At 38.5% G+C, this 57671-nt stretch carries 57 protein-coding genes, 4 pseudogenes and 1 riboswitch (1 of these 62 only partly in view); of the genes and pseudogenes, 20 read left to right on the forward strand and 41 right to left on the reverse strand.

Going from position 1 to position 57671, the window contains the following annotated elements:
* Nucleotides 1-73: 73 nt before the first annotated feature.
* The 4 genes from ACFX4X_RS08110 to ACFX4X_RS08125 form a co-directional block, all read right to left on the reverse strand.
* The gene (locus tag ACFX4X_RS08110) at nucleotides 74-337 is read right to left on the reverse strand and encodes a metal-sensitive transcriptional regulator (RefSeq protein WP_061463458.1); all 264 of its coding nucleotides are present in this window, start codon (nucleotides 335-337) and stop codon (nucleotides 74-76) included.
* A gap of 173 nt (nucleotides 338-510) precedes the next feature.
* Nucleotides 511-954: an SRPBCC family protein gene (locus ACFX4X_RS08115; protein ID WP_089363335.1), complete on the reverse strand. Its 444-nt coding sequence runs from the start codon at nucleotides 952-954 to the stop codon at nucleotides 511-513.
* Nucleotides 955-1858: 904 nt separating this feature from the next.
* Nucleotides 1859-3289, reverse strand: a complete 1431-nt coding sequence (aspA, locus tag ACFX4X_RS08120) for an aspartate ammonia-lyase (protein ID WP_061463460.1) — start codon at nucleotides 3287-3289, stop codon at nucleotides 1859-1861.
* Between the two features lie 23 nt (nucleotides 3290-3312).
* Nucleotides 3313-4302, reverse strand: a complete 990-nt coding sequence (locus ACFX4X_RS08125; protein WP_377382931.1) for an asparaginase — start codon at nucleotides 4300-4302, stop codon at nucleotides 3313-3315.
* A 230-nt stretch (nucleotides 4303-4532) separates the two neighbouring features.
* Between ACFX4X_RS08125 and ACFX4X_RS08130 the strand changes: the two genes are divergently transcribed.
* Nucleotides 4533-4937 (forward strand): helix-turn-helix domain-containing protein, encoded by a 405-nt coding sequence (locus tag ACFX4X_RS08130; protein WP_377382872.1) that lies wholly within the window; start codon nucleotides 4533-4535, stop codon nucleotides 4935-4937.
* Between the two features lie 713 nt (nucleotides 4938-5650).
* On the opposite strand, the gene ACFX4X_RS08135 is transcribed toward ACFX4X_RS08130, so the two are convergent.
* Nucleotides 5651-5818: a hypothetical protein gene (locus ACFX4X_RS08135; protein ID WP_162878727.1), complete on the reverse strand. Its 168-nt coding sequence runs from the start codon at nucleotides 5816-5818 to the stop codon at nucleotides 5651-5653.
* Nucleotides 5819-6364: 546 nt separating this feature from the next.
* Between ACFX4X_RS08135 and ACFX4X_RS08140 the strand changes: the two are divergent.
* Both ACFX4X_RS08140 and ACFX4X_RS08145 read left to right on the forward strand, forming a co-directional pair.
* A pseudogene (locus ACFX4X_RS08140) lies at nucleotides 6365-7389 on the forward strand (IS1595 family transposase).
* A 150-nt stretch (nucleotides 7390-7539) separates the two neighbouring features.
* On the forward strand, nucleotides 7540-8031 hold the full coding sequence (locus ACFX4X_RS08145) for a DinB family protein (protein ID WP_377382874.1): 492 nt from the start codon (nucleotides 7540-7542) through the stop codon (nucleotides 8029-8031).
* 173 nt (nucleotides 8032-8204) lie between these two features.
* On the opposite strand, the gene mmuM is transcribed toward ACFX4X_RS08145, so the two are convergent.
* The 6 genes from mmuM to ACFX4X_RS08175 form a co-directional block, all read right to left on the reverse strand.
* On the reverse strand, nucleotides 8205-9167 hold the full coding sequence (gene mmuM / locus ACFX4X_RS08150; RefSeq protein WP_377382876.1) for a homocysteine S-methyltransferase: 963 nt from the start codon (nucleotides 9165-9167) through the stop codon (nucleotides 8205-8207).
* Nucleotides 9157-10551: an S-methylmethionine permease gene (gene mmuP / locus ACFX4X_RS08155; protein ID WP_284470555.1), complete on the reverse strand. Its 1395-nt coding sequence runs from the start codon at nucleotides 10549-10551 to the stop codon at nucleotides 9157-9159. Before mmuP ends, mmuM begins: the two co-directional genes overlap by 11 nt.
* 82 nt (nucleotides 10552-10633) lie before the next feature.
* Nucleotides 10634-10736: riboswitch (SAM riboswitch) on the reverse strand.
* 159 nt (nucleotides 10737-10895) lie between these two features.
* The gene (locus ACFX4X_RS08160) at nucleotides 10896-11504 is read right to left on the reverse strand and encodes a flavin reductase family protein (RefSeq protein WP_125161363.1); all 609 of its coding nucleotides are present in this window, start codon (nucleotides 11502-11504) and stop codon (nucleotides 10896-10898) included.
* Nucleotides 11505-11522: 18 nt separating this feature from the next.
* Nucleotides 11523-12131: an alpha/beta hydrolase gene (locus tag ACFX4X_RS08165; RefSeq protein ID WP_284472050.1), complete on the reverse strand. Its 609-nt coding sequence runs from the start codon at nucleotides 12129-12131 to the stop codon at nucleotides 11523-11525.
* Entirely contained in the window at nucleotides 12131-13078 is a 948-nt protein-coding gene (locus tag ACFX4X_RS08170; RefSeq protein WP_289337468.1) for a ring-cleaving dioxygenase, read from the reverse strand. Before ACFX4X_RS08170 ends, ACFX4X_RS08165 begins: the two co-directional genes overlap by 1 nt.
* Before the next feature lie 25 nt (nucleotides 13079-13103).
* Nucleotides 13104-14081 carry a ring-cleaving dioxygenase gene (locus ACFX4X_RS08175; RefSeq protein ID WP_377382878.1) on the reverse strand — a complete coding sequence of 326 codons (978 nt, stop codon included), beginning with the start codon at nucleotides 14079-14081 and terminating at the stop codon, nucleotides 13104-13106.
* A gap of 243 nt (nucleotides 14082-14324) precedes the next feature.
* Between ACFX4X_RS08175 and ACFX4X_RS08180 the strand changes: the two are divergent.
* Nucleotides 14325-14922 (forward strand): annotated as a pseudogene (locus ACFX4X_RS08180) (nitroreductase family protein).
* Between the two features lie 182 nt (nucleotides 14923-15104).
* Here ACFX4X_RS08180 and ACFX4X_RS08185 read toward each other — a convergent pair.
* Genes ACFX4X_RS08185 through ACFX4X_RS08195 form a run of 3 tightly spaced genes read right to left on the reverse strand, consistent with a single transcriptional unit; the run spans nucleotide 15105 to nucleotide 17431 of the window.
* Nucleotides 15105-16157 (reverse strand): alpha/beta fold hydrolase, encoded by a 1053-nt coding sequence (locus ACFX4X_RS08185; protein ID WP_377382880.1) that lies wholly within the window; start codon nucleotides 16155-16157, stop codon nucleotides 15105-15107.
* Nucleotides 16150-16641, reverse strand: coding sequence for a hypothetical protein (locus ACFX4X_RS08190; RefSeq protein WP_377382882.1), 492 nt, complete (start codon nucleotides 16639-16641; stop codon nucleotides 16150-16152). The genes ACFX4X_RS08185 and ACFX4X_RS08190 overlap by 8 nt, the downstream gene beginning before the upstream one ends.
* A 28-nt stretch (nucleotides 16642-16669) precedes the next feature.
* The gene (locus ACFX4X_RS08195; RefSeq protein WP_284472049.1) at nucleotides 16670-17431 is read right to left on the reverse strand and encodes an SDR family oxidoreductase; all 762 of its coding nucleotides are present in this window, start codon (nucleotides 17429-17431) and stop codon (nucleotides 16670-16672) included.
* Nucleotides 17432-17724: 293 nt separating this feature from the next.
* Between ACFX4X_RS08195 and ACFX4X_RS08200 the strand changes: the two genes are divergently transcribed.
* The gene (locus ACFX4X_RS08200) at nucleotides 17725-18180 is read left to right on the forward strand and encodes an OsmC family protein (RefSeq protein WP_377382884.1); all 456 of its coding nucleotides are present in this window, start codon (nucleotides 17725-17727) and stop codon (nucleotides 18178-18180) included.
* 46 nt (nucleotides 18181-18226) lie between these two features.
* Here the strand turns inward: ACFX4X_RS08200 and ACFX4X_RS08205 are convergent, their stop codons facing one another.
* Entirely contained in the window at nucleotides 18227-18478 is a 252-nt protein-coding gene (locus tag ACFX4X_RS08205) for a YkuS family protein (RefSeq protein WP_089363324.1), read from the reverse strand.
* A gap of 98 nt (nucleotides 18479-18576) precedes the next feature.
* Between ACFX4X_RS08205 and ACFX4X_RS08210 the strand changes: the two genes are divergently transcribed.
* On the forward strand, nucleotides 18577-18711 hold the full coding sequence (locus ACFX4X_RS08210; protein WP_089363323.1) for a YuzL family protein: 135 nt from the start codon (nucleotides 18577-18579) through the stop codon (nucleotides 18709-18711).
* Between the two features lie 123 nt (nucleotides 18712-18834).
* Here the strand turns inward: ACFX4X_RS08210 and ACFX4X_RS08215 are convergent, their stop codons facing one another.
* On the reverse strand, nucleotides 18835-18996 hold the full coding sequence (locus tag ACFX4X_RS08215) for a hypothetical protein (protein ID WP_377382885.1): 162 nt from the start codon (nucleotides 18994-18996) through the stop codon (nucleotides 18835-18837).
* Between the two features lie 98 nt (nucleotides 18997-19094).
* Between ACFX4X_RS08215 and ACFX4X_RS08220 the strand changes: the two genes are divergently transcribed.
* Entirely contained in the window at nucleotides 19095-19286 is a 192-nt protein-coding gene (locus tag ACFX4X_RS08220; RefSeq protein ID WP_377382887.1) for a hypothetical protein, read from the forward strand.
* 30 nt (nucleotides 19287-19316) lie between these two features.
* On the opposite strand, the gene ACFX4X_RS08225 is transcribed toward ACFX4X_RS08220, so the two are convergent.
* The 3 genes from ACFX4X_RS08225 to ACFX4X_RS08235 all read right to left on the reverse strand — a co-directional run bounded on the left by ACFX4X_RS08225 (nucleotide 19317) and on the right by ACFX4X_RS08235 (nucleotide 22010).
* Nucleotides 19317-20255 (reverse strand): magnesium transporter CorA family protein, encoded by a 939-nt coding sequence (locus ACFX4X_RS08225; RefSeq protein ID WP_377382889.1) that lies wholly within the window; start codon nucleotides 20253-20255, stop codon nucleotides 19317-19319.
* Between the two features lie 321 nt (nucleotides 20256-20576).
* Complete coding sequence (locus tag ACFX4X_RS08230) at nucleotides 20577-20849, reverse strand: hypothetical protein (RefSeq protein ID WP_284470547.1); 273 nt, start codon at nucleotides 20847-20849, stop codon at nucleotides 20577-20579.
* 60 nt (nucleotides 20850-20909) lie between these two features.
* Nucleotides 20910-22010 carry a nitric oxide synthase oxygenase gene (locus ACFX4X_RS08235; protein WP_377382891.1) on the reverse strand — a complete coding sequence of 367 codons (1101 nt, stop codon included), beginning with the start codon at nucleotides 22008-22010 and terminating at the stop codon, nucleotides 20910-20912.
* 243 nt (nucleotides 22011-22253) lie between these two features.
* On the opposite strand from ACFX4X_RS08235, the gene catR reads away from it, so the two are divergent.
* Nucleotides 22254-22577, forward strand: a complete 324-nt coding sequence (gene catR, locus ACFX4X_RS08240) for a catDE operon transcriptional regulator CatR (protein WP_061463475.1) — start codon at nucleotides 22254-22256, stop codon at nucleotides 22575-22577.
* Nucleotides 22578-22730: 153 nt separating this feature from the next.
* Nucleotides 22731-23648, forward strand: coding sequence for an NAD(P)/FAD-dependent oxidoreductase (locus tag ACFX4X_RS08245; RefSeq protein ID WP_377382893.1), 918 nt, complete (start codon nucleotides 22731-22733; stop codon nucleotides 23646-23648).
* Nucleotides 23649-23747: 99 nt separating this feature from the next.
* On the opposite strand, the gene ACFX4X_RS08250 is transcribed toward ACFX4X_RS08245, so the two are convergent.
* A complete protein-coding gene (locus ACFX4X_RS08250; protein ID WP_125161371.1) occupies nucleotides 23748-23894 on the reverse strand; it encodes a lmo0937 family membrane protein in 147 nt (48 codons plus the stop codon).
* Nucleotides 23895-24173: 279 nt separating this feature from the next.
* Between ACFX4X_RS08250 and ACFX4X_RS08255 the strand changes: the two genes are divergently transcribed.
* Both ACFX4X_RS08255 and ACFX4X_RS08260 read left to right on the forward strand, forming a co-directional pair.
* A complete protein-coding gene (locus ACFX4X_RS08255; RefSeq protein ID WP_377382895.1) occupies nucleotides 24174-24494 on the forward strand; it encodes a YckD family protein in 321 nt (106 codons plus the stop codon).
* A 168-nt stretch (nucleotides 24495-24662) separates the two neighbouring features.
* The gene (locus tag ACFX4X_RS08260; RefSeq protein WP_377382897.1) at nucleotides 24663-26636 is read left to right on the forward strand and encodes a S9 family peptidase; all 1974 of its coding nucleotides are present in this window, start codon (nucleotides 24663-24665) and stop codon (nucleotides 26634-26636) included.
* Between the two features lie 42 nt (nucleotides 26637-26678).
* Here the strand turns inward: ACFX4X_RS08260 and ACFX4X_RS08265 are convergent, their stop codons facing one another.
* From ACFX4X_RS08265 to ACFX4X_RS08300, 8 genes are all read right to left on the reverse strand, one after another.
* Nucleotides 26679-27110, reverse strand: a complete 432-nt coding sequence (locus ACFX4X_RS08265) for a CBS domain-containing protein (protein ID WP_377382898.1) — start codon at nucleotides 27108-27110, stop codon at nucleotides 26679-26681.
* A gap of 81 nt (nucleotides 27111-27191) precedes the next feature.
* A complete protein-coding gene (locus ACFX4X_RS08270) occupies nucleotides 27192-28028 on the reverse strand; it encodes an MBL fold metallo-hydrolase (protein ID WP_377382900.1) in 837 nt (278 codons plus the stop codon).
* 89 nt (nucleotides 28029-28117) lie between these two features.
* Complete coding sequence (locus ACFX4X_RS08275) at nucleotides 28118-29098, reverse strand: ABC transporter permease (RefSeq protein WP_377382902.1); 981 nt, start codon at nucleotides 29096-29098, stop codon at nucleotides 28118-28120.
* Nucleotides 29091-30005, reverse strand: a complete 915-nt coding sequence (locus tag ACFX4X_RS08280) for an ABC transporter ATP-binding protein (protein WP_061463482.1) — start codon at nucleotides 30003-30005, stop codon at nucleotides 29091-29093. Before ACFX4X_RS08280 ends, ACFX4X_RS08275 begins: the two co-directional genes overlap by 8 nt.
* Nucleotides 30002-30793: a GDSL-type esterase/lipase family protein gene (locus tag ACFX4X_RS08285; RefSeq protein WP_377382904.1), complete on the reverse strand. Its 792-nt coding sequence runs from the start codon at nucleotides 30791-30793 to the stop codon at nucleotides 30002-30004. The genes ACFX4X_RS08280 and ACFX4X_RS08285 overlap by 4 nt, the downstream gene beginning before the upstream one ends.
* 207 nt (nucleotides 30794-31000) lie before the next feature.
* On the reverse strand, nucleotides 31001-31972 hold the full coding sequence (locus ACFX4X_RS08290) for a bile acid:sodium symporter family protein (RefSeq protein WP_377382906.1): 972 nt from the start codon (nucleotides 31970-31972) through the stop codon (nucleotides 31001-31003).
* Nucleotides 31973-32154: 182 nt separating this feature from the next.
* On the reverse strand, nucleotides 32155-33351 hold the full coding sequence (locus ACFX4X_RS08295) for an MFS transporter (RefSeq protein WP_377382908.1): 1197 nt from the start codon (nucleotides 33349-33351) through the stop codon (nucleotides 32155-32157).
* Between the two features lie 92 nt (nucleotides 33352-33443).
* Nucleotides 33444-35591: a PAS domain S-box protein gene (locus ACFX4X_RS08300; RefSeq protein WP_377382910.1), complete on the reverse strand. Its 2148-nt coding sequence runs from the start codon at nucleotides 35589-35591 to the stop codon at nucleotides 33444-33446.
* A gap of 370 nt (nucleotides 35592-35961) precedes the next feature.
* Here ACFX4X_RS08300 and ACFX4X_RS08305 point away from each other — a divergent pair, with 370 nt between their 5' ends.
* Nucleotides 35962-36876, forward strand: a complete 915-nt coding sequence (locus ACFX4X_RS08305; RefSeq protein WP_250211669.1) for a YitT family protein — start codon at nucleotides 35962-35964, stop codon at nucleotides 36874-36876.
* Nucleotides 36877-36963: 87 nt separating this feature from the next.
* Here ACFX4X_RS08305 and ACFX4X_RS08310 read toward each other — a convergent pair whose 3' ends face one another.
* From ACFX4X_RS08310 to ACFX4X_RS08325, 4 genes are all read right to left on the reverse strand, one after another.
* Entirely contained in the window at nucleotides 36964-37158 is a 195-nt protein-coding gene (locus tag ACFX4X_RS08310; RefSeq protein WP_034307294.1) for a cold-shock protein, read from the reverse strand.
* An 877-nt stretch (nucleotides 37159-38035) separates the two neighbouring features.
* Nucleotides 38036-38242, reverse strand: coding sequence for a cold-inducible protein YdjO-related protein (locus ACFX4X_RS08315; RefSeq protein WP_061463486.1), 207 nt, complete (start codon nucleotides 38240-38242; stop codon nucleotides 38036-38038).
* Nucleotides 38243-38374: 132 nt separating this feature from the next.
* Complete coding sequence (gene recQ, locus ACFX4X_RS08320; RefSeq protein WP_377382913.1) at nucleotides 38375-40498, reverse strand: DNA helicase RecQ; 2124 nt, start codon at nucleotides 40496-40498, stop codon at nucleotides 38375-38377.
* 156 nt (nucleotides 40499-40654) lie between these two features.
* Nucleotides 40655-41488 carry a 3D domain-containing protein gene (locus tag ACFX4X_RS08325; RefSeq protein ID WP_377382914.1) on the reverse strand — a complete coding sequence of 278 codons (834 nt, stop codon included), beginning with the start codon at nucleotides 41486-41488 and terminating at the stop codon, nucleotides 40655-40657.
* Nucleotides 41489-41745: 257 nt separating this feature from the next.
* Between ACFX4X_RS08325 and ACFX4X_RS08330 the strand changes: the two genes are divergently transcribed.
* Genes ACFX4X_RS08330 through ACFX4X_RS08340 form a run of 3 tightly spaced genes read left to right on the forward strand, consistent with a single transcriptional unit; the run spans nucleotide 41746 to nucleotide 42828 of the window.
* Entirely contained in the window at nucleotides 41746-41979 is a 234-nt protein-coding gene (locus tag ACFX4X_RS08330) for a spore coat associated protein CotJA (RefSeq protein WP_061463488.1), read from the forward strand.
* Nucleotides 41980-42246 carry a spore coat protein CotJB gene (locus ACFX4X_RS08335; protein ID WP_284470536.1) on the forward strand — a complete coding sequence of 89 codons (267 nt, stop codon included), beginning with the start codon at nucleotides 41980-41982 and terminating at the stop codon, nucleotides 42244-42246. It begins immediately after the preceding gene.
* A gap of 12 nt (nucleotides 42247-42258) precedes the next feature.
* A complete protein-coding gene (locus ACFX4X_RS08340) occupies nucleotides 42259-42828 on the forward strand; it encodes a manganese catalase family protein (protein ID WP_061463490.1) in 570 nt (189 codons plus the stop codon).
* A 48-nt stretch (nucleotides 42829-42876) separates the two neighbouring features.
* Here the strand turns inward: ACFX4X_RS08340 and ACFX4X_RS08345 are convergent, their stop codons facing one another.
* Together ACFX4X_RS08345 and ACFX4X_RS08350 are read right to left on the reverse strand one after the other, a co-directional pair.
* Nucleotides 42877-43749 carry a CvfB family protein gene (locus tag ACFX4X_RS08345; protein WP_061463491.1) on the reverse strand — a complete coding sequence of 291 codons (873 nt, stop codon included), beginning with the start codon at nucleotides 43747-43749 and terminating at the stop codon, nucleotides 42877-42879.
* Between the two features lie 163 nt (nucleotides 43750-43912).
* Nucleotides 43913-44155 carry a response regulator gene (locus ACFX4X_RS08350; protein ID WP_377382917.1) on the reverse strand — a complete coding sequence of 81 codons (243 nt, stop codon included), beginning with the start codon at nucleotides 44153-44155 and terminating at the stop codon, nucleotides 43913-43915.
* 58 nt (nucleotides 44156-44213) lie between these two features.
* Here ACFX4X_RS08350 and ACFX4X_RS08355 point away from each other — a divergent pair, with 58 nt between their 5' ends.
* Nucleotides 44214-45404 carry an alanyl-tRNA editing protein gene (locus ACFX4X_RS08355; RefSeq protein WP_377382919.1) on the forward strand — a complete coding sequence of 397 codons (1191 nt, stop codon included), beginning with the start codon at nucleotides 44214-44216 and terminating at the stop codon, nucleotides 45402-45404.
* A 96-nt stretch (nucleotides 45405-45500) separates the two neighbouring features.
* Here the strand turns inward: ACFX4X_RS08355 and ACFX4X_RS08360 are convergent, their stop codons facing one another.
* Both ACFX4X_RS08360 and ACFX4X_RS08365 read right to left on the reverse strand, forming a co-directional pair.
* Nucleotides 45501-45914 carry a hypothetical protein gene (locus ACFX4X_RS08360; RefSeq protein ID WP_061463494.1) on the reverse strand — a complete coding sequence of 138 codons (414 nt, stop codon included), beginning with the start codon at nucleotides 45912-45914 and terminating at the stop codon, nucleotides 45501-45503.
* Between the two features lie 79 nt (nucleotides 45915-45993).
* Nucleotides 45994-46185, reverse strand: a complete 192-nt coding sequence (locus tag ACFX4X_RS08365) for a hypothetical protein (RefSeq protein WP_089364340.1) — start codon at nucleotides 46183-46185, stop codon at nucleotides 45994-45996.
* Nucleotides 46186-46327: 142 nt separating this feature from the next.
* Here ACFX4X_RS08365 and ACFX4X_RS08370 point away from each other — a divergent pair, with 142 nt between their 5' ends.
* Nucleotides 46328-46849: a GNAT family N-acetyltransferase gene (locus ACFX4X_RS08370; protein ID WP_377382921.1), complete on the forward strand. Its 522-nt coding sequence runs from the start codon at nucleotides 46328-46330 to the stop codon at nucleotides 46847-46849.
* 38 nt (nucleotides 46850-46887) lie between these two features.
* Here ACFX4X_RS08370 and ACFX4X_RS08375 read toward each other — a convergent pair whose 3' ends face one another.
* Nucleotides 46888-49146 (reverse strand): HelD family protein, encoded by a 2259-nt coding sequence (locus ACFX4X_RS08375; RefSeq protein ID WP_377382923.1) that lies wholly within the window; start codon nucleotides 49144-49146, stop codon nucleotides 46888-46890.
* Nucleotides 49147-49635: 489 nt separating this feature from the next.
* On the opposite strand from ACFX4X_RS08375, the gene ACFX4X_RS08380 reads away from it, so the two are divergent.
* On the forward strand, nucleotides 49636-49875 hold the full coding sequence (locus ACFX4X_RS08380; RefSeq protein WP_061463498.1) for a hypothetical protein: 240 nt from the start codon (nucleotides 49636-49638) through the stop codon (nucleotides 49873-49875).
* A 349-nt stretch (nucleotides 49876-50224) separates the two neighbouring features.
* Here ACFX4X_RS08380 and ACFX4X_RS08385 read toward each other — a convergent pair.
* Nucleotides 50225-50626: pseudogene (locus tag ACFX4X_RS08385) on the reverse strand (RDD family protein).
* Between the two features lie 340 nt (nucleotides 50627-50966).
* Here ACFX4X_RS08385 and ACFX4X_RS08390 point away from each other — a divergent pair.
* On the forward strand, nucleotides 50967-52586 hold the full coding sequence (locus ACFX4X_RS08390; protein ID WP_061463500.1) for an ABC-F family ATP-binding cassette domain-containing protein: 1620 nt from the start codon (nucleotides 50967-50969) through the stop codon (nucleotides 52584-52586).
* Between the two features lie 198 nt (nucleotides 52587-52784).
* Nucleotides 52785-53057 carry a hypothetical protein gene (locus tag ACFX4X_RS08395; RefSeq protein ID WP_061463501.1) on the forward strand — a complete coding sequence of 91 codons (273 nt, stop codon included), beginning with the start codon at nucleotides 52785-52787 and terminating at the stop codon, nucleotides 53055-53057.
* A 1296-nt stretch (nucleotides 53058-54353) separates the two neighbouring features.
* Here the strand turns inward: ACFX4X_RS08395 and ACFX4X_RS08400 are convergent.
* The 3 genes and pseudogenes from ACFX4X_RS08400 to ACFX4X_RS08410 all read right to left on the reverse strand — a co-directional run.
* Complete coding sequence (locus tag ACFX4X_RS08400) at nucleotides 54354-55319, reverse strand: carbohydrate kinase family protein (protein ID WP_377382925.1); 966 nt, start codon at nucleotides 55317-55319, stop codon at nucleotides 54354-54356.
* A gap of 117 nt (nucleotides 55320-55436) precedes the next feature.
* Complete coding sequence (locus ACFX4X_RS08405; RefSeq protein WP_377382933.1) at nucleotides 55437-57371, reverse strand: glycoside hydrolase family 32 protein; 1935 nt, start codon at nucleotides 57369-57371, stop codon at nucleotides 55437-55439.
* Between the two features lie 78 nt (nucleotides 57372-57449).
* Nucleotides 57450-57671: pseudogene (locus tag ACFX4X_RS08410) on the reverse strand (glycoside hydrolase family 32 protein) (its annotated part continues 810 nt past the right edge of the window); the annotation flags it as partial.

A 57671-nucleotide genomic window follows, 5' to 3' on the forward strand; every position in this document is an offset into this window, starting at 1 on the left:
CAGTATGAACAGATTGTTTTATAATCATTCTCTAAATAATCCCAACTCAACATGAACATAAATGTAAATTGACTTACCGGCTTTTCACCAATAAATTCACAGCTTCCTTGACTAGCTCCTCGGGATTCTTTTCTCCGGTTTCATTAGCCTCCCGAACGCAATCTACAAGATTGGAACTTACAATTACCCCAATTGTCCTGTCGATTGCGGATCTAGTGGCAGATAACTGCGTTACCACATCTCTACAATCTTTGTTTTCCTCCATCATTTTCAATATCCCACGAAGCTGCCCTTCAATTCGCTTCACTCTATTCTTCATCTGCTTATCATATTCCATGTGAGGTCTGCCTCCTACCTGCCAATTACTTTTGAATCCTATCCAGACTTCATCATAAAACCCGTTCAGTTTGAAGTGAAGCTTGAATAAAAATCTTACAATTTATAATACATACCACTTAGGTATAATTGTCAAGTGCCAATGATCAATATTCCTAAATCCATATGTAATTTCTATTTTTGTACAAGCAGACTTTGTGCAATAGCCTCAGAAAACTCGATTATCATTTGGGGAACGTAGGTTTTTAACAAAGCATTGACAATCGGGGCTTTAGCACCTTTTGCCGTTATCGCCAGGCAGCCAGTCATTTTAGTCTGTCCACTGCCGCACTGTTCTGCTAAAAAATAGCCATGGCCCTCAAATTTTTCATTTAACCCCTTAAGTTTAAATGTTACCTTATCGGGTTCGTTCCATTCCAATATATTCACTTCAAGTTTAATTTTCTTTTTCATTAGTCCCAAATCGCTTTTAAACTCCCATATAAGTGTCCCATCATTTATCATCTCATGATTGATATACCCTGGGACAAGAGGTGCCCAACGATTTATGCTACTTACAAAACCCCATACTGTTCTTATCGGAACCGGTAAAATGATACTATGCAATCCTTCTGACAAAGCACTTCCCCCTTAATCATTTTACTTACATCTTTTTAACGTATGGCTGAACAATAAAGATTAGACCGGATAGCAAATTAGATTCCGAAACAAATTTTCACAATATTACTGTCGTATTTGTCTTTAAAAAAACTCTTTAAAGATAGTACACTATTAGTTCATAACTTTAATAAAGGCTGTTTTCACATACTTTGTTGCTATTTACCAGGTAGTGAGTTGTGGTTGATTTCCCCTCCAGATGCTCGCTTTCCGCGGGGCGGGCGGTGAGCCTCCTCGGCGTAAACGCCTGTGGGGTCTCACCTGTCCCGCTGCCCCCGCAGGAGTCTCGCACTTCCGCTCCAATCAGCCTTAAATAGTTTCGTTTTAAAAATAACAATCTTTACGAAAAGAGCCTTAATAAAAGATATCTTCACTATTTCAAAGAATCGCCCCTCTGAAATGGAAACCATCCTTTTTGTATCGTGTTATGTACTCAGTATAAATAGATTGTCGGGACCCATAATCTGCCTAATCAAGAGATCTGGTGTGGGCAGCCAAATCATAGTTGATAATACCACCTCCAAGGACGTTTATATTTTCAAAAAAGGTGATATTTTTTTGGAATAAACAATTATTTGCCATTTGGAAACTGGGCGAAGAATTCGATTTAAACAAATACAGAAGGAAGGAAGTGTAAACAATTGGAGAGCCGGGCCTAGCCGTAAGCAGCTATTTCGTTTCAAGAGGGGAACAAACGATTTAACTGTGGCTTAATGACACCTTTGACGATTGCCTTACCGAGGATGACTGAGTGAAAATTTCACATTAGAATATTATTTACAAATAAATAACTATGCCTTTAAACCAATGGTCCGAAAGGCATAGTTATTCCATAATTATATAGATTAATATTATCTTTTACTGATTATTCCCGATTAAAAAGAGACGCTCCCGCTATACCAGGCTTTGTCATCTCATAAGGATTTAAAATCAAATCCAGTTCTTCTTCTGTTAACACATCATACTGTAAACAAAGTTCACGAACTGATTTCCCCTTTAAAATCGCTTCACGCGCAATACGTGAAACCACTTCGTAACCAAGGTGCGGGTTGACTGCTGTAATCACACCAACACTTTGTTCAACATAATCTTTTAAATGTTGCTCATTCGCTTCAATACCTTCTAAACAATAATCTGTAAAGACATTGAATGCATTATTCATTATGCTAATAGATTGTAGTAAATTGAATACAAGCACTGGCTCCATTACGTTCAATTCTAATTGCCCTGCTTCTGAAGCTAAGCATATTGTATTATCGTTCCCGATCACTTGGAAAGCAACTTGATTAATTAATTCTGGCATTACTGGATTTACTTTTCCGGGCATAATCGATGAACCTGGTTGACGTGCTGGAAGTGTGATTTCTCCTAATCCCGCTCTTGGTCCTGAAGCCATCAAACGTAAATCATTAGCAATTTTAGACATATTCATCATGCATACTTTCAATGAAGCTGACACTTCAGTATAGGCATCCGTATTTTGTGTTGCATCTACTAAATGTTCTGCTCCTACAAGTGGCAATTCACTGATTTCAGCTAAATACTTAACAACATTTTCAATGTAGCGCGGATCTGCATTCAATCCCGTTCCAACTGCTGTTGCTCCCATATTCACTTCATATAAATGTTGACGTGATTGACTAATTCTTTTGATATCCCGCTCTAATACGCGACTATAGGCCTCAAATTCTTGACCGAGACGAATTGGCACTGCATCCTGAAGATGTGTGCGTCCCATTTTGATAACATGATCAAATTGTTTTGCTTTATTCTTTAGGACCGTACTCATCTTTGTCATTGTTTGAATCAATTGCTCTAATAGTCGTAGTGTTGATAAATGAATGGCAGTTGGAAATACGTCATTTGTTGATTGCGACATGTTAACGTGGCTGTTTGGACTAACATGTGCATAATCACCTTTGTTGTGTCCCATAAGTTCTAACGCTCGGTTGGCAACGATTTCATTGATGTTCATATTCATCGATGTACCCGCGCCGCCTTGAATTGGGTCAACGATGAAATATTCATGCCACTTTCCATCGATCACTTCATCTGAAGCTTTAACGATAGCGCTTCCAATACCTTCATATAACCGTTTCGTGTCCATATTCGCTAAAGCGGCTGCTTTTTTAATCATAGCAAGTGCACGAATCATTTCTTCATTAACTTTGTAACCGGTAATCGGAAAATTTTCTACAGCTCGTAAAGTTTGTATCCCATAATAAACATCTGCTGGAATTTCCTTTTCCCCAAGAAAGTCTTTTTCAATTCGGTATGTTTTTTCATCTATTAACATTTCCTCTTGCCCCTTTGTATGTTCTAGAATGTAATGTCCTCTGCAATCGGTGTTTCCATCATTTCCTTCACCTTTTTGGGTTCCTGTGTTTTTGCTAATACCCACATCAACTTAGGAACGATGGCTTCTGTATTCATATTTCTCGAACGAATGATGACATTCTTATTTACTTTTCGTCCCACTTCGTATATATCCATATCCTCCCCTTCTTCTAAACATTGGGTAGTAATGACAACGGATATTCCACATTCGACCAACTCATTCAATTTCTCTAAAATATTTCTTCCTTGAAATGGAATACCGCCGCTTCCATAACTTTCAATAACAATTCCCCGATATTGATTTTTCAGAAAATCAAAGAATTCCGGCTTAATTCCGGGATGCAGCTTAACTAAAGCAACATCAGTACAAAGGGATCCATCTAACTTAGGTTCCTTATTCTTTAGTGAATGAACTGGCTTAAGATACTCAATTTTATCTTCATATATGGAAGCAATATAAGGATAATTAATACTTTCAAAAGAATCATAGCTTTTCGTTCTCAATTTAATGGCCCTAGTACCCTGGATGACTCTACCATCAAAAACTACATATACTCCTCCGATATCTTCACAAGCAAACCGAATCGCATCAGAGATATTTCTTTTGGCATCCGTCTTTTTAAAGGCGATCGGGATTTGAGAACCAGTAATAATTATCGGTTTCCCTAAATTTTGTAACATATATGAGAGCGCAGCTGAAGTGTAAGCCATTGTATCTGTTCCATGGGTGATGACGAAGCCATCGTAATCATGGTAGTGCTCATGGATGGATTTTGCCATTTCTGTCCAATCCTCGGGCTGCATATTCGTACTATCAATATTCATCAAAGGCTTACTATCAATCTGACATTGTAAATCTAATCCCGGTAGGTGGCCTAAAATTTCGTCAGCCTTCATCTCAGGTACCAGTCCATTTTTCCCTTCTAACGAAGCAATTGTACCACCGGTAGTAATCAACATCAACTTCTTAATTTTTGACTTCAACTTCTCCAATATACTACCCCCTATAGAGCCTCCCTGTTTACCAATCATTCTAAGCATCTCAGAAAGGATGTACTTTGTGAATGTCTATATTACGCGTACACCATATGTAATTATAGTCATGTTCCACTGTGAAATCAAGCGTAAGTTATTCATTACGCGTACACTTCATTGTAATATGATGTTATAATAGTTTTATATATAAAAGGAGAGTAATAAAGATGATTTTAAATAGATTAACTGCATTAAGGAAGGGCAAAAGATGGTCTTTACAATATACGGCTGATAGACTCGGAATCGCTAAGAGTACCTATGCAGGTTACGAATCGGGGCACCGCCGCCCTTCATTAGAAACAATTAATTTATTAGCCGGCTTATATGAAACATCCACCGATTACATTCTAGGTAGAGTAGATTATCCAGTTTTTCAGTCTGAAAATGTTTCCACAGAGTCCAATCAAGTCATGGAATTAACGGATTTCCCAAACATGGAGCTAGCTGTCGATGGAACCTCTCTTTCTGAAGAAGAAATGATTCAATTTATTGCTTTTATTAGATCTAAGCGAGAATTGGAAGTAAATCGCAATAAACAAAATGAAGCAACAAGACATTGTGCTGAAATCTGATAAGTTGGACTTCTGATATAAATCTCGGCAGCAAATAAACGAAACCTGAGTATAGACTATCATATTCTGTAGCATTAAAAAGGTACGGGCCATACAGCATCAGCGTTCCTTAAAGTTATTCATGTCATTAGTATTTTTGAAGGTTTGGAATTGTTTTCACTATCTCCCTTATAGTTGGGAACTTCCGGGAGAAGGAGGCTATTAAGTTCATGAACTCCATTAAAAAAATCAGGTAAGTCGTCCTGGTTATGATTAATGTTGAGTTTTCACGTTCGTGACTCTCACCCCAATTAAGAATGAGTAAAAATTACTTACTGGTTTGTAGCTCTTCAATAAAATTTAGTTTTTATTAATTAATAGAAGAAAGTCGTCTTATTCAAAGATCAGATCATCCACCATTTTTATCCTATTCCCCATTTTCTTACTTCAAATAATATCAAGGGAATTTTGGTCCGATTCAAAATATATACGTTTTTAATAATAATTTCATATCGATATAAAATGGAACGGAAAGACTTATAGCATAAGAAATATCGGTTTAATACTCCGGCTTTTCCTTTTTATTTATTTGCAATGAAAGAAAAAACCATAGCAAAGCTCATGGTTTCCCCCATAACATAGCAATGAAATCTTTAAAAGTGAATTTTTAACGGCATCGGAAGTTGCTTAATCTCACTTTTAATAATGTCCCCACCTACATTCTGCTTCCCTGTTTAAGGCATCTCGTCTTCTTTTTCCCGATTTTTAAAAGCTTCATGTGTGACAATATCCTCAATCTGTTCATACTGTCGGCTGTGTTCCTTCTCTTCGCTTATTCTATTATTAGGTAAATTTCCAGGGTGACCTTTTTCTTTATGATTAAAATTTTTACCACGACTCATACTCATTCTCTCCTTCCTATTCTTGTTTGTTTAGTTTTCCCAAGCAAAAAAAAAATATGATTTAATTTCACTTTTTACTTTTTCGTTAATAACTGCTCATGCTGGGCCGACTTACATAAAGGATGTTTTTCAACGTTGTCACAAAGGATTCGACTTAAAATGAACATGTGAATCCAAAACATGGCTGCAAAATCCCCAGTGTCAGTGAGTTGACGACTGGACCATCAATATTTGTCGAGAACGGCTCCCATCGTAAACTCACAGCAAACCCTGTCAGGACCCGAACAGCATATCTTAGCGATCATTTATATCCCGATCTTACACGCCTTTTTTTAAAGGGACTAGACAAAAATAAGCAAGGCGGCTGGTCCCGGTCTCTTTACATATTACTGAACGAATAAAGAGACCAAACAGAACAGGAACCGCCTGATAAAGACGCTTCCTGTTCTGTTTGTTTTTGGCTTTGTTAAAGAATAATGTTGTTATTTGATTATACCGAAGTTTGTTCTATAACGAGCTAAAATTACTGAGAGGGAGTGAGTTTTAATGGCGGGAGCGGACATAATTAACCAAATCAGAAATCTAAGCCAAAGACAGCAGCGCTTGAATGAGTTCTTCACAAACTCATTAGGGAGTGCGGGAGAAACAGAGTCTGTATTCACTGATGTATCAGAACAGAAACACCAAGACGGCTACACCTGCACCCATTGTCAATCCACTAATGTCATTCGCTTCGGTAAATATCAGGTAAAAACTACAATCAATACCATTGATTCGTCAAAGAGTGCGGTGAAACATTCACGATATGACGAACACTCCACTTCACAGAACTCATATGCCTAGTAAATGGCTTCAGTTCATCGAATGTATGATTGCAGGGTATTCCCTTCGGAAATCAGCTAAACTCATTGGTGCTCATTATGTAACGCTTTTTATTGGAGGCATAAAATTCTAACTGCATTGAAACAGATGGATTTTGAACTTTTCGAAGGTATAGTAGAAATGGATGAAACCTATTTGCTCTATGCCGAGAAAGGAAAACGGAATATCCAAGGTCGAAAACCAAGGTTACGCGGTGGTAGTCCGGAGTTTAGAGGAATAAGTAAGGACCAAGTATGCGTTCTTGTAGCCAGAGACCGCCAAAAGAGAACGTTTTCCAAAACAATAGGACAAGGGCGTATTATAAAATGAAAGTTTGGACGAAGCGTTAGGTTCCAAGCTATCAATACAAAATGTTCTATGTACGGATGCTTGACGGGCGTTTATGACTTATGCCAAAGAAAAAGGAATTGAGCGTCATCGCTTTAAAGCAAATGGTAGGGAGCGAGTTAAAGGGGATTTATCACATCCAGAATGTAAATAGTTATCACAGCCGTTTAAAGAGCTGGATGGAGCGTTTTAATGGTGTAGCGACTAAATATCTAGACCATTATTTGAGCTGGTTCCAATTCTTAGACACCATCAAACATATAAAAGATAACTTTACGATAACCAAATTGGTTTTAGACAGTTGTTCTTTCTCAGTTAACACAACTTATGATAAACTAAGGTTATCAGAATTTTCCAAATAACAGAACGTTCATTGTTCCGTTATTGGGCCAGTTTAATTGAACAAGGAATTGACATGACACCTTAATTAGTGAGCTATCTACAACACGCCGCAAATGAATTTTGACCAAAGGGAATATCTATTAAAGGGATTAAATTGGAGGGAATAGGGAATGGATGTAAAGACACTTTTGTTACAACAATGGGCAAGCTGCTTAGATGAAGAAGACTGGTTTCCACCACTAGAAAAAGTGCTAGAGGACATCACTTTTGAACAGGCAATTTGGAAACCAGCTGATGGGGCAATGAATTCCATTTGGGAATTAGTTTGTCATTTACTTTTCTTTGAAAAGAGATATCTGATGCGATTTCTTGGTGAAACAGCGAATGAACCACAGGCAGAAAATAATGACTCTACATTTCGATTACCAACTGAGACGTTAGAAAATTGGAAGGAAACAAAACAAGAATACTTTTATGTTCATCGTGAACTTGGAAAAATACTAGAAAAATCAGAACATGAAGATTTGTATAGACAGATTCCAGGTGATAATTCATTAGTGCTTGAACTGAAGAGTTTAGCAATGCACGACGCATATCATATTGGGCAAATTGTATTCCTTAGTAAAATGCAAGGAGCTTGGCCAGAGAAACGCAGCTTTTAAAAAAGTTTCATTAGCTTTACCGTTATTCCATTATAGTAGGCTTTAATGCAATAAGAACGGGAACGTCCAAATCGGACGTTCCCATATTTTATAGCTAAAAAACAACAATACTACTTAACAAAGCCTTGTTTTTTATATAATGATTATTAAAAATAGTTGATATAGGAATAAAGCTATGAGGATACCACTTCGGAAGGTCGCCACTTTCTTGAAATCTCTTCAATATGATGAGGTGCCGTTCTGCAGCATCCTCCGATTAAACGTGCCCCAGCATGGTGCCATTCTTCAGATTTTGGTTCGAGCGTGTTACATGATTCTTGACCATGCCATGTTTTAGTTTGTGGATCATAGGTTTCACCAGAATTCGGATAAACTATAATTGGTTTTTTTGTGTTCGCACTTAACACCTTGATGGCGTCCGTGACAACTGATACTGGTGCACAGTTAATACCGATCGCAGCAATTTGCTCACTGTCCTCAAAGAACTTTGCACAATCCTCCAGCAATGTACCGTCACTTATTGCTTTCTCATTTTTCAAAGAAAAGGATAGCCAAGCATATACTTCTGGATAATCTTTCAATAATGAATTCAATACTTTTGCTTCTTGCAGGGATGGAATCGTTTCAAATGCTATAAGGTCAGCACCTGCTTCAATCAAAGCTGATATTCTTATTCGATGAAATTCTGCTAAAGTTTCATCTGAAACACCATAGTTTCCTACATATTCTGAACCATCAGCGAGGTAAGCCCCATAGGGTCCTACTGATGCAGAAACCAATGGCTTAGGTCTATTCGTTTGCGTCTCTTCCTTCCAAAAATCATCTCTCGCTCTTCTTGCGAGAAACACCGTTTTCTGAATTAACTTCAGGGCCTCTTTTTCTTGTATTCCACGCAAGGAGAAACCTTCAACAGTAGCTTGGTAGCTTGCAGTTATCGCACAGTCCGCTCCTGCACGGAAATAGTCAGTGTGAACCCGATAAATCACCTCTGGATTTTCAAGCAATACACGGGCAGACCACAGCGGATCGTCCAAATCACACCCATACCGCTCAAGCTCTGTAGCTAAAGCCCCGTCCAGAATCATGACTGAATGTTCTCGTAAAATAGCGTCAATTGGGTTAATTTTATTCTTCAAGATCTACGCCTCTTTTCTTTGAAGTTTGTGTTACATAATAACTTCCATAGCAAAACAAAATAAATGGAATACCACAATAAAGCGCAATCCGTTGTGTAGGATCAAATGCAATTCCTATACAAGAAGAAAGACAAAGCATGAAAGAAATGATTGGTACAAGCGGATATAATGGTGTACGATAAGCCAAGTCATTTACTGAATTTCCTTCTTTTATAAATCGTCTCCGAAATAGGAACTGTGAAGCGCTAATACTCATCCAAACTACAACCACGGCCAGACCCGAAATGGACACAAGCACTATATACACAGTATCCGGTGCAATAACACTAGAGAACAGGGCTAAACCACCGCCCAACATACTAAAAATGACTGAATATATCGGAACACCTCGTTTTGTTAATATTGCGAATATTGGTGATATGGTTTTCTTATCTGCAAGTGACCAAAGCATTCTGGAAGAGGCATATAGACCTGAGTTTGCAGCAGACAAAATGGCAGTTAAAATAACAAAGTTCATAATATCCGCTGCATACGGCACTCCAATTCGTTCAAGAACGGCCACAAAGGGGCTTTCTAATACGCCTGCATCCGAAATAGGCAATAATGCGGATAATACAACGATGGTTCCTACAAAAAAGATAATCAATCTCCACAATGTCAGACGAATTGCCTTTGGTATCGTTTTTTCTGGATTCACAGTTTCTCCAGCTGCAATTCCGATTAATTCAGTTCCAGAAAATGCAAAATTCACTGCAAGCATCGTCATGATAATGGCAAAAGCACCATTAGGAAATAAACCTGCACTTATAAAATTGGAAAATAGCGGTGCTGATTGAGAGTTAGTCATTGGAATATAACCTACCATTGCAGCAACTCCCAAAATAATAAATATCACGATCGCAATTACCTTTATTGACGCAAACCAAAATTCAGATTCAGCGAAAAACTTGACAGTCAGTGCATTTAATACAAAAACCAAAATGGCAAATAGAGCACTCCAAATCCAGACATTGATTGATGGATACCATCTCTGCATCAACAATCCAGCGGCCGTGAATTCCGAACCTAGTGCAACAGTCCAAGTTAGCCAATACAACCAGGCTACTGTATACCCTGTCCCAGGTCCAATGTATTTGGCTGCATAGCTATGAAACGCACCTGTCTCGGGCATATGTACTGCCAGTTCACCTAAACATAGCATGACCAGATAAACCACTAGTGCCCCTATCAGATACGAAAGGATAGTGCCAAACGGGCCAGCCTGTTGAATCGTATAACCCGTACTTAAGAATAAACCAGTTCCAATCACCCCCCCAAGCGATAGCATGATTAAATGCCGTGCTTTCATTTCCCGTTGAAATTCATGCTTCCTTTTGTTCTCCATTCATACTCCCCTTCATCCTGCATCCAGAAAAAACGAAAACGCACTCTAATAAGAGTGCGTTACTGACAAATAAAAACGTAGGGTCTCATCTATCAGGGTTTCACCCCCTGGAATTAGCACAGTGTCGTAGCAGACCTGTTGCTGAGGTTTCATAGGGCCAGTCCCTCCACCTCTCTGGATAAGAAATTTATTTTTTTATTACTTTATCAATCTATGAAAAAATTGTCAAGTATTTGTTTTGGATTGTAAAGACTTGCTTTTTTGCGGGCAAGTCGCTCAAGACTTGGAGATAACGGAAGATATAAAAAAAAGACGACATCTTTTTAAAGGTGTCGCCACAATTCTTAAGGACGTTCCAATTCAAATAATTCTCCTAGTTTTGTATAAGTATGACCCGCTAATCTTGCGACAGGTTTTAGCCCATTCTGGTCAATTCGGCCATTATGGTAAATATCTTGCTCTATATGATAGCAGACAATTTTCCCTATCAATAAATCACAACCGGGTTTATTCTGGGAACCTGCCAATGGTATCGCATGCTCTAATATGCACTCAAAGCGTACCTTTGCTTCTTGCAATCCTGGTACGGATACCTTATCACTGACAGCTGGCGTGAAATTGGTAAGACCCAATTCACTTTCGTCAGATGGGAGTTCCTTCGCCGTTCGATTTGCATCAGCTACATTATTCTCATCAGTGATATGAACAACGAATTCACCTGTTTGAATTGCATTTCGAGCCGTGTCCTTTGAAACTCCTTCTTTCCGTTGAACAGAAATGGAAATCATTGGAGGATTTGAACTGACTATGTTAAAAAAGCTGAACGGCGCTATATTGATTGTACCGGTTTCGGATTGTGTCGTAACCAAGGCTATAGGTCTCGGTATAATGCTTCCAGTCAAAAACTTATAATTATCCCGTTCAGTAAGACTTTCAGGATTAACAGAAATCATCTTCATTCCCTCTCATTCTTATAAAAAGTTCTTTTGAAACCATGAACCCGCTGCCTCAACCTCTGAACGTGTTAACTGATGACCGTAATTTTCCCATTGAACATCCACTGTAGCACCAGCTTGCAGTAAAAGTTGATTAAGTTCATCAGTTTCTGCTGCCGGGCAAATCGGATCGTTTTTACCTGCAGCAATAAATACAGGTATATCCGAAAGGGACGGCAAAGCAATCCCTCTTCTAGGCACCATGGGATGATGAAGAATCGCTCCTTGTAATGCCACTTCGAAATGGAACAGCAAACTTGCCGCTATATTTGCACCATTGGAATAACCTAATGCTACCACTCTTTCACGGTCGAAGTCATATTTTTTGGACGCTGATTCCAAGAAGTCATAAAGCTCCTTCGTACGAAAGATCAAATCTTCTTCATCAAAAACCCCTTCGGATAACCGGCGGAAAAAACGAGGCATTCCGTTTTCAAGTACATTTCCCCGTACGCTCAATACGGATGATCCCGGTGAAACCATTTCCGCTAATGGCAAGAGATCTGTTTCCGTTCCTCCAGTGCCATGTAAAAGCAAAAGCAATGGCGCTTCTGGATTACTTCCTTTTTGAAAAATATGCTTCATCATTTATCCTCCTCCAGTACTCTCGGCACTGCCGGCAGTAACGTTTTCTCCATGATTCCCCTTTTTTCTTCCAGCCATGGCGGCAGCATTAATTTACTACCCATCGTTTCCTTCGTTTCATCATGAGCGAAGCCAGGTGGATCTGTGGCAACTTCAAAAAGTATGCCTCCATCTTCCCTGAAATAAATGGCATCGAAGTATTGACGGTCTGTAAAGGGTGTCACACCATAGCCATGGTTGGCGATATGCTCCCTCCATTCTTTATGATCTTCATTATCGATGGCACGCCATGCAAGATGATGGACAGTTCCCACTCCGATGTTCCCATTTGGCAAAACCGTTTTTTTAACATCTATCAAATTTCCGATGTCCGATGTGGATTTGAAGCGGATGTAATCGCCCTCTTCCCCAATTTTTTGCAAGCCCATCACTTTCTCTAATAGTTCCATCGTTTTGATCGGTTTTGACGTCAATAATACGGCACCGCCGAATCCCTTGACCGCCTTGGAAGCTGGTACACCGCCGAATGACCACTCGCTATTTTTCCCTTCTTTACGCTCAACCAGTTCAAGTTGCAAACCATGGGGATCTTGAAATTCCAGATATTCCTCTCCAAAACGTGAAACTTTCTCGAATACTATATTAAACCTGTTCAACCGCATTTCCCAGAAATCCATTGAACCTTCCGGAACCGCATATGTTGTAATCCCCACTTGTCCAGAGCCAATTTTCCCTTGGTATGCCGCTGGCCAAGGAAAGAAAGTGATGATGGTCCCTGGTGAACCTGATTCATCCCCAAAATATAAATGATAGGTTCCTGGGTCATCAAAATTGACGGTTTTCTTCACCATGCGCATTCCCAATACTCCAGCATAAAAATCCACATTCTCTTGAGGATTGCCTACAATTGCTGTTATATGATGTATTCCCGCGGTTTTCTTTTGCATGCCGATTACTTCCTTTCCCGGTTGATTAATTTGTTGATTTTGTATTTAGTGGTTTTAAATTCGATTCAATATCCTGTCTTTTCGATCCTAAAAAAGGTGGTAAGGCAAGGTTTTCACCTAGGTGCTGCTCTGCTTCATCCACTGTAAAACCAGGTCCATCTGTCGCTAGTTCAAATAAGATGCCATTCGGCTCCCTGAAATAGAGGGAACGAAAATAAAAGCGGTCTACATAACCCGAGTTCACAAAATTCGATTCACTAATTTTTTCTATCCATTTTCTCAGTTCCCCTTCATTATCCACCCGAAAGGCAACATGGTGTACTCCGCCCCTCCCCAATCGTTCTCGAGGGATGTCCTTCCTTTCTTCAATATGGATTTCCGCTCCTGTTCCACCTTCACCTGTCTCGTAAACGACAATCGGATTTTGCCCCCTTAAAGAAGATGGGTATGTTCCTGATTTCCGGAACCCCAACACCTCCGTTAGAACGCTTTGTGTCTGGTCAATATTGGGTACAGTGAGTTTTACTGGTCCTAATCCAATGATGGAAAACTCTTGCGGTACCGGGCTTCCATCCCATGGTACACCTGCTTGAATTCCGTTACTACCCTGATCGGAAACCAGAAGAAGCCTTTGCCCCTCAGGATCTTTAAAAGAAAGCACCTTTCTTTTAAAACGGGTCGATATTTCATCATGCTCAACATTGCATTCTACAAACCGTTTTTTCCAATATTCAAGTGCTCTATCATCCCTAACCCTTAAAGAAATTTCTGAAATGCTATTGTTTCCTTCGTGAGTGCGGGCGGCATTGGGAATTTCAAAAAACGTCAGTTCTGTACCAGGAGACCCAATTTGGTCTCCATAAAATAAGTGATACACACGAACATCATCTTGATTCACCGTTTTTTTGATTAATCGCATCCCTAACACTTTCGTATAGAATTCAAAGTTGTTTCCCGCTTTAGCTGTAATCGCTGAAACATGATGTAATCCTTTTAATTCCATCTGTACCACTCCTATCTTTATAAATCTCCCCTTACGGAGATGAATTATCCGCAAATAATATCTTGAATTCGAGATATTTAACTAGAGGTAAATTACTTTTAATAAAAATATCTTGATTTAAAGATAAATGATAGTGATTTATTTGTCAACCTTTCTTTCATTTAAATATTTCACCCGCATTCACTTATAATAAAATATTAAAACCAGGTCAAAATAAGTCGGTATAATTAATGGAGGTGTGATATGGCTACAGATTTTTTATGCTCAATTGAAGATAGGCGCTCTTATTATTCCCTTAGCAAGGTAAGTGTTGTATCTGATAAAAGGATTAAAGAAGTTATCGATCATGCCGTTCAACATTCCCCTTCCGCTTTCGACTCCCAAAGTGCAAGAGTGATTGTTTTAATTGGTCAAAGCCACGACCAATTATGGGATATCACGAGGGAACATTACGAAAAACCGCCGGGGACAAAGATTTTGGAAAAACGGTAGAAAAAATGAAGTCATTTAAAAATGGTTATGGTATGGTTTTATTCTTTTAAGACCAAGCCATTATTGATGGGCTTCAAGAACAATTCAAAACGTATGCCGATAACTTTCCGATTTGGTCGAACCATTCATCTGGCATTTTACAATTTGCGTATGGACTTCATTGGAAATCGAGGGGTTTTGTGCAAGCCTTCAGCATTATAATCCCTTAATCGATGAAGAAGTGAAGAAGGCATGGGATATTCCTCGGGATTGGAAACTCATCGCACATATGCCCTTTGGAAAACCCACTGCAGAACCTGGGGATAAAGAATTCTCACCTCTTGAAGAACGGGTAAAATATTATCGATAATACAATAACGGGCTGGCTCTATATGCCGAGCCAGCCCTTTCATTTATTTCACTTTAATAATCCGGTAATGTTGCAAGGAATTTTGAAAATATCAGTGATGCAAAGCCTAAATACGCCAAAACCAGCATGATTTTAATATACTCACTGTCGTTCAATACGTACATTTCACTTCCCCCAGTAACTTATTTAATTGGTGAAGAACGCCCCGGTAGCCATTCCTTCAAATAATATGGGAGTTTACCTGAATATTGTTTGGATGCATGTCCACTTTTCAGTAGGCTGTATGTCTTATCCTTACATGTTAGATGCTCCATTACCGGATAAATCATCTCCTGAGGGACCAAACGATCATACTTATTTGCTATGACCAAAACACTAGCATCAATTTTCGAAAGCTTCGCCTTTTTCCCCCTAACCTTAAAACCACCATTAACCAAGCGATTTTTCATCAAAAGATCCTTCGTTATTTGTTTTGCAGCTGCTCCGGATAATGGCACATGCCCATTGGCCCACGCGTTGAAACGGCGCCAATTTTGAACGTATTCAACATCATCCGCTTTATTCAATAAAGATAAATAGGGTGATATATATATAGGAGATGTAATTAAACGGATTCCATATTTAACTGCACTCGCTGGGATCGTTTGATAAATATCGATCGTCTCGTCAAAATCAACGGTCCCTTCTTTTAATGCTTCCTGCCATTGATCAAAAAATTCTGAGGCGCTGAAATCTACCGGTGTAACGGAGAGGATCAAATTCTTGATCGGCTCGTCGGCAATGGCAGCATATATTGCTGCTAACGTACCGCCGAGACAAAACCCCATAACTGTAATTTCTGATGCTCCAGAGTGACGTAATGCACGCTGCACTCCTTTTTGAATATAATCGACGATATAATCTTCGATCGATATCTCGCCATCTTCAAAACCCGGGCTTCCGAAATCAAGCAAATATACATCAAAACCTTCATTTACAAAAGATTCTATTAAACTATTCCCTGGGGACAAATCAAGAATCAATGGAGTATTGATTAGTGAATATATAAGAAAAACCGGCACATCATATTTTTTTTGTGCAGAAGGATAATACCAGAGCGTTGATTTGTTTTTTTTCCACACCTCTTTTTTCGACGTCAGACCGATTTCAGGCATAGGCTGATTGGGAATATCCAAAAAATGTTTCCATTTAGATATGGGTTCGGACTGATTTTTCGGCACTTTCCGTTTAGACATTTGAATTCCCCTGTCCAAATGAATCGAATTTAGGCAACTGTGCACTTAATAATAAGGACTCATTCATAAAATCCGCTAACCTTTTTTTACTCCCTTCTATTTCATTGGATTCCCAACTTGATTTCTTTAACTTTTTACGCGATGAATAAGCATTCCGTTTATTACGAAATGAAGAATTCCCGGTGAAATTCCCGTCCCTATCCATAAGTAACTCTTCTAACCTATCAATTTTTTCTTCGAGCTGGATGACTAATTTTGCAAGACTCGCTACATCTTTTTTTGTTGGGTAATTCATGATGATGGACAATCTTTCTGAGGCTTCCTGCATCCTATTTATTTTTGGAATCTGCAATTGTGCATTGTCGCTTACTGCTTCAATTAATTCCCGGTTATTCAGCAGATTTTGAATTTTGTGATTCAGCTCTTGCTCTTTTTGTGCTCCTAGTAGTTTAAGCCCTTTATAAAAATTTGAATCCTTAGCCATATATATCTTTCCTTCCTTTCTCCTCCATTTATACTAATGCCGATGTTCCCCCGTCAACGATCAAAATATGACCAACCATATAGTCAGAAGCCTGTGAGGCTAAAAATACGGCGGCTCCCTTTAAATCATCTTCATTGCCAAACCTGCGAGCCGGAGTATTACCTAATATGTCATAATTGGATTTCTCAAGAATTCCCTTTGTGATTTTGGTCGGGAAAAATCCAGGTGCTATCGCATTGACCTGGATGCCGTATCTAGCAAGTTTAACTCCTAAATCTTTAGTCATTGTAATGACGGCACCCTTACTGGTGTTATAAGCTATGGTATCCAATACCTCAGGAAACGTACCGCCAAGACCTGTCACGGATGCGATATTAATGATTTTTCCGGAATTTTGCTGCATCATAACCTTCGCTACAGCCTGTGAAAACAAGAATGTACCTGTAACATTTACATTCAATACTTTTTCCCACTTATCCTTGGGAAGATCCACAAATGGACCTGACCAGGACGTGCCGCTATTATTGACAAGAATATCAATCGTACCGAATTGAGCAACCGTTTCCTTTACCACAAGATCAATGTCACTCTCATTCGTTATATCACATTCAAAGGCAATGGCATTAACACCCATTGATTGCAAGTGTTCACATACTTCCTTACATACAGGAAGATTTCGTGAAGCAATGGCTATATTAGCGCCAGCCTCCCCCAAAGCCATAGCAATCTGTTTGCCCAATCCTCTTCCGCCTCCGGTAATGATTGCCGTTTTATTAGTCAAATCGAACATATTGCTCAATGTAGTCAACTTTTCAGCCCTTCCGTAATGAATTATTATTTATATAGAACTATCTATATCATTATAGAAAAGCCTATCCAATATTGTGCTTAAAATAGCCTAATGCCTCTGCCTTTTGTTTTACCAAACCTTTAATGGGCCGATTCCTTTAGATTATTCGGCAGGTTTTTATGTCCCAATCGGTGATAATTGACCGAACGGGCACTTTATTCGGCCGATTGAGCAAAATCGAATACTTGACCTATTTAATCGTTTACACTAGAGAATAGTAAGGAGGTTTTAAAATGACCATACATCACTTTCATTTAACAGCAGAATGGCCCGGCGGTAGAAATGATATCGGCATTATTCAATCAGGGAATCTTCAAACACAGATAAGTATCCCTACGGAAATGGAGGGACCAGGGATCGGCACAAATCCCGATGAAATGCTGCTTGGAGCGGCCTCGACTTGCTATATCATTACCTTTGCTGCCATGTTAGAGCGAGCCCATATAAAAAAGGCCAGCTTGACCATGCAATCGGAAGCCATAGTGGATGTTACGAATGGTGTATTCACCTACAAGAAGATCATTCATCGCCCTACACTTGTATTAGCACCGGATACATCTGAAAAAGCGGCTGAAAAGGCAAGAAAGCTTGCTGAAAAAGCTGACGCTTCTTGTATGATTTCAAGAGCGATCAAAGGTAATGTAGCTGTGGAATTGAACGCTGTAATTTCCATTGCACAACATCCTTGAACAGAAAAAAAGTGCCTAAACCGATAAAGGTTAGGCACTTTTTGAACTATTGAATTGCGTTCACTTTATTTTCAACCTCGCGGCACACTTCATCAGCCGATAAACCATTTGCCTCAATGATAGACGCTTTTAATGAAGTATCACTAATTCCCATCACATTAGTATCCAATCCTGTTACCACACAACAATCCACGTTTTTTGCGTCAGCTTCATGTTTAATCTCCACAACATCAAAACCTTTTTCACGAAGTGCTTCCTGAATATTCGTTAATGATTCTTCAACACCGATTTTTGACATCAACACACACCTCCTCTTCTTTCTAACCTGTCCTTTTCACCTTCAATATATGTATAGGATGCAAAGGAAATAGGGAAAGTAATATCGAGGTGATAAACATGAATGGAAAACACAAGAAAGATGCATCACAAACCCGTTTAGGTTCTTCTCAGGTTGAGGGGCAAGGTACCACTACAAAAGAAACCGGGTCCTTCACTCAACCATCTTCACTTAAAAAGCAAAAGCGTTCATGATCAAAATGAATCCCATCATGGAATTCCGCTTTCATTTTGGACAAAAAACGCTTGGTTTAACCGCCAAGCGTTTTTCCACTGCATAATCCATGTTAATTGTACCGCACCCAGGAAGCTCTTTTCTTATATATTTTGTTTCCTGATTTCCCGTTGGATTTTTAAATCATTCAATTGATCCCCATCAATGGTTTTTGAACCCACTTTTGCTTTTTCTGCTTCATCCTGGTTAAAATCACTTGCCTTTAAATTATTATTGGGAGCGGCTTGTTCGTTCCATTTGGTCATCATGATCTCCTCCTCATTCCTTTATCTTTCCCAAACCAAAGAATATTCATGAATACACCACATCATTTATTGCAAAGATACTAATGGAGGTGGTTTTATTGGAACCAAACAAACCCGGCAATAAGAATGCACCGGATTTTAAAGAGCTGAACGACCGTATCATCAGGGAACCATCACAGAGTCCCCGTTTAGTCATCAAAACAAATTTGGATGCAAAGAATGTAAATGATGAGAACCCCTATTCCGATCGAATCAACAGTGATGGATTTTCTGATTTTTTTGAGGAATAAAACAAAACCGGCTTTATAAGCCGGTTTCTCTTAAAAATATTTCTTCTTCCAAAAAATGAATGCCGTCGTCCCCGCTAAAGTGATGGCAATTAATAATGTAAAGATGAAAGCCAACTGATTATGTTCAAATGGCAGTTCCACATTCATTCCGTAAAAACTTGCCACCATCGTCGGAAGCGTTAAAATAATTGTCACTGAGGTTAGGAACTTCATGGCATTATTGACATTATTCGAAATAATCGAAGCGAATGCATCCATCATCCCGCTTAAAATCGAGAGATACACTTCTGCCATTTCGATTGCCTGTGCATTTTCGATGATTACGTCCTCAAGCAATTCTTTATCTTCTTCATACATTTTCAAATAATTAAAACGGAGGATCTTATCAAGTACTACCCGATTGGATTTCAATGATGTAGTAAAATAAACCAGGCTTTTTTCCAAAGCCAAAAAAGTATATAGTTCTTTATTTTTCATTGACTGATGCAATTCACGTTCCGCTTCATTAGTCATCTTGTTAATCTGTTTAAGGTACCGTAAATAATAGGATGAAATTTCAAATAATATTTGTAAAGCAAACCTTGTTTTCTTATTGGTGAAAAATCCTTTAATCTTATTGTTTTTGAAATTCGCTAAAATTGGGGTTTCTTTCAAAGATACTGTAATAAAACAGTCTTTGGTAAAGATCATCCCTATGGGAATCGTTTCAAAGATGGGTAAATCGGCTTCGTCCCGAGTCAAATATGGGAAGTCGACAATAATTAAAACATTATCATCTTCTTTTTCTATGCGGGGCCTTTCCTCATCGTCCAGCGGATCTTTCATGAAATTAATCGGTAACTTCAAAGTCGTGCATATATAATCTATTTCGGCTTCTGTCGGCGCGACAATATTCACCCAGGAACCTTTTGTCATTTCCTCGATATTGTTTAGGTGCCGGTTTTCATTCGTCTTGTAGATTTCAATCATTTGATGACCTCCTCTTCTATAGAGAAAGCCTTATTTACCTTCTTCGAGCAGATACTCAGGGAGAATAACAGTCTCGACTTCTAGCATCATATTGGCTTCCTCTTGCTTACTGGGTTCAGGATCATAAGAACTGCTGCTCACTCGTATCCACTTCCTTTCGATTCTTTAATCTTAATCCTTATTCTTTTAAAGCACAATAACGAATTTACCACCTTGAACACCCTGTTTAAAATTCGCAATCATCTGAATTTAACGATTTAAAAAAAGATCAAATAAAGCCATAAAAAATCGCTTAGAATCTCCAAGCGATTTTTTATTACGTTATCCATGCTTAGCATTATTATAATAGTGAACACCATACATGGCGCCTTCATCTACCATTTTATTATCTTCATGATCATATGGATCGGGGTGACCTGCCTTTTCAATTACAGGGTCCAGCTCTGAAGCCTTCCTATTCCAAAAACTTAATGTTTTATCTTTTGCATTGGACCACATGTCCTTCACTTTTCCTCTGTTCGTTTTATTTGAAAAAAATGAGACTCCGGCAACTCCGACTCCTAGTAATACTACGTTTCTTCCTAATGCCATCATTACCTTCCCCCTTAATATTGGATTAATATATATATACCCAATGCCCGTTGATGTAAACCTTTATTTGTATGGAGGCTTTTGATAAAAGAAATTAGGTTTCATTATTTCATTGTTATACGGCTGATGAAATACGTGTGTCGTAGCTGGAGACACCGGTGGAATTAACCAGGTCCAGTCACCCGTTACTTTTCGGTCACATGAAGTTTCCTTTTCTTCGAATTTCTTGAATTGTTTTGCTGCCGTATGGTGATCAACAATGCTGACTCCATGTTTTTTAAACGAATGAAGGACTGCATCATTCAGTTCGATCAAGGCTCGATCTTTCCATAAATTCGAATCACGTTTAATATCCAAGCCCATCCTCTCCCCTATTGCTGGAAGCATATTGTAGCGATCTTCATCAGCAAGGTTTCTGCCGCCAATCTCCGTTCCCATGTACCACCCATTAAATGGTGCAGCTGAATAAGTAATACCGCCAATTTCTAGCCTCATACCAGATATGATTGGAACTGCATACCATTTGATTTGAAGATCTTGAAACCATGTAAACTCAGGGTGGGTGATTGGAACTTCCTTAACTAGACTTTCAGGAATTTCATGAAAGTCAGGGGTTTTTCCGTCCAACTGGACTACAAGGGGTAAAAGATCGAAAGGTCCAAATTTCCCTTCCCATCCTAATGCCATGCATTGCTTTGTGAATTCTATTGAACTTGAATCACCAATTACACCATGCTCTGTCTCATATCCTGCATAACGAATAAGCTGATGATTCCAAATATCCACTTTTACATCATGATCTTTCTGTTTGAAGATTGTAATCAAAGGCCTGATGTTTCCATCATTCGTAGCGTATTCGATATGCTCAAAGAGAGCCGATACTATTTCTTCCTCGCTTTGAATCATCCTTTTATCAATCACCCTCAGCGACTCCCAAAAAAAGCGCCCGATGCAACGATTACTATTACGCCAAGCTAATTTAGCACCATAAACCAATTCTTCATATGTATGTTCATATCTGCCTGTTTCATTTATTTCCTTTTTGATTTGTTCGATCCTGCCATTTATGTCCTCTTTCGTTTTCAATAATTCCGGGTAACTTGTCCTGATAAAGGATACGGCCTCTTGCAGTAAATCACTCATCTTTCCCACGGATCCTTCCATTTGCAACTCTTTGACTTCAATAATAAAGTAACATATTTTTCATAGTATCTCTAAAGGAACACATTTTTAAAAGAGCATTTCTTTTAAAATGTGGCAATTCTGAGGCGAAAATTTTATTCATGATACTTAAAGTAAGTTCATAAATTTCTTATACTATAACATCTCTAGTAACTAAATAATATTCGGTAAAGTTGTTACATAAGAGGTAAATGCATTATAATATAAAAATAATGGGGTGATATGATGAATAATACGACACTTTGTCCACGATTTGAAAAAGGAATGCAAATCTTGAGTAAACGCTGGACTGGATTGATTGTCAATCAATTGCTTAATGGCCCTCAACGGTTTTGTAATATTGAATCTGCCTTCCCGATCAGCGGCAGGATTCTTTCTGAACGTTTAAAGGACTTGGAAATTGAAGGTATTGTAAAAAGGGACGTATATCCAGAGACACCAGTCCGGATTGAATATTCTTTAACTGAAAAAGGCAAGGCTCTTGCACCGGTAATGAAAGAAATTCAAAACTGGGCACAAGAATGGCTCGAACCAATACAGAACCAATAAAATAGGCATTAGAGAAATCGAGGAAAGTTCGCCAGCTGGCAGACTTTCCCTTTTTCATATCTAGCGTTTGTTTAGGTGCCTGCGACAAGTGGTATATTTTTTACAGTTAGAATAACACTAGGTTTATTCCAAAATTGTATGGGCGGTGTATTCATGAAGCAAGCAGATTGCATTATTGTTGGTGGTGGTATAGCTGGTATTCAGGCAGCCATTCAGCTCGGAAGATATAAACATGATATTATTGTCATTGATTCTGCTCAAGGCCGTTCTTCCATAGCCAAGGCTTACCATAACATTCTTGGATGGCCAGATGGGGTAAGCGGGCACCAATTAAGGACTCTGGGCAGACAGCACGCAGAAAAATTCGATGTTGAATTTTTGGAAGATACAGTGACATCTCTTGAAAAAAAGCGGGACAAGTTTTTTATCCACACAAAGAAGGGCATGGAATATCAAGCAAAAATGATATTTCTAGGTACCGGCATTACCGATAACATCCCTCCAATCAAAAACATCTATACAACCCTTGGGACATCCACATATATATGCCCTGACTGTGATGGGTATGAGATCATGGATAAGCAAACCGTGGTCCTTGGAGGCGGAAATGCAGGTGCAGGAATGGCCCTTACTTTATTATATTGGTCAAAGGATATCATTTACGTCAATCACTTGAAATCAAAAATTGATGAAAAGTATAGGGAAAAGTTAAAGGAAAATCAAATTCCCGTATTCGAGGAAGAAGTCGAAGAGGTTCTAGTAGATGCCAAACAGCAGTTAACCGCAATACAATTAGTATCTGGTAAAATAATTGAAGCCGAAAAGGCATTCACGGCGTTTAAAGGGAACAAACTTAATAATGGCCTCGCCTTACAATTAGGTGTGCATGTAAACGAAAACAATCATGTCGTGATTCATCCCCGCACTAAAGAAACGAATATTACAGGAGTTTGGGCCGGCGGTGACCTTGTTGCCCATTCCGAACAAGTCACTATTTCGATGGGGGATGGGACCCAAGCCGCGATTTGGATTCATAAGAGACTGTTGGGCCAGCCACTTCCTTATGATTAACACCTATGGGAAATTAAAAGGGCGACCTTTTCACCAGGCCGCCCTTTGCAATCGTTATTTATAAAAATCTTCTGCGTAAGACTTCGTTTCACATCTAATCTACGTTCGCTTCCTACCTTTAAAAACTTTAACCAAAATGAGAATGACCGCGATGATAAGCAGGATATGTATAAAGCCTGCAGCCACTTTAAAGACTAAACCAAGAACCCATAATAATATTATTACACCAATAATTGTCCAAAGCATTATAATCTCCCTTCCTTCCCTTCTCATAATGGATCTTTCTTTATAAGAAGTTTCTTCAGAATGTTTTGCTTACATTTAAATTACCCATATCTTTCTGCAACAAACCCTTTTGTGGGTAAACCAAAAAAATTACATAAAACTGTAAATTCTGTAAAAGATAAAAATGAATGAGGAATCTTCCATATTGAAAACATTCACCATAAGGAAGGCCTTTCAAGTTTTTAAGGTTCTGCAGATCTTTATAGAAAAGGCAAAAACAAAAGAAGGAGTCGTTCATCCATGAAAAAGTTTTTAATCATCTGTTTAACAGCCTGTTCCCTATTCTTAGTTAACATGGATTACCCGTCTGCACATGGAACTAAAGCAAAACCGGAAAGTGTACAATTCACTGATGCTCAAAAATCGGAAATTGCAAAGATACACCAGCAAATACTTGCAGACAAAAAGAAGTTGATCGAAAAATATGTTGAATATGGTGCGCTATCAAAAGAAGAAGCCGATAAAATGTTTTCACATTTTGAAAAACATTATAAAATGATGGAAGAACATAATTTTCAAATATCGCCGCATCGTCCACATACAGGTCATATGCATAAGTAATTCTATGTTCTTTGCCTATATAGCATGATAATCCGTCCTGATAAAAGGCCGGATTTTTTTCATTTCATTCTTTCTTGATAAATAAACCCTACGCGTTTACCATTTACTAAAGGATTTATATTTCTCTTTAGCGAAATACATAACAATGAGAATGAAAGGGTGAAAAGGATGAACAAAATAGGTATAACATCAAGAGACTTATTTCACTTGAAATCAGTGACCGATCCAAAGCTATCGCCGGATGGCAGCATGGCGGTGTATGTCCAAACCAGAATTGATGAAAAAACAGAAAAATACATTTCCAATCTGTTTATGTTCAGCCTGATTACGAATGAAACAAAGCAATGGACGTTTGGGGATAATCGAGATACATCACCTGCATGGTCCCCCGACGGAAAGCATATCGCCTTTATTTCGGACAGATCTGGAAAAAAACAAGTGCACATTATTGGGAGCATCGGAGGGGAAGCACGCCAATTGACCCATTTCGTTAACGGTGTAACAAAACCTATATGGTCTCCTTGTTCCACCAAATTGTTGCTTTCTACAGGATTAAAAGAGGGAGAATGCCTTAATACGGTTAAGGAAAATGATTTATCCAAAGATGTTCATAGATATGACCGGATTAAGTATAAATGGGATGGGAGAGGCTATTTTGATCAGTTATTTCAGCAGCTTGTCATCGTGGACATTTTAAATGACGAAGCCATATTGCTAACGGAAAATAATATTGATCATCACCCGAATGCATGGTCCCCTGACGGTCAGCACATTGCATTCATAAGGGGGGATGCAGAAAAGAGTGATGATGAACTTTTTTCTGATATTTTCATCATGGAACTAGAAACGAATTCTTCACGGAAATTAACGGATAGTACAGGTTTCTTTAAAGATCCGAAATGGTCTCCAAATGGTGAATACCTTTCATTTATTGGCCATTATAAAGAATTTGCCGGTGCCACCTTTTCAAATATCTGGTTATACTCCATATTCGATCAATCCATTCAGTGCTTAACCGATGGATGGGACGTCCAAATTGGGGATTCTGCAATCGGTGATTTCCAAGTCGGAGCAGTCGACCCTGGTATTTTATGGACAAACGATAGCCAAGGCTTTTACTTTTTAATAAGCGATTATGGAAATACTGGCGTATATTATGGTTCGATTGAAGGAGCCATGTATCCATCTATACTTGATCCGCAGCATATATACGGCCTGACTATAGATCCCGAAAGCCATCGTGCGGTCGTGGCCATTAGTACCCCCGTTCATCCCGGTGATCTCTTTGTTTATAACCTTACAAATGGGGATAAAGAACAAATTAGTTTTATTAATGAAGATTTTTTAAAGGATAAACATTTGTCCATGGCCGAACCCATTACTTTTCCATCTGTTGATGGACTTACCATACACGGATGGATCATGAGACCGACCAATTTTAATGGAAATCAAAAATATCCACTCATTTTAGAAATCCATGGCGGTCCGCATATGATGTATGCCAATACCTATGTTCACGAATTTCAGATCTTGGCTAATGAAGGGTATACTATTTTGTTCACTAACCCACGTGGGAGTGTGGGTTATGGTCAGGACTTCGTAAATGCCTGCCGAGGGGATTATGGAGGCATGGATTATCAGGACTTAATGGCGGGCGTTGACCATGTTTTAGCGACGTATGATTTTATAGAGCATGAAAATTTGGGAGTATCCGGCGGCAGCTATGGCGGGTTCATGACAAATTGGATCATCGGTCATACCAACCGTTTCAAGGCCGCTGTTACTCAGCGTTGCATTAGTAACTGGATTAGCTTTTATGGCGTCAGCGACATTGGCTATTATTTTACTGAATGGGAAGTAGGCGGCGATATTGTTAACTCTGCTGAAAAATTGTGGCAGCACTCACCTTTAAAATATGTTTCCAATGTGAATACCCCTTTACTTTTACTTCACGGTGAAAAGGATTTCCGATGTCCCATTGAACAGAGCGAGCAATTTTTTGTCGGATTAAAACGGCAAAAAAAAGAAGCGGTACTTGTTTCCTTCCCAGATGAGACTCATGAAGTATCCCGAAGCGGATCTCCAAAAATGCGTCTGCAACATGTAGAAGAAATAAAAGGATGGTTCAATAAATATTTTTAAAAACAAAACTCTGTTAGCCTTTCGCTAACAGAGTTTTTGTTTTTAATGTTGGATTTGATCTCTGTCCTCGGAAATTGAACTTAAAGCATTTCCCGCAATTGAATTTGTCTGATGATGCACAGCAAGATCACCCAATGCTACGACTCCGACCAGCTGGTCATTTTCAATTATAGGAAGCCTTCTGATTTGTTCATTCCCCATTAACTCCTCAGCTTCATCCACTGACATATCAGGGGTGCCTGTTACAAGATCCGTGGAAATAACATCAGTAATTCTAGTTGAATTCGGCTTTTTCTCGGCAACACAGCGGATAACGATATCCCTGTCTGTAATGACACCAATTAATTTGTTATTCTCCAATACAGGAATGACTCCAACATCATCATCCTTCATTTTGACTGCTGCTTCATATATATTATCTTCCACAGTGCAACAATCCACGTCTTTTGTCATAATATCTCTTAATGTAGTCACAGATATTACCTCCATTTTTCATTAGTTGCTTGTTTATTGTTGACTGCTCAACAGAAATTATTCATCAAACCCTAACACATTTCATTCCACATATTTCCCATGATCCGGTTTAGCTAAAGAATCGAATTCCTTTGCCAACTTTGATAATCCCCTTTCCAATTCTTCCCCTTCAATAGGAAACCCATGCCCCGTTACGGCTACAGCAGGATTCAGACTATCCAATAACCTTACAGATTCCTTGGCAGACTCCCAATCGGTTGTCAAATACCGTGGCGGCCCTGCTATTTCTTTCTCCTGAGTGATAACCTTGTATAGTGAATCTTGCCTGACATTCACAAAAGCATCTCCAGCTATCAGACTTCGGTCACTTTCCCGAAATAGTGAAATATGTCCTTTTGAATGGCCCGGGGTGTGGACCCATTTCCAATCGCCAAGCTCGGGAACACTGTGATCATCAGGCAGGGGTTGAACTTTTTCATCCAGGTTGATTCCCTCATTCGGAAACATCCAAGAAATCTTAGCAACCATCCCCCCTTCGACAGTATAATCTGGCTCAGGATAATTTTCCTGTCCCGTTAAATAAGGCATTTCTTTAATGTGGGCATAAACAGGAGCTTCCCAATATTCCATTAACTCAATCAATGCACCAACATGATCGAAATGTCCATGTGTCAAAATAATGGCCGCAGGTGGATGATGTGGTCCGTATATTTCTTCGGCAGCTCTCTTTATCATCTCTGCTGAACGTGGCATTCCTGCATCTATCAATACCCATTTTTCATCTTTTGGGGACCCTATAAAAATTACATTAACAATTTGTACAGGCAGACAGTATATATCCTCTTTTACAATCTGAACATCGCCACTGGAAACTGAAGTCATTGGCAGAAATTTTTCATTCAAATGATTATCATCCATTATAGACCTCCTAATAAAACTTACTGTTTTTTTAAGGATACCCTGTAAAAGAAAATAAAAAACAACCTATAATTTATATAGGCTGTCTTTCAGTAAACATCCCTGCGTGTAAAAACTGTAAAAGAAATAAGTAAAGCAAGCACCCACCAAACGAGCAATGTAATGACGGAGGATAATAAGGTCATCCCTTCTATCGGAGGAGCCGTGCCGCTAATATAGGCGGTCAATTTCAAATTCACCATAAAGAAATATTTCGCTGACTCCCATGACGAAACCATATTGTTCAATATAACTCCGGAAATCAATGCAGCCAGCATAATGCCCATGCCTGCAGGGGTGCTTCGCACCAAAACCGAAAGCATGAAAGAAAGGGTACCTACCACTACCGCAACCAGCCAGACAAGCCCCAAATCCATCAAAAGGAATTTCCATTGTTCCACTAGCCTTACTTGACTGACATCCACATCAGCACCCTTTAATTCGAATCCGGTTATTACAGGTGCCCCCCAACCTTGATACCCAAAAACGATCCCTGATAAAAAATACGCCAAAAAGGCTGTCATCGCCACGATAATCGAAACTGACAAAATTAATGTTACATATTTGCTCAATAAAATTTTCCAGCGCTCAACTGGCCGTGTCAGCAGAAGCTTGATCGTGCCTTGACTATTTTCGGAAGAAACCAAATCACTTGCCACTATCATGATCAACAGCGGAATGAACAAATCAATTGCATTTTCCAAAAACATGCGAGTAAAAGTAGCGGCTCCTGGCTCTGTGGGGTTAATGTCATGATCCAGGTAATATTGCTGCTGTTTCAGACTTACTTCCAGCTGTTCACGCCACTCATCCAACATCCTATTTGAGCCCAACCGATTTTGAGTATCAATGATCTGCTGCTGAAGAGCTGCACGCCAATCATCAGTTCCCAGCTTCTCCCGCTGCTCTTCCACTTGTTTGTATTGTGCATACGTGAACATCAACACTAAAATTCCGACGATGATACCTATTATGATTAACCGTTTCTTTGCCAACAACTTCATCATTTCATTTTGGATCAAGTTATTCAATACTTCCACCTCCGACACCGGTCACTTGTAAAAATAACTCTTCCAGTCCCGGAAGCTTTCGGTTCATTTCATGTACCTTCACCCCTGCTTGGTTAAGTGCAGCATTCCATTCGGGGGTTTCGAATTCATCATAAGCTGTGATGATATATTTTTGATCTAAGGTAATATCGGTAAAACCGCTAAGGATTTCCACTCCCTTTTGTAAAGGTTCTACCCTCCAAATCATCCGTTCTTGCGTGGATAATAGGCGTTCCACTGTATCCGTTTTGATAATTTCCCCACTTTTAATAATTGCGACGCGGTCACAAAGTTGTTGTATTTCACCTAATAAGTGTGAAGAAACTAGAACACTCATGCCTTCTTCTTCAGCCAACTTTCTAATGAATTGCCGCATTTCACGGATTCCAGCAGGATCTAGACCGTTAGTGGGTTCATCCAAAATCAACAGCTTAGGACTATTAAGCATTGCCTGCGCGATTCCTAGACGCTGCCTCATACCTAAGGAATAGGTCTTCACTTTATCATGAATTCTCGCTTGCAGACCGACGAGTTCTACAACCTCGATCATTCTTTTTTCATCAACTTCAGGTAACATTCTTGCAAAGTGGAGCAAATTATTCCACCCGCTCAAAAATGGATATAACTCTGGATTTTCAACAATGCAGCCCATTTGCTTCATTGCCTTCGTAAATTCCTGACGAACATCATACCCGCATATATGGATGGAACCGGAGGATGGCTTAATCAAACCGACCAACATGCGGATCGTTGTCGTTTTACCGGCTCCATTCGGTCCTAAAAAGCCAAAAACCTCACCTTCATTCAGCTCAAAGTCTATTCCTTTAATAATTTCCCTTTTGCCAATCCTTTTTTTCAAGCCCTTGACAGACAATGTCACCTGTTTCATCGATCCTCATCCTCCCATTTTATTAAAGGAGCAACCCTATCAGCAATCAAACGATAACCCTTCTGATTAGGGTGAAATTTATCTGAATACAAATACTCATTTACCGACAATTGAAATATATCAAATGTTGGGACGAAAATTGCATTCTTATAAAGAGCCACGACTTCTGCCGTTTCATTATTCCAGTCCCGTACGATGCGGTTAGTATCAAAGTCCTCATCCAACTCTATAAATGGATTATACAGGCCAAGCAATAATATGGTAGCTGTATCATTGACATTATTGATATCTTTAAAAATTCCATGTAAATTCTCCAAATAATTCCTTCTCAATTCAGATGTGGCTTCATTATCATAATCAAGCAGGGTCTGGCCTTTTTGAAATAAATCGTTACCGCCAATCGTAACTAAAATAACATCAGCCGCTTGGATTTGGCGCTTCACTTCCGGTTGTTTCACTTGCTGCGCCAATTCTTTAGATACCTGTCCATTAATTCCAAGGTTATGGATGAGCGGTTTTTTATTATATTCACTCTCCAACTCTTCCACAACAAGTCCAACGTAGCCTTTGCCTGTTTCATCACCTGTACCACGCGTCAATGAATCACCTAACGCCACAACCGTAAAATCATCAGGCAGATCATTTTTAATGGGGGATTCCTCTATTGTTTCCATATCAGAAATCCTTTTTCCATAATGGTCAATAATTGCCCATCCTAGGCAAAATAAAAAAAACAGTCCGATAAGAGCTGATACAATGGTAGCGGCCAATACTTTTGATTTGCTCAAAAACACTCATCCTTCCATTCATTCTCTACCTTCCATTAAATCATATTATTTCCAAAAATAAAAAACTGATTGCTCTTGATACCAAAAATCCAGGTAGCCCATCTCCTGATTGTTAACATCCTATCTTTCTTTAAACGGCACCCTACCACTTCTATCATTAAAAAAGGCAGAACGGGATTTATTTGTCCCATTCTGCCTTTTTTTGTATTACTGTTTCAACGATTCCTGCCCCGCAATGGAACTCCCTTTGATTTTGTGTGCTCTTTTTGACCAGTAGGTCGCAAGCAAAGGACCGGATATATTATGCCAAACACTGAAGATTGCGCTCGGGACGGCCGCCAGTGGCGAAAAGTGAGCTGTGGCTAATGCAGCACCTAAACCTGAGTTTTGCATGCCCACTTCAATTGAAATCGCTTTTTGATCTTCGTATGGAAGTTTTAACACTTTAGCTGCAAGAAAACCAAGTAATAATCCAATTGAATTATGCAGGACAACCACCCCGAATATAGCCAGCCCTGATTCAAGTATCTTTTCTTTATTTGAACTGACAACTGCAGCGACGACTGCCACGATTGTCACAACGGATATCAATGGAAGTGCTTTAGTTCCCTGACTTACTTTCTCTTTAAAAATGAATTTTACAAGGAGCCCTAATAAAATAGGGACCAAAACTATCTGGAAGATAGAAAATAGCATATCTTTTCCTGAAACCGGCAGCCATTTACTAGCAAGTAAATAGGTTAGTGCCGGCGTTAAAAACGGTGCAAGCAAAGTGGATACAGAAGTGACCGCCACTGATAATGCCGTATTTCCTTTAGCTAAAAATGTCATTACATTTGACGCTGTACCTCCCGGACAACATCCAACAAGGATCACTCCGACAGCCACTTCAGGTGAAAGTTCCAAGCTAGTTGCCAGGAGATATGCCACACCAGGCATGATGATGAATTGTGCAGCCACACCGATAAAAACGGATATCGGCTGCTTCAATACAGCTTTAAAATCGCTAAACGAGAGAGTGAGTCCCATCCCAAACATTATTATTCCAAGTAAAATGGATATGTATGGAGCAATCCATTTAAATGCATCCGGAAAAATCATTGCTAACACAGCAAATAGGAGAACCCAAATGGCAAAAGAGTTTCCAGCTGCCTTACTTATTTTCGCTAACTTATCCATAATCCCTAGTAGACCAACTTTTCTAATTTATAATTAGATTATACTTCATATTCGGAAAATGACATTTAATTCTGACAATTAGCGAATTGGAGGCCTCCCTCTCATGGACGAGCCAAAAAGACCTCTTCACCATTTAAGATGAAAAGGCCTCTCGCTTTCAATAAGGGAAAAATTTAATACTATTATTTTTCTAATATACCAGTGGTTTTCTTCATTACTTTTAGGTTTTTATCTAACCTCATGAGCCATACCGTGAGCAGCATCCCAATCAGTGTAAGTAAACCGTAAAATAAATACACTGTGTATATCCCTGATTTATCCAAGATTATCCCGCCGCTGAAGGTACTGAACCAGTTTCCCAATCCATTTCCAATGGCGGAATAGAGCGTTATTGCTGTAACTGTTATACGGGCCGGGACGACTTCCCGAATATATTGTAATGCCGCAGGAATGAATAGACCAAGTGAAAACCCTTGAATGATCGAAGTTACATATACGGTAGCCAAACTTGGTTCCGTAAAATACAAAACCCAGCGAACCAATGAAGCCGTTCCAGCCAATAAGGTTATTGGCAGCAGGCCCATTTTATGAATCCAGGTACCTGCCATTCTCATAAATGGAATTTCCGACAATACAGCTAAAAAGAACGCAATGCCAATTCCTGTATATGTCCCGCCTCTTGCCTCTACAAACAAACCATAGTATACATTATTTGCAAGGTTTGGACCAAAAATCAAGAACGTTATAGCAAGAAAGATAAGGAAACGTTTCATGGTGATCAATTCTTTCATTCCACCGAAAAGTTTTCCCTTTTCTCTAGGAGCCTCTTCAGGCAAACGAAGAGCAAGACTAGCTGCGATCAATAGACCGAAGAAAAAGGCATAAAATATAACGGAAGGACCAATGAAGGATTCCGATAACTTTCCCATTACAAACACGGCCACACCATAACCGAGTGAACCGAATAAACGGATTTTCCCATAATTCGATTTAATTCTTGTTGTATATTGAAGAGTGATGCTGTCTGAAACTGGTATAATGGCGCTTTGAAAGATAGCCAGGGCAATTGCGACGGATACTATAAGTAAATAGTGCTCAAACAGCAAGTAACCTAACCCTAATACACCAGCAAGCAACGATGTAATTGCAAGTATTTTTGCTGGTTTTCCGCTCCAATCACAGACAATTCCCCAAAAGGGTTGAAAAACGATCATCACTATCGGTCCAACAGACATGATCATACCTATTTCAATACCAGACAAACCTACCTCATTGGCTAAATAAACGCTTAATAGCGGTGTTAAACTTCCCACTGCAAAAAATGAAAATAGGTAAAATACCTTCAAGCTAAAAATATTAGCATGCTTTTGTTTTTCCAAATCCAGTTTCCCCCATGCTGTATCTACTAAACCACCATATAACTCCACAAATTCCGCATTTCATTATATCCATGCAACTTTTTCATTGCCTTCTAAGAAAAGGCTTTTTTCGTAGGGAGCACGATATTAAAGGCTGTACCCCTATTAACCTCGCTTTCGACAAAGACATTTCCCAAGTGGCTTTCTATTATTTTAAAGCTGATCATGAGACCTAACCCATTACCGGATTTTTTCGTTGTGAAAAATGGCTCTCCCAATCTCTTAAGCTGATCTGGCGGCATCCCTATTCCTGTGTCGGTTATGGAGATATGCACTTTATCCTCTTTAAGCTCAGTAATGACTTTTATGACCCCACCGTCAGGCATGGCTTCCATGCCATTTTTAATGAAGTTCAATATGACTTGTTTTAAACGATTCTCATCACATTGTACGAGGATTTTTTCGTGAAAACAATCCCAAACCAGTGTGACTTTCTTCTTTCTTGCATCAAACTCCGTCAAGGATAACACGTTTTGAATGATTGGTATAATATTCTTCGTTTCCAATATCAACGACTGTGGTTTGGCCAATTGTAAGAATTCTTCAACTATCTCATTCACACGATTGATTTCATCCATAATAATTTCTAGATATTCTTGTTTATTTTCATCCGTTTCATCTAATTGCAAAAATTCTGTATACCCTTTCATGGAGGTCAGCGGATTCCGTATTTCATGTGCAACACCAGCAGCAAGCTGACCGACGGCAGCCAATTTATCCTGCCGATGGAGCATTTCTTCCGATTGTTTACGCTCAGTTATATCATGTCTAAGTGCCAAAAATTGAAATGGCTTACCTTCTTCGCTGAAAAATGGAACAATTGTTGTATCGACCCAATAAAAACTGCCATCTTTCGCCCTGTTTCTAATTTCACCTTTCCAAACCTTGCGTTGATGGATGGTCTTCCACATTTCATCAAAGAATTCCTTTGGGTGGAATCCGGAATTAACCAAATTATGAGTATGGCCGATCAATTCAGTTCTCTTGTAGCCGGAAACCTCCGAGAACTTTTCATTTACTTCAATAATGACCCCTTTATCATCGGTAATCGCCACTATCGAGGATTGGTTGATGGCATAATGCATATCCTCTAGTTCCTTGATTGAACCCTTTAAAGCATTTTCTGCTTTTTTACGACTGGTAATATCCGAACGGATGGAAATGTATTGATAGGGTTTGCCCCTTTTCATAAAAGGAACGATTGTAGTTTCCACCCAATAAACATCACCATCTTTAGACCGATTGCATATTTCACCATTCCATGTTTTGCCCTGGCTGATCGTTAGCCATAAGTCAGTGAAAAATTCTTTTGCATGATAACCCGAATTGATGATGGAATGGTTTTTCCCTATTAGTTCATGTTCTTCATATTGAGATATTTCCAGGAATTTTTCGTTAACATATGTAATGATTCCTTTTGCATCCGTGATGGCGACGATCGCCGATTGATCTAAAGCATAACGGATATCGCTCACAGTATTATCACTTCTTGCCAACCTCCGGCCTACGATCGTACTTGAAGCAATCAAGCTGGCAAGGATGAACAATGAGACAAAGCAAGTTAGATAAAGCATAAAAGGAGTGAGCGGAACAAATTCACCCTTTACATTTTTACCATCCATCGGTAACACTCTCAAAAAAAGATAGTACCCTTCAATGATTGCCCCGCTCATCATGAGAGTACTGACTGGCTTTAGTGAGGATTGACTTAATTTATTAAAATAAAATAATATTGCCAGGGCCGCTACAAATAAACTAAAGACACTGAAAAGCGTACTGGCGACCAACAATATGCTAAATTGCAAAGAGTGGTTTAAAGAAGACGTTCCCACAATATAATTGGATAATATTGCCACAGTAAACATGAAACCACAAAAAACGATTTGCAGTATTTGTGTTTTATATGATATCGCCAATAACCCAACCCCTGCGAGAGCAATCGCTAAAACTAATGAAAAAATTATTGTAAAAAAGTTGAATGCTGCCACCCCAGAATTATCAAGGGTTAATATGACAACAAAGTTAAGCATCCAAATAGCCACTCCCATAGAGCAGCTGCTCCCTATATACAATAGGCGTTTATATTTCTCGGTAGTCAGTAACGATGTCAGTAAATCCAACGCCGTATAACACGCCATAATTAACAAAAGTACCGCAATCATAAAGAGGACAGGATTTGATGCCACAATTGATTGTTCCATTTTTTTCTTGATCACCTCTACCGTTCTATTCTCCTATATTGTAATGGAAATTCATAGTACCTCCAAGGTTTTTTATTTCCTTATTCCTATATATTTACACACTAAATCTTAGGTGTCCCACACATCGCATGAAAATGGAGTTTTTTTCATAAATTCAATAAAATGAGAAATACTATTCTTTTGTATAGAGTAAAATAAAAATACATGATAATGACAAGCATTCACAACCTGCTTCATCATCGCATGACATACTCAATAACAAAAAGAATTATTCAGAAATATATTAATTAAGAATGTTAATTTCTTTATTTAATTATACCTATAGGTTTATAATTAAATAGAACGTATATAGAGAGAAGGAGTGGGGGGCATGATTATGTCAGACCTGGCAGGTGCAAGTACAACAGAAATTATGCACAAGAAGACCCAGCATAAAAAATTAACACTGAGACAAATATTACAGAGAGGACTTTTAATTACGATCGGTGCCGTTTTAATGGCTGTCGGCCTCGAGATTTTTTTAGTGCCGAATAACGTAATCGACGGAGGCATAACGGGAATATCGATTATGTTGTCTTACATTACGGGATGGAAACTTGGTATTTTTCTTTTCGTTTTGAATCTTCCTTTCTTTTTTATCGGTTATAAACAAATTGGAAAAACCTTCGCATTATCTACTCTGTATGGGATTTTAGTCCTTTCTATTACCACTGCATTGCTTCATCACGTACCAGCTTTCACTCAAGATATCCTCCTAGCATCCGCTTTTGGCGGAATGATTCTTGGCATTGGTGTTGGAATGGTCATTCGATATGGCGGCTCATTGGATGGTACAGAAATACTTGCTATACTCGCTAGCAAGAAGATCCCTTTTTCCGTTGGGGAGATCGTCATGTTTTTTAATTTATTCATCCTTGGCAGTGCAGGCTTCGTTTTCTCATGGGATCGCGCCATGTATTCGATCATAGCTTACTTCGTAGCTTATAAAACGATGGATATCGTCATCGCTGGTTTGGATGAGTCCAAATTTGTTTGGATTATCAGTGATGAATTTGGTGATATCGGCGACGCCATAATGAATCGCCTTGGACGCGGCGTAACATTTTTAGCTGGCGAAGGTGCTTATTCTGGTGATGATAAAAAAGTCATCTTTTGTGTAATAAACAGGCTTGAGGAAGCTAAACTTAAAGATATAGTCAAAAGCTTTGACCCTTCTGCATTTCTTGCCGTTGGGGATATCGCGGAAGTTCGGGGCGGCCGATTCAAGAAAAAAGATATTCACTAATCATTCACCTGCTTTTTGCTTCAAACAATTGGCAAAAAGATAAAAAAAGCTGAAGGGATAATCCCCTTCAGCTTTTTTTATACAGTCTTAATAGTTTCTTGGATTGTTGATTGCTTGAAGCATTCTGGTGCCGGGTTTCATCTCGCTGCTACATAACGGACAAACGTGTTCATCATTACTTGTAAAGTTATCACGAATCCAACCTTTGCAATCTTCTGATGTACATTCCCACACCTTTGTTTCTTCAGGAATGATTTCTTCCGTATTATTTCTTCTATACATGTATCTCACTCCTTAGAATTGAATTGACTTCGTCATGCATAACAGATCACAAGCCATAAAGATAAAAGAAGAATAGATGGCGATTAATCTAAATAGTGAGTAAATACCCATTCGCTTAACCATTGATTATTGTTCATTACACCCAAATTTTCCGAGTGGAAAGAACTTAAGATTACGACATGAATTTTTAATATCTCAGTAACCATTATATCATATATATGCTTTTTATATTTGAGTAAAGATTCTAAAGTAGAAATGATTCCTTAAATCTCAGTTTTTTTAATCAGATAATAAATGAAACACAGCCCCTGACTTACCCTTCAAGATAATAGAGACTGCGCTGTTCAAGAATCCATTCCATATGGTTCTTCCTGCTCGATCGGATAAACAATTCAAAGCGAATCGAGCATGAGAGTAATTTTAGTGCCAAAACCTAAAACAATGAAAGCCCTGCCTCTCTCCCATCCATACGGTTCCTAGACCGTGCCTGCGAGAATCAGATAAAAGCTTGTAAGTACATGTTTATTAATTAAAACCGTCCGTAATTCCAATTGGGAAAATTAAATTCCAAAAGATAAATGGTACATAGAAGTAAGTTAATGAAGAACAGAAATGGATCGAGGAAAATACTTGGTAATAAGATGTATTTCATTTTTCTAGATGTGTTTAACTTGTTTCTACTCCATCATGAAAATGATGGAAAATTATTTTATTAATAAAAATGTTACTTTAAATTACCCTCCAGCGTTTTCTTTTAACAACACTGAAATTATATTTTATCATATATATTTATATATGTAAAGCATTAAACCAGATTGTACTCACTCCGGCATACTTCTTTCAAGCAAAAAAAATAAAGAGGCATAATTCACCTCTTTTATTTAAATGCATTATACTCATTTTCAATTTTGGGGAGTTCCCTGACTTCCTCGACTAATTGACTACCGCACATTGGGCAATCATAGTTTTCCGATGCAAAATCTTTTCTCATCCAACCATTACAATCTGCTGATCCGCACGCATATACTATCGTATCTTCCATAACGATTTCTGGTTCCTCTGAATTCTTTTTACCAAAATACATGAGCAACCTCCTCTTTTTTATATAAAGACTCTGATTAAAGGCGCGAAATCCCACCTTTTTATCATTCCTAGTATACGCATTAAACCAAATTCTTATTTATTCATTGAAAAAATATTCCAAAAACCTAATCACCTATGCGTTTTCCAATCCTGCTTTAACCAAGATCGCTTTAATCATAAAGTAGGAAAAGTGCTCAGGTAAGGCTTCTTTTAGCGGTTTTAGTTTTTCAGAATCCAATTGTTTCGCAGTTTCCAATACAAGGTCATACTCTTTATCCGAGAAAATCCCTTCCCATTTGATATCCAAATGTTCCTCTGCACACTTTAATAAATGATTTTCAATTGAAATGGAAGACAGACCTCTCATTGTCCCGATTACCTTGATTGATTTGCCTTCCTGATATAAGCGATAGCTTTCTAAATGTGATGGCGTAGTGCTTCTCTTTACTGCTTCCTTTGTAACCATTATATTCGTTTCTAATTCAGGATGTGCCTGTACATAATTGGAAATTCCTTCTAGGAACACGGCGCCGAAGCGTTCGAACTTCTGGGTGCCCACCCCTTTTACTTCTAGGAATTCCTGTTCTGTTTTCGGCAGTTTGACGGCCATATCTTTCAAAGATGCATCGGAAAAAATAATGAATGGAGGTACATTTTCCTTACCTGCCAATTCTTTTCTTAACTGTCTCAACTCATTGAACAACCCATGATCTACACTGATGCTGCTTACTTTTTTTATTTCTTTACGCAAGACTTTTTTCTGTCCCAACAGCACTTCCCTGCCAGCATTGGTCACTTTAAGGACTGGAAATTGGCCCCCGGTCATTTCGATATACTGTTTTGCTGTAAGGAAATCAATGAAATCGCCTACATCCTTTGCAGATTGATTATTGATGATTCCATAGGTAGAAAGCTTCTGAAAGCCGAACTCTTCAATTTTCTTATTTCGTGATCCCGTAAGCACTTGGGAGATCATCGTTTTACCGAATCGCTCACCCATTCGCAACATGCATGAAAGGACCATCTGTGATTGTGTAGTTACTTCAATAGAGTCACGTTTATCTGTACAATTTTCACAATGACCGCAATCCTCAGGATTTTCCTCTCCAAAGTATTGAAGAATGAAGGCTTGCAAACACCCTTCAGTAAAACAATAATCCTTCATTTTGTTCAACTTCTTCAATTCCTGTGATTGCCACTCCTGGGAAGGGTTTGATTGATCAATCAGAAAACGCTGAATCTGCATATCCTGGGGGGAATACAAAAGGATGCATTCACTCTCCAAACCATCCCTTCCTGCACGACCTGCTTCCTGATAATAACTCTCCATGTTCTTTGGAGTTTGATAATGGATGACGTATCTGACATTAGACTTATCGATTCCCATCCCAAATGCAGATGTCGCTACCATTAAAGGAACGTCATCACGAATGAATTGGTCTTGCTGTTCCGAACGGTCTTGTTCATTCATGCCAGCGTGGTATCGACCTGTCTTGAATCCGGCTTTATTAAGCTTGGCATACAACGAATCGACTTCTTTCCTAGTGGCTGCATATATGATACCCGACTCATTCTTGTTTTTCTCTATATAGCGCATTAAAAAACGTCCGCGGTTTTCTTCTTTCACAACGGAAAAGAACAAGTTATCTCTTGAAAATCCCGTTGATATTGTATGCTGCCCTGATATTCCGAGCGACTGACAAATATCATCGGTCACATGCGGTGTGGCTGTTGCCGTTAATGCCAGTACAGTAGGAGCTGATGGCATGTTTTTCAATAAGGTCTTGATTTTTAAATAGCTTGGTCTGAAGTCATGGCCCCATTGAGATATGCAATGGGCTTCATCAATGGCCACCAATGAAATGTCCACATTAAATAAATCCTGTTGAAATGCAGCATTTTCCAAACGTTCCGGTGCCACATAAACCAACTTATATCTTCCTTGCTTAATATCGTTCATTCTATTGGATGATTCTAACCCCGAAATGGAGCTATTAAGAAATGTGGCATCAATCCCGTTTTGTTCGAGGGCATCTACTTGGTCCTTCATCAAGGAAATAAGTGGGGATATCACGAGTGTTACACCAGGTAACAAGAGGGCCGGGATTTGGTAACATATTGATTTACCTCCGCCAGTAGGCATGATTCCCGCTGTGTTTATTCCTCCCAACACCTGTTCGATAATCTGTTCCTGACCTTTTCGGAATGACTCATAACCAAAATACTCCTGTAAATATTCACGTGCTTTTTCCATCAATTTACTACTCCTCCTATTTACCTTGTAAGGATCGGTAAGGATCTATTTCTTTCATTGTACCTGCTTTTCCCGTGAACCAAAAGGACAAAAAGAGTAGACACATTAAATCTCAGTGTCTACTCTTTTCGATATATAAACATGTTTTGCATGGATGAATTAATTCAAGACTTGCAATTTAACGTTTTTAACGCCCCAATTCACGGCATCCTTTTCGTTAGGTATATAAATGTCCACTCTATTTCCTTTGATAGCACTGCCCGTATCTGCTGCCGTTGCGTAGCCATAACCCTCTATATAAACTTTCGATCCAAGTGGAATGACTGATGGGTCCACGGAAATTACTTTAGCATCAGGATTAGCTTTCAAGTCGACCCCTGTGGCTGTTGTACCGCTGCAGCCTTGACAATCAGCCGTATAGGCAGTTGCTCTAACAGTTATCTCTTTTTTAATTCCTGCTTGATCCTTGGATTCATTGTTTGTTTCAGCTGGTTCCGTTTGTTCTGCTGGCTTTGATTGTTCTTCTGGCTTTGACTGTTCAACTGGCTTTGATTGTTCTTCTGGCTTTGATTGTTCTGCTGGTGCAGCTTGCTCTGATTTTTGCTCAGGCCCAACACTCGCCGCTTCGACTTTGTTAGCCGCTGGTTTAATGACCAATTCTTGATCAGGATGGATTGTATCTGAATTTAAACCGTTCCAAGATTTAATATCATTTACTGCTACATCATATTTGTCTGCAATTTCCGATAATGTGTCTCCTGACTTGACTTTATAATGCTCTTCTTGAGAAATATGTAAGGTTCCTCCGGCATAAATCATGTCTGAAGACAAATCGTTCCAAGACTTAATATCTTCTATTGATACTTTATATGTTTGAGATATCCCCCATAATGTGTCTCCATCTTTCACTTTGACATCTTCTGCATGAACCGGAATTGTGAAAGCACCGGATATTGCAGCCGCTGCCGCTAACGATAAGATTGATTTTTTCATATGTTGTTACCTCCTTGTGAGCTGCTTTATAAGCTAACGAGTTCAATCTTAACATAGTTTTTTTCTATACAAAGAACAAACAGATAAAGAATAGATGACAAACATCACAGTAAGATAACGGGACTATAACAAGATATTTTAATATTTCGAAAACACATCTTTTTCCAGTTATCTCCCACATCATACTAATGGAGTCATATTATGTATTACCCAAGCATAATAATTAGAGGCTACATCTATACAAAGGAGGTATTTTTTTGACTCGCGAAAAGACTTTTACCTTAGTTAAATCATACAAACCTTTCCATAGTAAATTCGATCCGTGCCCGCCTATTGGGAGAAAGTATTTCAGGACACCTCCTAATTTGTATATTAATTTTCAACCGCCGAATTTGGAGCAGTTCACACCGGAGGAAGCTTTGAAATACGGTACACTTTGGAAGTTCTTTTATGATTTCTATGATAATCCATATCGGGAAAGGGAGACGTAAATGAATAAGAAACTGGATGATGAATATTATCAGCTGCTTGAACAAATACAGGCTGCTGATTTCGTACTTGTCGAGTTGACTCATTATTTGGATACACATCCTAATGACCAGCAAGCATTACAGCAATTCAATCAATTTCACGAATATTCCAAACAATTGAAATCGGTTTTTGAGCCTAAATACGGTCCCTTATTGGGTTTTGGAAACAGTACAGGCGGTGAAAATAAATGGGAATGGGGCCAAGGCCCTTGGCCCTGGCAGGTATAAGGAGAGATATCTATGTGGGTGTATGAAAAGAAACTGCAATATCCAGTTAAAGTAAGAGACTGTAATCCTAGATTGGCAAAATATTTAATAGAACAATACGGGGGGGCTGATGGTGAATTGGCTGCAGCACTCCGTTACTTAAATCAACGATATACAATACCCGATAAAGTCATCGGATTACTTACGGATATCGGAACAGAAGAATTCGCTCACCTAGAAATGATTGCCACCATGGTTTATAAGCTTACAAAGGACGCCACACCACAGCAGATGGTTGCAGCAGGTCTTGGCGAACATTATGCGAATCATGATGGTGCACTTTTCTATCAAAATGCAGCAGGCGATCCATGGACAGCCACATACATCCAAGCTAAAGGCGATCCTATTGCTGATTTATATGAAGATATTGCCGCTGAAGAGAAAGCTCGTGCAACCTATCAATGGTTGATTGACATCTCAGATGACCCGGATATCAATGATTCACTAAGATTTTTAAGGGAAAGAGAGATTGTACATTCCATGAGGTTCAGAGAAGCTGTAGAAATCCTAAAAGAGGACAAAGGGAAAAAAAAGTTTTTTTAATAAAATTCAAATAGAAAAGGCAACGGAAAAGCTTCCGCTGCCTTTTTGTCATTTACGGTCTGAAGAATATGTCCATCCATCTTCCTGGTAAATCTTCTCTTCTTTCATCAGTTTGCCGAGAGCACGTTTGAACGCTCCCTTGCTTAAACCGAAGTGAAACTGGATATCATCAGGTGGTGTTTTGTCACCATAAGGCATAGCACCGCCACGATTCATTAAATAAGTGAAAATGACATCAGCATCTTCCCCCATTAAATCTTGTTTAAAGGGAAATAAAGAAACGTTTAGCGTTCCATCTTCTTTACTATCAATGACGCGCCCTTCAACTAATTCACCAAGACGGGGCTCCTCCTTGCGTTCACTTTCGTGAATGAAGCAGCGATATCCTTCTTCGGAAACAAAGAAAGACCCAACCATAAGCAAACGATAGACATTTCCCTTAACAGTGGTGTTACGGACTCCTTTTAAAGGAGCTTTTACAGCAATCTCCTGGATTACATCTTCCGTAGCAAGTTTACCAAACAGGCGGTCATTGCGATCTGTCTTAAGGGATACATATAGACGATCACCAACCTCAGGCCATAAACGATCAATATTCGGTAGGTCGTCCAGGGATACAAGTATATCTTTGGAAAGGCCGATGTTCACAAAAACACCAAGTTTCCTTTTCACATTGACAACTTCCGCCCAACCATACTGATCAATCTGAATTTCGGGAATCTTCATTGTGGCTGTTAGCCTTGCTTGTTTATCGTGGTAGATGAACACAGTAACTTCATCACCAAGCTCAAGTTCCGTTCCTTCATTCATTTCACTATGATGAAGTAAGACATCTTCTGAACCATCAGTTAAAAACCATCCGAAATCAGCCTTACGTTCCACTTCTAACTCTACAGCCAAACCGGCCTGAATTTTTTGCATGTATATAAATCCTCCTGTAACTTACCTTTACCTACAATTGTACCCAATTATTTATTTTTCCAACATATTTGAATTTATCATTTTTTTGTTGTTCTGTATACCCATTACGGTTTTTTATTTTTTAACCCTTGTCATCTTCGTGGAATGCATGAGGGACTAGAATCTATCCTTGGTTACCATTGCTCAACAAGGTATGCATAATTACTTCGGATAATTGGCTCGGTTTATATGGTTTAACTAAAAAATCCTTAAATCCCAATGAAATACCCTTTACCCTTTCATCAAGTGCCGTCGATACAAAAACGGGAATCTCATTCAAGTCACAGGATCCTTTTAACTCCCTCAGGATCGCCCAGCCGTCCATTTCTCCCTCTTCAAGAAGGATATCTAGTACTATGGCATTCATAATCAGTTATTTCGGTGATATAATTTATTGATTAACTGAAAGGAAAAAGAAAACATTCATGACAAAAAAATTGTATTACACGTCCACCATGACTTCCGAATGGGATACCACTATCCAGGAGTCCGTTGAAGAAAATGGCTTTTACTACATCACTCTTGAAGAAACCGCTTTTTATCCAGAAGGGGGCGGACAGCCTTCAGATACTGGCAAAATAGAAGGAATCACTGTTCTGGATATTATAAAAAGCAATGATGGGAAGATTCTGCATAAGACGGAGAGAAGGCCAGATTCAGAAATCGTTCACTGTGAGCTGGATTGGCCCCGCCGCTTCGATCATATGCAACAGCATAGCGGCCAGCATTTACTCTCTGCAGTCTGTGTCGAACTGTTTGACTCGAATACGGTCAGCTTTCATCTTGGAAAGGAATATTTAACGATCGATATAACGTCCGAATTTAAATGGACTGAAGTACATACGGCGGCAGTTGAAAAGCAGGTTAATCAATATATTATTGAGAATCGCGAAATACTTGCATATTTCGTGACAAAGGAGCAATTACAGACACTTCCTGTCGTTAAAATGCCTACTGTGTCCGAAAATATCCGTATTGTTGAAATAGAAGGGATTGAGTATAACCCTTGCGGCGGAACCCATGTAGCTCGAACTGGTGAGATAGGCTTAATAAAGATTTTCAAAACGGAGAAGCAGAAAGATTATACCCGCCTCTATTTTAAGTGCGGCTTCAGGGCATTGAACGAATTTTCTGAAAGTATCGGTATTCTTTCAGCCTTATCGGATAAATTCAATACCGGACGTACAGAGATATTGAATAGGGTGGAGAAACTGGAGAATGACTATAAGAAGCTACTATCGGTAAATGAAAACTTAAAACTTGAAAATGCAAACTTTCTTGCTGACTCTCTGATTGCAGTAAATGCAGAGGGATTCATCTCTCATATATTCGAAGATAGCTCAATGAAAGATCTGCTTTACCTTGCAGGTACGATTGTAAAAAAGGAAAAGGTTACCGTATTATTAGCATCACGTAAGGAGCAAAAGGTGATTCTTTCGCACAGTGGGTCCTTCCCCTTACATTGCGGAAAATATTTTAAAGCTGAACTCAGTTCGTATAATGGGAAAGGCGGAGGGAGCGAACAGACTGCACAAGCAGGTTTTGCGTCACAAAATGACCTAATGGCATTTTACCAATACACAGTTGAAAGATTAGGCCAAAATTCAGGTGAATAAAACCTCTGCGATATGGGTGATGCCCATTCGTGAAGAACACAGAATTTATTTTTTTCAGAATTAGAAGAGAGAGGACAAATTGTGCCCTCTCTCTTTTTATACTTCTATCTTTAATTTCCGTAACCCTTGTTCTTCAATATGAATATGATATTTTTCTTCGAGCTCCAAGATACGTTTAAAGGCTTCCTCCTGATTATATTCATGGTTTTGCGATTCTTCGGCAAACTCTTTTCTTGCCAAATGATAGGCAAGCTTATCCCTGAATACTCCTTCTTCATACTCATCTATGACTTCATGAAGTTGATCCTCCAATTCCCTGCTTAAATCATATATTTCGTATTCCTTCAAAAACTGGACTCCTTCCATTCCGAAATCTTTAGCAAAGGAATTGAGATACTGTTCAACCTCACTGAATTCTTTATTATTTTCAGTATCGGAAGCAACCCAATATCCGTACTGAACCATTTTGAATAATGTTTCAAACTGTTTCTTGGTAAAATTGATTTTCATTGTCCATTAACCCCTTTTCCGGTTCCTTACACCAAAAAGAATAAACCGCAATGGAACAAAAGTCCAATGCAGTTTATTCTCAATCAAATATTTCGGTTACAGAAAAATAAGCTGCTTTTTCCGTATCTATGACATAATGGCAATCGCCTTTAACCAAATTATAATAACGGTGCTTTTGAATATTTGAAATCATTTGAGTTGAGTCATCTCCTTCTACCTCATGCTCTATTTCTTTGCCTCCCGGAAAATAAAAACCAACTTTCAATTTCATCATTCTCATCCTTCCCTTCATCTGCTTGAATCTCTCTTTTATTTCTTATCCTTTATCATGAAGTTATAAACATAAATTAAATGCTTATTCACTTTTTCCATGATATTCTAGAAAAAAATACTAAAACCAGAAGGTGTTTTTAATGAAAATCAGGAGAGCCATAGAAGAAGATGTAAATGGAATAGCAAATGTACATATAAACAGCTGGCAAACGACTTATAAAGGCATCCTCCCGGATCAATACTTGTCTTCCTTGAATCTGGAAGCCAGAAGGAAAAACTGGTTAAGAAATTTAAAGATGCTGCATAATGCCACTTTTGTTGCGGAAAATGCCCATGGGGAAATCATCGGTTTCACTGCGGGTGGACCTGAACAAACGAATGATCCGCATATTCAAGGTGAAGTATATGCCGTCTATATTTTAAAAGAGTATCAACGGCAGGGATTCGGCCGAAAAATGATAAAAGCGGTCATACATGAACTTATTAAAATGGAACATAAGAATTTAATAATCTGGGCATTAAAGGATAATCCTTCATGCGGTTTTTACAAGGCGCTCGGCGGTCAAGTAATAGCTGAAAAAACTGTTAAAATGGCTGGCATCGAGCTCATCGAGGTCGGTTTTGGGTGGCAAGATATTAAGGATATCCTTTTGCATTTGTGAGCGTACCCGAAGGATGGTTACATTCCATCTTCCACCTCTCATGTCTCAATTAAGAAAGCATTTTTCTCATTACCTAAAAAATAAAGTCGGTGCAATGGTCTTGTCATTGTTACGTATAGCAGTTTAATATCAAGCTCATTTTCACGGCAATACGCTTCTTCCAGGGATATTGCAAATACGACATCGAATTCCAGGCCTTTAGCTTGATATGAAGGAACAATTAATGTTTTATCTTTAGGAATGTTTCCCGCTTCATCTATTAAATGAAAGCTTTGATGGAATGCACTTAGTTTCTCGTTTGCCAGTTTGCAATCTTTCATCGTTTTGGCAATAACGGCAAACGTTTTAAATCCCTCTCCTTTAAGGCTTTCAATAAGTTCGATCAGCTCTTCTTCCCAACCTTTCTTTTCAATGGAAATGAATTCTGGATCCCTGCCATGCCGGACTACAGGTTCAACTTCCGGGAAATCGTAGGTTAACAACTGAAGAATCCGGTTAGCTTGTTTCATTATTTCAACAGTGGTTCTATAGCTTTTTTGTAATTCAGTGTACGTCGCCCGCGGGAAAATACGATGGTGGACCTCATCCCATGTTTGTAACCCCCGGTATGAATGGATGCCTTGTGCCAGGTCACCTACTAGTGTGAACATATCCGTATCCACTGCTGTTTTGAGTGCCTGTAACTGCATGAAACTATAATCCTGAGCCTCATCAATGACGACATTTTTTGCTTTATTTTCTTTGTCGACACCAAAAAGCCGCTCCTGAAGATATAATAATGCACCTAAGTCCTCCATCTCATAGCTTTTATCAGAAAATAATTTATGATTATACTCACATAAAGCACTTGCATCTTCAAAAGTAAGTTTACCATTACTATACGAGGCCAACCGCTCCGGATCTTGATATAATTCCTGATAGTAATGTAGAAGATCTTTATTTTTGAATTGCTTAAAATAGCCTTTTACAGAAGAACGGATCGCTTTTTGGATCTGTCCGATCCTTTCCTCTTTTTTATCGAGGCATTTTGTAACAAATTCCTTGCGTATGTCTGGATCTATATTCTTAATGAGAGCCTTCTCAATTTTAGCCTCATAAAAATCAAGAACACGATCAAGCATTATTTTCTTTTTCAATTTAACTTCATTTTGTAAAATGGCCTTCAGTTTGTCCAGCCTGCCGTATAACGGTAAATACCAATAATCCTCTTCCAATAATCTAATGAACTTCTTAGCGGAATAGAGGCGATATTTATCACAATAAAAATCTGCATCCGGATGAAAACCCCTGAAAATATCCTTTACATATTCGTCCAAAATATATTTAAATACGGGGGAGCCCTTTAGACCTGATATCCAGACAGCGGACTTTATTTCTTCATCATCCTTTTCCAGCATTCGAGTTAGTTTATCATCAGGCACAAGCTTCACTTGCTTTCCTATCGCTGCCTGCACATATTCGGAAAATGTGAATTGTTTTACTTTTTCAACACCTAATTCAGGTAATGCTTCAGATATGTAATCAATGAACACCCGGCTCGGGGCAAGAATCATTAATTGTCGCGGATCGAACAAGTCTTTATAGTGGTAAATGAAATAAGAGATCCTATGTAAAGCAATTGTCGTTTTACCACTGCCCGCTGCGCCCTGAACAATGATAGGTTTATTCAAATCTGCACGAATGATTTTATTTTGTTCTTCCTGGATTGTGGTAATGATATCTGTCAACCGATTGCTGGAACTTTTAGAGAGGGATTCCTGCAATAATTCATCCGTCGTTGTTAGATCAATGTCCCTTACCTCTTCCAAGACACCTTCTTCAATCATTAATTGTCTCTTTAAAGTGATATTCCCGCTAAACGTTTCCCCTTCCGCCTCATATTCAATTTCACCAATCCGTCCCTCATAGTAAAGGTTTGCAATTGGTGAACGCCAATCTACGATGATCTGTTCCTGGCTTTCCCTCTGATAAAGGGACGTTTTTCCGAAATAAAGCACCTCCCCTCTTTCACCATCATTCCTTTCAAAATCCACTCTTGCAAAGTAGGGCTTTTTACTTGCTTTACGTAAACTTTCAAGTTCAGCTTTGGACATTTCAAAAAAGTTGGCTGTCGTCAACAATTGAGAATATAAGCCGGATTCAGACCAATCGGCATCACCAAAAGCTTCTTGCATATTCCGCTGAAATTGATCTTTGCTTGTTTCTGATGTTTTAATGACTACATCTATATAACGTTTGGTAAAATCCAGCCGCTGTCGTTCCAGTTCAAAATCAGGGTGACTTCCCAATATAACCACTCTCCCTTCCTCGTTTATTTATCAAACTTTTAAAAACCGATGCTAAGATGAAATGGACATTTATACTATCAGAAAACCCAATGGTTGACAAATGTGGACACATAGAATTATATAGTTGAAATTAACTTTTTTAGAAGGAAAATCATTGAATGCTTTTCAGAAAATACGAAATAGACATATTTAATTATTACATCTTTAAAAATGTCATTTCCATTCTGGAAGTAGGAAGTTTATTTTCATTTCTTCCAATGGACAATTCTCTTCTCTTTATTCATTATGATATGCAGTGTATTTATTGTATATCAAAAAGATGTTAGACCCATCAATCAGGCGATCCCTTATTAATAGGGGAAGTGCCCAGCTAGACCTTTCTTCCACAAAGGTCATCAATTCTTAACATAAATAACGATAATTTAATGTTTCATTGGAATCTCATGTTATATACTTAGATTAAAATTAAATAATTTTCTTACGAAAGTGGGTACCGTCATGGAAATAAATGAGAGACAACCAATACTATCCCCTAAATTAATCCATGAACTTGAAATTTTATCATCTAAAACAAATATGTCTATCCCTGAATTATTAGAAATATCTGTAGTATCACTGCTAGAAAAGGTGAATAATACCAAAGAAGTGAATGTTGGACTTAATAATAAGGAAATGATTTTAAGAAATAAAATCATCATTAATCAAAATAGAGAAGTTCTGAATAACCAAAGCACTTGACCATATAGGTTAAGTGCTTTTCTGTTCCTTTACATTTACAATGTATGAACAACACCCGATTACTCCACTGACATGTGTACTAAATGATCGTATTCATGACCTTAAAAAACACCTTAACTGCATTATGTTAAATTGATTATTGATTAGATATTCTAACGTGGTTTCCAATGTAATATTTATTCCTCATTATGTAATTCCCCACCAATACAATCAGTAAATTCCTTTGCCCTGTTTATATTTGATGAAAATACACCTAGAGTTCATTCAAGGGTTTCCCATGAAAAATTATATCCATTTGAATTTGTAATTTCGCATTAAAAAAAGCAGCTATTAAACTGCTTATCAATCTTTATGGTTTATTTGATGTCACGTATGTACCAGCTATGAAATCATGTATGGATCTATGATCTTTTCTTAATCCAACCATGAATGCACTGACAATATACCCTATCCCTAATGTAACGGCATAAACTAAAGTAGCAACAAAATTCCTCATTAGCATTGTGCCTATGCCTAATTTTTTACCGTCCACCCTTACTATGCGTATACCCAAAATCCTTTTACCCACTGTATAGCCACACCATAGTATCGGGACAATCAGCAAGTAAAGAAAGTTGACAAACATTGAAAAGTTTTCGTTTTACCAATCACTGGTAATTAATCCGAAAATTATCGCTACTGGTGCAGATACTATTAAGGCATCCAAAAATCCTGCTAAAAAACGTTTCCAAAACCCTACTGAATCGCTCATATATGCCCCTCCTTTTGCATTAGTTACAATTACCTATATTACCAATTATAAGGTTAATATGTAATAAGCCTTTGTGCTCATAATTTTTTTCTGCAAAAAAATAGAACTTACATTACAGCCGATACTTGTTCTTCAATATTAAACTCCTGAGTAATTTTTGCTTATAAACGTTTGTTTTTGCTAATCTAACTTTAATTTTCCTACGAAATAAGATACAATTTAATGAACGGCATTTAATAAATTAATGGATATAAACTGCTGTTTGAGTGAATCAGCGTAAAACTAGTGCAACAAAGTGTTGGAAACGTTGAAACAAAAGATTTTGGAGGAATGTAAATAAATGATTACTGTAAATAATGTTGGTTTACGATATGGCGATCGTAAACTGTTTGAAGATGTTAATATAAAATTCACGCCTGGTAACTGCTACGGTCTGATTGGTGCAAATGGGGCGGGTAAATCGACGTTCTTAAAAATCCTTTCCGGTGAAGTTGAAGCACAATCCGGTGATGTCCATATGGGGCCTGGCGAACGCCTTGCCGTTCTAAAACAAGATCACTTCGCTTTTGAAGAAGAAGAAGTCCTTAAAGTTGTCATTATGGGACATGAAAGATTATACGAAGTCATGCAAGAAAAAGATGCCATCTATATGAAGGAAAACTTCACGGACGAAGATGGAATGAAAGCCGCCGAACTTGAAGGTGAATTTGCCGAATTAAACGGCTGGGAAGCTGAACCTGAAGCTTCCATCCTCTTAAAGGGCCTTGGCATTGCAGAAGACCTTCATACAAAGAAAATGGCCGAATTGAACGGTGGGGACAAAGTTAAAGTATTGCTTGCCCAGGCACTATTCGGTAAACCGGATGTTCTTTTACTGGATGAGCCTACCAACCACTTGGACTTAAAAGCGATCAAATGGCTGGAAGAGTTCTTAATCAACTTCGAAAACACTGTTATCGTAGTTTCCCATGACCGTTACTTCCTTAACAAAGTTTGTACACATATCGCGGATCTCGATTTCGGTAAAATCAAGGTTTATATCGGTAACTATGACTTCTGGTATGAATCAAGCCAGCTTGCCCTTAAACTGACTCAAGATGCCAATAAGAAAAAAGAAGAAAAAATCAAAGAGCTTCAAAATTTCATCGCCCGTTTCAGTGCCAATGCATCCAAATCGAGCCAGGCGACATCCCGTAAGAAATTATTGGACAAAATCAGCTTGGATGACATACAGCCTTCTTCGCGCCGCTATCCATATGTCGGCTTTACACCTGAGCGTGAAATCGGGAACGACCTGCTTCGTGTAGATGGAATCTCCAAAACGATCGATGGCATAAAAATATTGGATAACGTCAGCTTCACGATGAATAAAGGCGACAAGATTGCATTTGTCGGTAAAGATGAGATTGCTAAAACAACCATGTTCAAAATCTTGGCAGGTGAAATTGAACCGGATAGCGGCTCATTCAAATGGGGCGTTACGACCTCTCAGGCATATTTCCCTAAGGATAATGCCGAATTCTTTGAAGGTGTCGATTTAACACTAGTCGATTGGCTCCGTCAATATTCTCCTAATGACCAGAGCGAGAGCTTCCTGCGCGGTTTCTTGGGCAGAATGTTATTCTCTGGTGATGAAGTCACCAAAAAGGCAAGTGTCCTTTCAGGGGGCGAAAAAGTCCGCTGTATGCTTTCTAAAATGATGTTAAGCGGTTCGAACGTCCTTATGCTTGATGAACCTACTAACCATCTAGACTTAGAGTCGATTACGGCGCTGAACAACGGTTTGATCAGCTTTAAAGGATCGATGATCTTCTCCTCTCATGATCATCAGTTCATCCAAACTGTGGCGAACCGTATCATTGAACTTACACCAAAAGGAACAATCGATAAGCAAATTAGTTATGATGAGTACCTTGAAAATAGCCAATTGCAAAAACAAGTGGCAGAAATGTATAAATAAGAAGTTTGTTATATGCGGCACACCCTTATGGGATGTGCTTTTTTCGTTTGCGATCTTTCCTACAGTTGTTTCCAGCCTTTAATGCATTAAAGGTATAAAAAACAGTCTGCAATAAATATAATGATATTCCCCGAAATATGAACACTGAATACTTTAATGGATAACAAGGTATATTGGTAAGAAAGGAGTGAATTAAAATTGGATGGTCATTTAGTGAAAAATATCTTTGAGGATACAGGATACCTTTTTTTATATGATAAATTCAGTTATCAATTTTATGTATCCGGATTGTTCGACTTAGTGGATCAAGAAAAAATAATTTCGGATTTTTTACATACTTATGGCTTCGATGATAAAAACCCACTCTTTTTTGACGACTTTTCCTTTTACTTCAATTGTTTTCATTATTCCCACCAAAAACAAACGATGATGAATTACTTGAAAACAGACTATGACGAACATATTTGTTAAGTATATAAGGCCAGATAAACTGATCATGCCTTTTATTAGCGAAAACCATTCAAAAAACACCAAAAAGTACAGTACTTACTGATTTAAGTCAAAGAGAAATACCAATTTTATCAAGGTACGGAGGAAGGAAAGTTAGTACAATAAAAATTGAACTACCAAACGCTACATTTTCCCATTTTTTCAAATTGTCTTGCCACCTTTCATTTTTCAAATTCTAAACAACGAACTTCTCAGCAGCAGTTAAAATCATTTCTTTTTAAAAAGCCTGCCTTTCTAGCTCTTCCAATTTTTTTAAGGAAGTCATTTTCTGCTTCAAGGAATCTGATTCTCGCCTCGGCCTTCCTAAGTTGGTCCTCTACAGACTGTGGCTTAGAAGTGGGGCGTGATGTACTTCCTTTTCCACGGCGTTCCGTAAGGAAGCCTTCCTCACCAAACCTTTCAAAGGTACTACGCCCGCGCTGTAGACAACGTTTAGGTTGTTTCTTTCCAATTATTCCAATTATTTCGAGATTAAATCCCTGGTCAATGAAAATTTGAGAGGGAGATTTCCCCTTTTTATATTCCTAAACAGTTTTTGTCTTAAATTCCGGACTATAGGAAATAGATCGCTCGGAAGCATTTGGATTCTTTTCAAGTTCTTTAATCTGAAATTCAGTATATATATTCCTACTCATAGAAACCCTCCGTCCATACTCAGTACATCTATTGAAACATAAAAAACCCCGGATAAGGGGGCTGTTGACAAAACGGGGGGAGAGCTTTTGCTCCTTCCCCATTTTGATTTTTATCGTTAATTGCTGTTTATTTATTATTTTTCTTCCTTTTTTTGTAGCTAGTTCATTACTTTTATCATTCGTTTTAAGTTTAATGCCAACGCCGAAAAGAGGCATTGTTCATGGATTTTTTGAATGCCCCTCTTATATGTCTAATATAAATTGTGCTTTATTTTCATGGTGCCTAATGAGCCTTCACACCAGATTCTTCTTAGTTTTTGAACCAGTTTGTAACCACTTGTTTTTGTCCTTTTCATGTTTTCTATAGTTCATGGGCGATAGGGCGTGATATGGTTCTTTGTCGCTGTTTTCCCGAAGCATTCCACTCTGAAAGGACAGACTTTACAGTCATTGGTTTTTGCCGAATAGGTCTTGTAATTTGTTTCGCCACTTCTTATTAAATGTGTAAAGACTAGTTCCTTCTTGAACAACCGCTTATATAAACTAAAAATCGCGATGCACCTAGACTCTCTAAGCCAGGTGTACCGCGATTTTTTCACATTCCGAAACAATACGATGAAGACTAAATCTTATATATATCCTCTTCGTTTGGTAGAGAAGAAATCGCTCCTACCTTCGTACACACGACGGCACCTACTTTATTTGCAAAAAGAATGATCTCTTTAAGTTTACTAAAATCACTAAGAATTGTTTCATAGGACTCAAGATTTGCAAATTGAAATAAAGCAGCACCGACAAATGCATCACCAGCACCAGTTGAGTCAATTGAATTTACTTCGACGCTGTTTATTACACTCATTCCACTTCCATTTGAAAGAAGAGTGCCTTCCCATCCAAGGGTAACAGCCACTATTTTTGCCCCTAAATGATGGAGCATTGCTATTCCATCATATTTATCCATTTTTCCCGTGATTAGTTCAAGCTCTACTTCGCTAACTTTTACAAAGTCAGCCATTGATATACCCTTTCTAGCTAAACTAATAAATTCAGCCACTCTATTTTTCCATAAATCATGTCGGAAGTTAGGGTCAAACGATAGAAATATCCCCCTATTTTGTGCAAATTCCATTGCCTTTAAATAAGTTGTTTTAAAAGGGTTTTCCAGAAATGCAGTTGCAGATCCAAAGTGAATGATCTTTGCACCACTTAATCTATCTAGGTATAAGTTATCCTCTGTTAAATTTCGATCCGCTCCTCTATTGAATACAAAATCCCTTTCACCATTTGCTTGTAAAGAAACAAATGCTAAAGTAGTTGGTGCTAAATCGTCAGTAACAATCATCGATGTATCAACCCCCACCTCTTTCATCGTTTCTATTAAAAATAATCCAAATGGGTCATTTCCTACTTTTCCAATAAGACTCGTTTCCCCACCTAGCCTTGAAATAGCAGCTGCGACATTCGCTGGTGCACCCCCGGCTTTCTTTAGAAAATGATTACCTTCCATTAAATTAACATCAATATCTGTACAATAAAAATCGATCAAAAGCTCCCCAACGCATATGACTGCGCGGTTTGTTTTATTCATTTACATTACACTCTCCATTCTTGTGATTTAGGTAAAATGAAAATCTATCGATCATTTTCGACAGCCTTCATAAACTCTTACTATCAACCCCTCTTTAATTGGATTGAAATTTAGTCTTTATCTTTCCCATATACTCTTTAAAGGGTATATTTTCAAAGACTTTAATGTAACTTCTCCACCCTTGCTATAAATTTGTAATCCTTTACTTGATGGATCCGGGAAAATTTGATCAGAAATAACCGTTTCACCTTTGTTTCCAAACACTTCTACAGCAGATCGGTCAATGAAAATATGCATTTTCACAGTCCCATTTATTGCATTTAACGGTCCGTCATGCTTACCGACTACATTGTTCCCATAATCAAAGCTTCCTGAACTTGAACGGTCTACGAATAACTGTTTGGTGGCAACATCATAGCCAATAGTCGTATATTCAGTTGCTCCTTTACGAACTTGAAAGCCGAATTCAGTTGCTTTTATATCATCTACATCAAACTCAGCTATCATTTCAAATGTATCTTCTGATAGTTTAGATAGGAGATTACTTTCACCAGATATGACTTTATTTTTATATGAAATTTTTTCACTCTTATCTCGAATGGTTTTTAAAGAAACTGGTGTTTGTTTTAAACGTAAACCTTCTTCTGTCTGAGTTAGCTCCATCTTTCTTGGTAATGTCGTTGAACTTCTCCAAGTCGAAGTTGGTGTATGATTTGCATATTGCCAATTACTCATCCAGCCAATCCAATATTTTTCGCCATTCTTACCCTCAATTCCGCTCCAATCTACTGCGGCATAATAATCTGCCCCATAGTCAGTCCATAACACTTGATTGGAAGGGTTTTCATTTTTAAAAGTTTTCCCGTCAAAGGTACCTACAAAATATTGCATACCTGACCCGCCTGCAGGAGCGCCATCATTAATGCTTACCTGTAGTACCCATTTTGTTTTTGAAGGGTCACCTTCAATTGGTAATTCGATGAGAGTAGGACATTCCCAAATCCCTCCGTTACTACCATGAGTAGAAGGTATCCACTCTCCAGAAACAGCAGACCAGTCTGTAAGGATGCCGCTTTCTTTCGAATCGTCTTTCTCAGGCTCTTTGGCAACTTGGTCTACTTCATTTGGCATGGCCCCTTCATTATAAACATTAACATCATCCATGTTTATATGACCCCAACCACCTGTAGCTTGGTCTACAGCTTTAATATATAACACTTCTCCAATGTATTTAGACGCATCCCAGACGTATTTATGATATTTTTCTTCTTTAAATTTGGTATTGGCTTGTCGAATTAATTCTTGATCATCAGAGGCTCTCACTAACGAAACATAGCGGGTGTTGATATCATTACCACCGCCCAACAGAAAGTTGATTTCTCCAGAGCCACCTAGTTTAAAATATGAGGAGTGCAGTTCACCTGTTGCGTCATCTCCCTTTTGTAGATCAGTAAACCCCCATAAGTGGTAGTTTCCTTGGTGGCCGAAATCCCCTCCCCAGTATGATGATACATTTGTCACATGATCTTTTGTGAAAGCATTACCTTCGATTGTACTCCACCCAGTTAGATCACCTGCCTCAAAATCATGATTAATAATTTCCTTTTCATTTGTCATGATGTTCTTACCAACTTGAACATCTTGGAATAACGTGGATGAATTCCAAACATTTAAGCCAAAATGCCCTGATGAAAAAGTTGAATCATTTACATCATGAATGAGATTTCCATCTAAAGAAATTTTAATATTTTTTCCATGGGTGCTTGCTTTTAAATGGTACCTTTTATCTGTATCTAGATTTATTGTTTTTTCAGCTAGAATGGATATGTCTCCATTTTCGATTTTCATGATTTTTATTGTATCGTTTAAAGCATCGATATTCGCCATATAACCGTTTGTTCCATTAGGATCTGCACGAAAAACGAGCGAGCCAGCTCCATTGCCACCTTTTCCCCCAGATATCTCAATGTTTGCTTCATAAAAAAAGTTATCCCCTGTTTGACCACTCATTACAAAAGCATCCTCCGTAGAGGTTCCACTTTTTCCATCCATCGTGTTCTCCCAGCTACCGTTTACATCTGTCCATTTTGATAAATTGGTTTCAAAGTTAGATGTATTCTTGAACTCCACATTTCGAAAGGCAGCCGTTGAATTCCACGCTGACAATCCATAGTATCCATAATCGAATTCTATATCTGTTTTTTTTATAACGGATTGATCGTTTACAGAGACTTGAATTTGATCCCCATCTGTTTCCACCTTCACATGGTAGGTAGTTGAAGTTTTGAGGGTAAAAGGTTTTCTCGCAATTTCCTCATTTGTTCCATCTACATTCTTACTTAATGTTATGAC

Origin of the sequence: Peribacillus sp. YIM B13481 (assembly GCF_042787985.1) — a bacterium.
Classification (GTDB): domain Bacteria; phylum Bacillota; class Bacilli; order Bacillales; family DSM-1321; genus Peribacillus; species Peribacillus simplex_A.

Coding starts and splice junctions, on each gene's coding strand:
- catR (WP_061463475.1), top strand. CDS start 22,254: ATGAATAATACGACACTTTGTCCACGATTTGAAAAAGGAATGCAAATC.
- ACFX4X_RS08300 (WP_377382910.1), bottom strand. CDS start 35,591: ATGGAACAATCAATTGTGGCATCAAATCCTGTCCTCTTTATGATTGCG.
- ACFX4X_RS08280 (WP_061463482.1), bottom strand. CDS start 30,005: ATGAAACAGGTGACATTGTCTGTCAAGGGCTTGAAAAAAAGGATTGGC.
- ACFX4X_RS08270 (WP_377382900.1), bottom strand. CDS start 28,028: ATGGATGATAATCATTTGAATGAAAAATTTCTGCCAATGACTTCAGTT.
- ACFX4X_RS08405 (WP_377382933.1), bottom strand. CDS start 57,371: ATGGATGGAAAAAGTGGAACCTCTACGGAGGATGCTTTTGTAATGAGT.
- ACFX4X_RS08315 (WP_061463486.1), bottom strand. CDS start 38,242: ATGTATTTTGGTAAAAAGAATTCAGAGGAACCAGAAATCGTTATGGAA.
- ACFX4X_RS08200 (WP_377382884.1), top strand. CDS start 17,725: ATGACCATACATCACTTTCATTTAACAGCAGAATGGCCCGGCGGTAGA.
- ACFX4X_RS08380 (WP_061463498.1), top strand. CDS start 49,636: ATGGAAATAAATGAGAGACAACCAATACTATCCCCTAAATTAATCCAT.
- ACFX4X_RS08225 (WP_377382889.1), bottom strand. CDS start 20,255: ATGATTGAAATCTACAAGACGAATGAAAACCGGCACCTAAACAATATC.
- ACFX4X_RS08310 (WP_034307294.1), bottom strand. CDS start 37,158: ATGTATAGAAGAAATAATACGGAAGAAATCATTCCTGAAGAAACAAAG.
- ACFX4X_RS08245 (WP_377382893.1), top strand. CDS start 22,731: ATGAAGCAAGCAGATTGCATTATTGTTGGTGGTGGTATAGCTGGTATT.
- aspA (WP_061463460.1), bottom strand. CDS start 3,289: ATGTTAATAGATGAAAAAACATACCGAATTGAAAAAGACTTTCTTGGG.
- ACFX4X_RS08400 (WP_377382925.1), bottom strand. CDS start 55,319: ATGAATAAAACAAACCGCGCAGTCATATGCGTTGGGGAGCTTTTGATC.
- ACFX4X_RS08260 (WP_377382897.1), top strand. CDS start 24,663: ATGAACAAAATAGGTATAACATCAAGAGACTTATTTCACTTGAAATCA.
- ACFX4X_RS08250 (WP_125161371.1), bottom strand. CDS start 23,894: ATGCTTTGGACAATTATTGGTGTAATAATATTATTATGGGTTCTTGGT.
- ACFX4X_RS08235 (WP_377382891.1), bottom strand. CDS start 22,010: ATGGAAGGATCCGTGGGAAAGATGAGTGATTTACTGCAAGAGGCCGTA.
- ACFX4X_RS08210 (WP_089363323.1), top strand. CDS start 18,577: ATGAATGGAAAACACAAGAAAGATGCATCACAAACCCGTTTAGGTTCT.
- ACFX4X_RS08145 (WP_377382874.1), top strand. CDS start 7,540: ATGGATGTAAAGACACTTTTGTTACAACAATGGGCAAGCTGCTTAGAT.
- ACFX4X_RS08340 (WP_061463490.1), top strand. CDS start 42,259: ATGTGGGTGTATGAAAAGAAACTGCAATATCCAGTTAAAGTAAGAGAC.
- ACFX4X_RS08215 (WP_377382885.1), bottom strand. CDS start 18,996: ATGACCAAATGGAACGAACAAGCCGCTCCCAATAATAATTTAAAGGCA.
- ACFX4X_RS08130 (WP_377382872.1), top strand. CDS start 4,533: ATGATTTTAAATAGATTAACTGCATTAAGGAAGGGCAAAAGATGGTCT.
- ACFX4X_RS08165 (WP_284472050.1), bottom strand. CDS start 12,131: ATGAAGCATATTTTTCAAAAAGGAAGTAATCCAGAAGCGCCATTGCTT.
- ACFX4X_RS08255 (WP_377382895.1), top strand. CDS start 24,174: ATGAAAAAGTTTTTAATCATCTGTTTAACAGCCTGTTCCCTATTCTTA.
- ACFX4X_RS08305 (WP_250211669.1), top strand. CDS start 35,962: ATGATTATGTCAGACCTGGCAGGTGCAAGTACAACAGAAATTATGCAC.
- ACFX4X_RS08185 (WP_377382880.1), bottom strand. CDS start 16,157: ATGTCTAAACGGAAAGTGCCGAAAAATCAGTCCGAACCCATATCTAAA.
- ACFX4X_RS08350 (WP_377382917.1), bottom strand. CDS start 44,155: ATGAATGCCATAGTACTAGATATCCTTCTTGAAGAGGGAGAAATGGAC.
- ACFX4X_RS08190 (WP_377382882.1), bottom strand. CDS start 16,641: ATGGCTAAGGATTCAAATTTTTATAAAGGGCTTAAACTACTAGGAGCA.
- ACFX4X_RS08365 (WP_089364340.1), bottom strand. CDS start 46,185: ATGAAATTGAAAGTTGGTTTTTATTTTCCGGGAGGCAAAGAAATAGAG.
- ACFX4X_RS08355 (WP_377382919.1), top strand. CDS start 44,214: ATGACAAAAAAATTGTATTACACGTCCACCATGACTTCCGAATGGGAT.
- ACFX4X_RS08170 (WP_289337468.1), bottom strand. CDS start 13,078: ATGCAAAAGAAAACCGCGGGAATACATCATATAACAGCAATTGTAGGC.
- ACFX4X_RS08230 (WP_284470547.1), bottom strand. CDS start 20,849: ATGATGGCATTAGGAAGAAACGTAGTATTACTAGGAGTCGGAGTTGCC.
- ACFX4X_RS08110 (WP_061463458.1), bottom strand. CDS start 337: ATGGAATATGATAAGCAGATGAAGAATAGAGTGAAGCGAATTGAAGGG.
- ACFX4X_RS08360 (WP_061463494.1), bottom strand. CDS start 45,914: ATGAAAATCAATTTTACCAAGAAACAGTTTGAAACATTATTCAAAATG.
- ACFX4X_RS08345 (WP_061463491.1), bottom strand. CDS start 43,749: ATGCAAAAAATTCAGGCCGGTTTGGCTGTAGAGTTAGAAGTGGAACGT.
- ACFX4X_RS08195 (WP_284472049.1), bottom strand. CDS start 17,431: ATGTTCGATTTGACTAATAAAACGGCAATCATTACCGGAGGCGGAAGA.
- ACFX4X_RS08160 (WP_125161363.1), bottom strand. CDS start 11,504: ATGATTTCTGTTAATCCTGAAAGTCTTACTGAACGGGATAATTATAAG.
- ACFX4X_RS08335 (WP_284470536.1), top strand. CDS start 41,980: ATGAATAAGAAACTGGATGATGAATATTATCAGCTGCTTGAACAAATA.
- ACFX4X_RS08325 (WP_377382914.1), bottom strand. CDS start 41,488: ATGAAAAAATCAATCTTATCGTTAGCGGCAGCGGCTGCAATATCCGGT.
- ACFX4X_RS08175 (WP_377382878.1), bottom strand. CDS start 14,081: ATGGAATTAAAAGGATTACATCATGTTTCAGCGATTACAGCTAAAGCG.
- ACFX4X_RS08390 (WP_061463500.1), top strand. CDS start 50,967: ATGATTACTGTAAATAATGTTGGTTTACGATATGGCGATCGTAAACTG.
- ACFX4X_RS08135 (WP_162878727.1), bottom strand. CDS start 5,818: ATGAGTCGTGGTAAAAATTTTAATCATAAAGAAAAAGGTCACCCTGGA.
- ACFX4X_RS08205 (WP_089363324.1), bottom strand. CDS start 18,478: ATGTCAAAAATCGGTGTTGAAGAATCATTAACGAATATTCAGGAAGCA.
- ACFX4X_RS08290 (WP_377382906.1), bottom strand. CDS start 31,972: ATGGATAAGTTAGCGAAAATAAGTAAGGCAGCTGGAAACTCTTTTGCC.
- ACFX4X_RS08370 (WP_377382921.1), top strand. CDS start 46,328: ATGAAAATCAGGAGAGCCATAGAAGAAGATGTAAATGGAATAGCAAAT.
- mmuP (WP_284470555.1), bottom strand. CDS start 10,551: ATGGAGAACAAAAGGAAGCATGAATTTCAACGGGAAATGAAAGCACGG.